Source organism: Corallococcus interemptor (assembly GCF_003668875.1).
In the GTDB taxonomy this organism is placed as follows: Bacteria; Myxococcota; Myxococcia; order Myxococcales; family Myxococcaceae; genus Corallococcus; species Corallococcus interemptor.
In genome coordinates, this window is record NZ_RAWM01000059.1 from 1 (window position 1) to 49782 (window position 49782).

General features: G+C 70.1%; 40 protein-coding genes. 18 read left to right on the forward strand and 22 right to left on the reverse strand.

What is annotated here, in order from left to right; all coding sequences use genetic code 11:
* Positions 1 to 943, forward strand: a 943-nt coding sequence (locus D7X96_RS21115; RefSeq protein ID WP_306449832.1) for a hypothetical protein, incomplete at its 5' end; no start/stop codon positions are given.
* A gap of 6 nt (positions 944 to 949) precedes the next feature.
* On the opposite strand, the gene D7X96_RS21120 is transcribed toward D7X96_RS21115, so the two are convergent.
* On the reverse strand, positions 950 to 2608 hold the full coding sequence (locus tag D7X96_RS21120; RefSeq protein WP_121770563.1) for a sensor histidine kinase: 1659 nt from the start codon (positions 2606 to 2608) through the stop codon (positions 950 to 952).
* Between the two features lie 9 nt (positions 2609 to 2617).
* Entirely contained in the window at positions 2618 to 3634 is a 1017-nt protein-coding gene (gene mltG / locus D7X96_RS21125) for an endolytic transglycosylase MltG (protein ID WP_121725472.1), read from the reverse strand.
* 133 nt (positions 3635 to 3767) lie between these two features.
* On the opposite strand from mltG, the gene D7X96_RS21130 reads away from it, so the two are divergent.
* On the forward strand, positions 3768 to 4682 hold the full coding sequence (locus D7X96_RS21130) for a LysR family transcriptional regulator (RefSeq protein WP_120551081.1): 915 nt from the start codon (positions 3768 to 3770) through the stop codon (positions 4680 to 4682).
* A gap of 9 nt (positions 4683 to 4691) precedes the next feature.
* Here the strand turns inward: D7X96_RS21130 and D7X96_RS21135 are convergent, their stop codons facing one another.
* Complete coding sequence (locus D7X96_RS21135; RefSeq protein ID WP_244219672.1) at positions 4692 to 5669, reverse strand: YeiH family protein; 978 nt, start codon at positions 5667 to 5669, stop codon at positions 4692 to 4694.
* 57 nt (positions 5670 to 5726) lie between these two features.
* Positions 5727 to 6521 carry a type I methionyl aminopeptidase gene (gene map, locus D7X96_RS21140; RefSeq protein ID WP_121770564.1) on the reverse strand — a complete coding sequence of 265 codons (795 nt, stop codon included), beginning with the start codon at positions 6519 to 6521 and terminating at the stop codon, positions 5727 to 5729.
* A 102-nt stretch (positions 6522 to 6623) separates the two neighbouring features.
* Here map and D7X96_RS21145 point away from each other — a divergent pair, with 102 nt between their 5' ends.
* Positions 6624 to 6917, forward strand: coding sequence for a LysR family transcriptional regulator (locus D7X96_RS21145; protein WP_121725293.1), 294 nt, complete (start codon positions 6624 to 6626; stop codon positions 6915 to 6917).
* A gap of 5 nt (positions 6918 to 6922) precedes the next feature.
* Here D7X96_RS21145 and D7X96_RS21150 read toward each other — a convergent pair whose 3' ends face one another.
* The 12 genes from D7X96_RS21150 to D7X96_RS21205 are packed head-to-tail and all read right to left on the reverse strand — an operon-like array spanning position 6923 to position 18375.
* On the reverse strand, positions 6923 to 9484 hold the full coding sequence (locus D7X96_RS21150; RefSeq protein WP_121725292.1) for a DEAD/DEAH box helicase: 2562 nt from the start codon (positions 9482 to 9484) through the stop codon (positions 6923 to 6925).
* A 46-nt stretch (positions 9485 to 9530) separates the two neighbouring features.
* Positions 9531 to 9947 (reverse strand): hypothetical protein, encoded by a 417-nt coding sequence (locus D7X96_RS21155; RefSeq protein WP_121725291.1) that lies wholly within the window; start codon positions 9945 to 9947, stop codon positions 9531 to 9533.
* A 13-nt stretch (positions 9948 to 9960) separates the two neighbouring features.
* Positions 9961 to 10629 (reverse strand): PASTA domain-containing protein, encoded by a 669-nt coding sequence (locus tag D7X96_RS21160; protein ID WP_120551087.1) that lies wholly within the window; start codon positions 10627 to 10629, stop codon positions 9961 to 9963.
* Between the two features lie 3 nt (positions 10630 to 10632).
* On the reverse strand, positions 10633 to 11388 hold the full coding sequence (locus tag D7X96_RS21165) for a PASTA domain-containing protein (protein ID WP_147442883.1): 756 nt from the start codon (positions 11386 to 11388) through the stop codon (positions 10633 to 10635).
* Positions 11385 to 12047: a hypothetical protein gene (locus D7X96_RS21170; protein ID WP_147442884.1), complete on the reverse strand. Its 663-nt coding sequence runs from the start codon at positions 12045 to 12047 to the stop codon at positions 11385 to 11387. Before D7X96_RS21170 ends, D7X96_RS21165 begins: the two co-directional genes overlap by 4 nt.
* Positions 12040 to 12915: a hypothetical protein gene (locus D7X96_RS21175; RefSeq protein WP_121724133.1), complete on the reverse strand. Its 876-nt coding sequence runs from the start codon at positions 12913 to 12915 to the stop codon at positions 12040 to 12042. Before D7X96_RS21175 ends, D7X96_RS21170 begins: the two co-directional genes overlap by 8 nt.
* 18 nt (positions 12916 to 12933) lie before the next feature.
* Positions 12934 to 13524 carry a hypothetical protein gene (locus D7X96_RS21180; protein WP_199747077.1) on the reverse strand — a complete coding sequence of 197 codons (591 nt, stop codon included), beginning with the start codon at positions 13522 to 13524 and terminating at the stop codon, positions 12934 to 12936.
* 18 nt (positions 13525 to 13542) lie between these two features.
* Positions 13543 to 14115, reverse strand: a complete 573-nt coding sequence (locus tag D7X96_RS21185; RefSeq protein WP_121770565.1) for a hypothetical protein — start codon at positions 14113 to 14115, stop codon at positions 13543 to 13545.
* 22 nt (positions 14116 to 14137) lie between these two features.
* Positions 14138 to 14638 carry a hypothetical protein gene (locus D7X96_RS21190; protein ID WP_199747075.1) on the reverse strand — a complete coding sequence of 167 codons (501 nt, stop codon included), beginning with the start codon at positions 14636 to 14638 and terminating at the stop codon, positions 14138 to 14140.
* Between the two features lie 9 nt (positions 14639 to 14647).
* Positions 14648 to 16744, reverse strand: coding sequence for an OmpA family protein (locus tag D7X96_RS21195; RefSeq protein ID WP_121770566.1), 2097 nt, complete (start codon positions 16742 to 16744; stop codon positions 14648 to 14650).
* Positions 16745 to 16747: 3 nt separating this feature from the next.
* Positions 16748 to 17296 carry a peptidylprolyl isomerase gene (locus D7X96_RS21200; RefSeq protein ID WP_120551093.1) on the reverse strand — a complete coding sequence of 183 codons (549 nt, stop codon included), beginning with the start codon at positions 17294 to 17296 and terminating at the stop codon, positions 16748 to 16750.
* On the reverse strand, positions 17293 to 18375 hold the full coding sequence (locus tag D7X96_RS21205) for a hypothetical protein (protein ID WP_120551094.1): 1083 nt from the start codon (positions 18373 to 18375) through the stop codon (positions 17293 to 17295). The genes D7X96_RS21200 and D7X96_RS21205 overlap by 4 nt, the downstream gene beginning before the upstream one ends.
* A gap of 248 nt (positions 18376 to 18623) precedes the next feature.
* Here D7X96_RS21205 and D7X96_RS21210 point away from each other — a divergent pair, with 248 nt between their 5' ends.
* The 4 genes from D7X96_RS21210 to D7X96_RS21225 all read left to right on the forward strand — a co-directional run bounded on the left by D7X96_RS21210 (position 18624) and on the right by D7X96_RS21225 (position 22735).
* Positions 18624 to 19256, forward strand: coding sequence for a DUF4142 domain-containing protein (locus D7X96_RS21210; protein ID WP_121770567.1), 633 nt, complete (start codon positions 18624 to 18626; stop codon positions 19254 to 19256).
* A 149-nt stretch (positions 19257 to 19405) separates the two neighbouring features.
* Positions 19406 to 21010: a serine/threonine-protein kinase gene (locus D7X96_RS21215; RefSeq protein WP_121724130.1), complete on the forward strand. Its 1605-nt coding sequence runs from the start codon at positions 19406 to 19408 to the stop codon at positions 21008 to 21010.
* A 60-nt stretch (positions 21011 to 21070) separates the two neighbouring features.
* Positions 21071 to 21901: a hypothetical protein gene (locus tag D7X96_RS21220; RefSeq protein ID WP_147468359.1), complete on the forward strand. Its 831-nt coding sequence runs from the start codon at positions 21071 to 21073 to the stop codon at positions 21899 to 21901.
* 18 nt (positions 21902 to 21919) lie between these two features.
* Complete coding sequence (locus tag D7X96_RS21225) at positions 21920 to 22735, forward strand: hypothetical protein (protein ID WP_233609996.1); 816 nt, start codon at positions 21920 to 21922, stop codon at positions 22733 to 22735.
* Between the two features lie 31 nt (positions 22736 to 22766).
* Here the strand turns inward: D7X96_RS21225 and D7X96_RS21230 are convergent, their stop codons facing one another.
* Both D7X96_RS21230 and D7X96_RS21235 read right to left on the reverse strand, forming a co-directional pair.
* Positions 22767 to 25532: a bifunctional acetate--CoA ligase family protein/GNAT family N-acetyltransferase gene (locus D7X96_RS21230; protein WP_121724135.1), complete on the reverse strand. Its 2766-nt coding sequence runs from the start codon at positions 25530 to 25532 to the stop codon at positions 22767 to 22769.
* 140 nt (positions 25533 to 25672) lie between these two features.
* Complete coding sequence (locus tag D7X96_RS21235) at positions 25673 to 26566, reverse strand: NmrA family NAD(P)-binding protein (protein WP_120551100.1); 894 nt, start codon at positions 26564 to 26566, stop codon at positions 25673 to 25675.
* Positions 26567 to 26650: 84 nt separating this feature from the next.
* Between D7X96_RS21235 and D7X96_RS21240 the strand changes: the two genes are divergently transcribed.
* Entirely contained in the window at positions 26651 to 27640 is a 990-nt protein-coding gene (locus D7X96_RS21240; protein ID WP_244219673.1) for a LysR family transcriptional regulator, read from the forward strand.
* Positions 27641 to 27719: 79 nt separating this feature from the next.
* Positions 27720 to 28337 (forward strand): DUF2378 family protein, encoded by a 618-nt coding sequence (locus D7X96_RS21245; protein WP_120551102.1) that lies wholly within the window; start codon positions 27720 to 27722, stop codon positions 28335 to 28337.
* On the opposite strand, the gene D7X96_RS21250 is transcribed toward D7X96_RS21245, so the two are convergent.
* A complete protein-coding gene (locus tag D7X96_RS21250) occupies positions 28288 to 29133 on the reverse strand; it encodes a tRNA (5-methylaminomethyl-2-thiouridine)(34)-methyltransferase MnmD (protein ID WP_121770569.1) in 846 nt (281 codons plus the stop codon). The genes D7X96_RS21245 and D7X96_RS21250 overlap by 50 nt on opposite strands.
* A gap of 48 nt (positions 29134 to 29181) precedes the next feature.
* Between D7X96_RS21250 and D7X96_RS21255 the strand changes: the two genes are divergently transcribed.
* The 5 genes from D7X96_RS21255 (at position 29182) to D7X96_RS21275 (ending at position 37056) form a co-directional block, all read left to right on the forward strand.
* Entirely contained in the window at positions 29182 to 30159 is a 978-nt protein-coding gene (locus D7X96_RS21255) for a hypothetical protein (protein ID WP_121770570.1), read from the forward strand.
* Positions 30134 to 30880 (forward strand): hypothetical protein, encoded by a 747-nt coding sequence (locus D7X96_RS21260; protein ID WP_147468360.1) that lies wholly within the window; start codon positions 30134 to 30136, stop codon positions 30878 to 30880. The genes D7X96_RS21255 and D7X96_RS21260 overlap by 26 nt, the downstream gene beginning before the upstream one ends.
* Before the next feature lie 52 nt (positions 30881 to 30932).
* A complete protein-coding gene (locus D7X96_RS21265) occupies positions 30933 to 31880 on the forward strand; it encodes a type VI immunity family protein (RefSeq protein WP_147442638.1) in 948 nt (315 codons plus the stop codon).
* A gap of 130 nt (positions 31881 to 32010) precedes the next feature.
* A complete protein-coding gene (locus D7X96_RS21270) occupies positions 32011 to 35310 on the forward strand; it encodes a Kelch repeat-containing protein (protein ID WP_244219674.1) in 3300 nt (1099 codons plus the stop codon).
* Positions 35311 to 35313: 3 nt separating this feature from the next.
* Positions 35314 to 37056: an OmpA family protein gene (locus tag D7X96_RS21275; RefSeq protein ID WP_121770571.1), complete on the forward strand. Its 1743-nt coding sequence runs from the start codon at positions 35314 to 35316 to the stop codon at positions 37054 to 37056.
* Between the two features lie 83 nt (positions 37057 to 37139).
* Here the strand turns inward: D7X96_RS21275 and D7X96_RS21280 are convergent, their stop codons facing one another.
* Positions 37140 to 37913, reverse strand: a complete 774-nt coding sequence (locus D7X96_RS21280; RefSeq protein WP_120546728.1) for an HAD family hydrolase — start codon at positions 37911 to 37913, stop codon at positions 37140 to 37142.
* 104 nt (positions 37914 to 38017) lie between these two features.
* Between D7X96_RS21280 and D7X96_RS21285 the strand changes: the two genes are divergently transcribed.
* Positions 38018 to 38578, forward strand: a complete 561-nt coding sequence (locus tag D7X96_RS21285; RefSeq protein ID WP_121770572.1) for a sugar O-acetyltransferase — start codon at positions 38018 to 38020, stop codon at positions 38576 to 38578.
* A 6-nt stretch (positions 38579 to 38584) separates the two neighbouring features.
* Here the strand turns inward: D7X96_RS21285 and D7X96_RS21290 are convergent, their stop codons facing one another.
* Both D7X96_RS21290 and tgt read right to left on the reverse strand, forming a co-directional pair.
* Positions 38585 to 39778 carry a nuclease gene (locus D7X96_RS21290; protein ID WP_121770573.1) on the reverse strand — a complete coding sequence of 398 codons (1194 nt, stop codon included), beginning with the start codon at positions 39776 to 39778 and terminating at the stop codon, positions 38585 to 38587.
* Between the two features lie 132 nt (positions 39779 to 39910).
* On the reverse strand, positions 39911 to 41080 hold the full coding sequence (tgt, locus tag D7X96_RS21295; RefSeq protein ID WP_121723546.1) for a tRNA guanosine(34) transglycosylase Tgt: 1170 nt from the start codon (positions 41078 to 41080) through the stop codon (positions 39911 to 39913).
* Positions 41081 to 41313: 233 nt separating this feature from the next.
* Here tgt and D7X96_RS21300 point away from each other — a divergent pair, with 233 nt between their 5' ends.
* The 3 genes from D7X96_RS21300 to D7X96_RS21310 form a co-directional block, all read left to right on the forward strand.
* Positions 41314 to 42912, forward strand: a complete 1599-nt coding sequence (locus D7X96_RS21300; protein WP_120546724.1) for an ABC-F family ATP-binding cassette domain-containing protein — start codon at positions 41314 to 41316, stop codon at positions 42910 to 42912.
* A 179-nt stretch (positions 42913 to 43091) separates the two neighbouring features.
* On the forward strand, positions 43092 to 48290 hold the full coding sequence (locus D7X96_RS21305) for a PDDEXK-like endonuclease domain-containing protein (protein ID WP_158626608.1): 5199 nt from the start codon (positions 43092 to 43094) through the stop codon (positions 48288 to 48290).
* Positions 48291 to 48303: 13 nt separating this feature from the next.
* On the forward strand, positions 48304 to 49782 hold a 1479-nt coding region (locus D7X96_RS21310), incomplete at its 3' end, for an SNIPE associated domain-containing protein (RefSeq protein ID WP_244219676.1).

Below are 49782 nucleotides of genomic sequence, written 5' to 3' on the forward strand. Positions count from 1 at the left end.
CTCCTCCCCCTCCCCTCCTCCCGAACCGCCCTCCGGCGTCGCGCGCACCGTGGCGCTGGAGGCAGCGGATCCGCTCTCCGTCCTCAACCAGGCGTTCCGCGACGCCTACGCCGCGCGCCGTGAAGCCGTGCTGTCGCGCATGGGCCCCGTCATCGCGCAGATCGACGACGTGCTCATCCTCCGCAAGGGCGGCCAGCGCTTCGAGTCCCCCGCGCGCACGCGCCACTACCACGAGTACAAGGCCGTCACCCACGTCCCCCTCGCGCTCCACGTCCTGCTCGCGAGCCGCAAGGACGCGCTCGACGAGGAGACGCGCACGCGGCTCACCACGCTGCGTGGGCTCATCACCACCGCGTCCTCGAGCCTGGACACCCGGGGCCTTCCCGCCGACGCCCTGGAGCGGCAGCGCCGCATGCTCCAGGCGTCACTCGCGCTGGTGGACTCCGTGCTCGCCGCGAACCGCGTGACGCAGGCGCAGCTCGCGTCGTTCATCCACGCCCAGGTGCCGGACCTCCTGAAGAACGCCGAGGACGCGGCGAAGGATCAAATCCACACCATGCACGCGTCCGTCGAAGCGTGGAAACGCCAGATGACCGCCGAGGAGCGCGGCCAGCTGCGCGCCGTGGTGGCCGCGTCGCACATGTCGCGGCCCGGCAACGTGGCCGCGCAATACTTCTCCATCACCCTGGGCGACACCTGGGAGGGGCGCTTCCACGAGGAGGATCAGCAGCCCGGCAAGCGCGTCCTGTCATCGGAGGCGACGTTCGACGAGCCCTCGGCGTTCGCGCTGCTCGCCACGCACGTGCTGGACGCGAACACGTCGCGCGGCATCTTCGGCGAGGAGACGCGCATGGCCCGGGACCTGCTCGCGGACGCCGCCGAGCGCATCCTCGCGGACATGTTCAAGACGTCACCCGAGCCGCCCGGGACGAGCACGCCGTAGACGGCTTCAGGGCCGCGCGAGCGGCAGCTCCACGGTGACCGTCGCGCCCTCGCCCAGGCGGCTCTGCATGGACACGCTCCCGCCCTCGGCCTCCACGATGGTGCGGGTGAGGTACAGCCCCAGCCCCAGGCCGCCATAGTGGCGCTCGGACACGGCGCGGCCGTAGCGCTCGAAGAGGCGCGGCTGCTGCTCCGGCGCGATGCCGATGCCCTCGTCGCGCACCGTGAGCCGCGCCATGCCGCCTTCCACCGTCAGCCGCACGGACACCGGGGCGCCCGCGCCGTACTTGAGGGCGTTGTCCAGCAGGTGCTCCAACACCTGCCCCAGCCGCACCCGGTCGAAGCAGCCGCGCACCGGCTCCGGGGCCTCCACCTGGAAGCCGCAGTGCTCCACGGCGAACCTCGGCGCGAACTCCCCGGCCACCTCGCGCACCACCTGCGCGAGGTCCACCTCCTCGCGCTGCAGGCGGAAGGTGCCGGCGTTGATGCGCGAGACGTCCAGGAGGTTGTTCATCAGGTCCGTGAGCCGGCGGACCTGGCGGTTCCCCGTTTCGACGTGCGACTCGATGATGGGCGCGAGCGGCGACTCCGGATGCGCCTTCACCGCGCGCGCGAGCGCCTGGAGCTTCAGGCTCAGGGGCGTCAGGGGCGTCTTCAGCTCGTGGCTCGCGACGGACAGGAACTCGTCGCGCAGGCGCACGGCCTCGCGTGCGTCCTGGAGCAGTCGCGCGTTGTCCACCGCGAGCGCGGCCAGGGTCGCCAGCTCCTGGGCGAAGCGAAGGTCCTCCTCGTCGTACCGGCGGCTGGAGGTGGTGATCAGGAAGGTCAGCGCGCCCAGGATGTGGCCCCGGGCCAGCAGCGGCACCGTGAGCAGGGAGCGGATGTCCACCCGCCGCATCGTCTCCAGGTGCTCCGCGTCCTGCGCCGCGGACCGCATCACCGCCTCCGTGACCTCCGGAACCAGGGTGGACCGGCCGGTCGCCAGCGCCACCGCGGGCGGATAGACGGGGTGTTCCTGGGGGACCGGCTTCATCCGCTGCACGGTGGCCGCGAGCGAGGCATGCGCCGGGTCGGACGTCACCACCTGGGCGCGCTCGAAGTGGCCGTCCGGGTGCAACACGTCCACCACGCACCAGTCCGCGAGCGCGGACACCGACAGGTTCGCCAGCGTGGCCAGCGTGGAGGACACGTCCATCGACGAGGCGAACAGCTCGCTGGCCCGCGCGAAGAACACGGTGCGCTCCTCGGCCAGTACCTGGGCGTGGATGTCCACGCAGGTGCCCACCCATTCGCGAATGGTGCCGTCCGGCGCCCGCACCGGAACGCCCTTCGCGAGCATCCACACGTACCCGCCCTCCGCGCGGCACAGCCGGTAGCGCTCCGCCCAGGGTTCGTTCGCGGCCCGCGCCCGGTCCACCGCGGCCCGGATCCGCTCCCGGTCGCCCGGATGCAGCGCCTGGAGCCAGCCCCGGCCGCGCATCTGCTCCCGCGTCTGGCCGGTGAAGGCCAGCCAGGCGTTGGCGAGGGGCGCCTGCCCGTCGTCCGGCGAATCCGTCCAGGTGACCTGCGCGGTCGTCTCCACCAGCTGGCGGAGCCGCTCGGTCTCCAGGCGCAGCAGGGTCAGCTCGTCATCCGGCGCGGCCTGTACCTGGAGAGGAGGCGTCATCGCGGCGGCTCAGTACACGTTGTACTTGGCGCGGAGCGCCTCGTGCTCCTGCGCGTTGCGCGACGGGTGCAGGACCTTCTGCGCGTCGTGCAGATAGTACCAGTAGTCGCTCTTCACCGGCCGCAGCGCGGCGAGCAGCGAGTCCACCGTGGGCGCGCCAATGGGGCCCGGCGGCAGGCCCGCACGCGTGCGCGAGTTCCACGGATCCGAGTTGTCCCGCAGCCGCTTGAGGAACGCCTTGCGGTCGTTCCACTCCGCCAGCTCGTAGCGGCTGGTGGCGTCCACGCCCAGCGGGAAGCCCTTGTCCACGCGCTTCCAGAGGATGCCCGCGACCAGCGCGCGCTGCGAGGGCACCGGCTCCTCGCGCTCCAGCATGGAGGCCATCACGACGATGTCGTGCAGCGACCGGCCGCTCTTGGCGATCTCATCCTTGTGCTCGTCGTAGAAGCGCGCGCGGAAGGTGTCGATCTGCCGCTGGATGAACGCCTCCACCTTGAAGTTGTCCGCGATGATCCCGTAGGTCTCCGGGTAGAGGTAGCCCTCCAGGCTGCGGGTGGGCAGCGGGAACGGCGCGGCGAAGCGGCCCGGCTGGCTGGCCGCGGCGATGTACTCGCCCGGCTTGATCAGCCCCTGGGCGGCGAGCACCTGGTCGGTGTCGCGCAGGCGCCAGCCTTCAATCATCGCGAAGGGCACGTCCTCCGGCAGCGGCTGCCCTTCCAGGGCGTTGGCCAGCTCCGCCACGGACGCGGTGGGGCTGAGCATGAACCGGCCCGCCTTCACGTTGAGGCTGCCCCGGCGCCACAGGTGGAAGCGCCACACGGTGGGGTCATCCAGGAAGCCCTGGGCCTGGAGCTGCTGGCCCAGCGAGCGCGCGGACGCGCCCTTCTTCACCACGAACTCCTTGGGCGCCGGATCCGCCGCCGCGTGCGGCGCGGTGGTGGCGTTCTGGAAGTGCATGAACACGCCGCCTGCACCCGCGGCCGCCAGGACGATGAGCACGAGGAGCGCGACCAGGATCTTCTTCATGGGGCGCCAACCTATCAAAGGCCCTGACGCTTCCAACGAGAACCACCGTGCCTCCGGCCGGGCAGGCGGACGCAAGCGCCCCCTTCTCAACACCCACCGGAGAAGGCGCCCCTTCCCCCACGCCTCGTCTAGGATGAAGGCCTTGTTCGTCGACCCCCGCAGGCTCGAAACCTTCCGCGTCGTCGCCTCCAGCGGGCAGATCTCCGCCGCCTCGCGCCTGCTCCACCTGTCTCAGCCCGCCGTCACCGCGCAGGTCCGGCAGCTGGAGGCGGACTGCGGCCAGCCGCTCCTGGTGCGCACCGCGCGGGGAGTGCGGCTGAACGCGGCCGGACGGGTGCTCTTCGAGTATGCCCAGCGCATCCACGGCCTGCTGGACGAGGCGGCGCTCGCCATCACGGCGGAGGAGACCCTCACCGGGGAGCTGGCGCTGGCGGCGAGCACCACCGTCGCCAACGCCATCGTGCCGGGCCTCCTGGCGTCCTTCCTGCGCACGCACCCGGAGCTCCAGGTCCGTCTGGAAGTGGGCAATACCCGGGAGGTGCTGGCGTGGCTGTCGGAGGGGCGGGTGCCGCTGGGGCTGGTGGAGGGCCACGCGCGGGCGCCCGGCATCCGGCTGGAGCGCTATCTGGATGACGAGCTGGTGCCGGTGGTCTCCGCCCAGGGGCCGGCGGAGTGGCTGCGCATCCGCACCATGGACGCGCTGCGGGAGGTGCCGCTGCTTTGGCGGGAGCAGGGCTCCGGCACCCGCGCCGTCCTGGACCGGGCCCTGCGCAAGGCGGGCGTGCGCAAGGGGCCCCGGCGGGGAGACCTCCAGCTGGGCAGCACCGAGGCCATCAAGCGGGCCGTGTCGCTGGGCCTGGGCGTGGCGCTCTTGTCCCGCTGGAGCATCGACGTCGAGCTGTCCCTGGGCCGCTTCCAGGTGCTGCCCGTGCCGGGGCTGCGCATCCCGCGCGCGTTCTCCTGGGCCCTGCCCGTGGATGCGCCGGCCGGAGCCGCGGGCCGCTTCCTGCGCCATGCCCGCGCCACGCCGCCGGTGCTCCTGCCCTGAGCCCGCGACTCACGCCCATCCCAGCAGCAGCGCGCCCAGGCACAGGCCGGCCATGATCAGCCACAGCGCCACCGCCTGCGCGAGCGGCCGCACCCCCACGGCGCGCAGCGTCTCGCGCGTCAGCCCCGCCCCCAGCAGGAACAGCGTCACGACGAGCAGCTGCCGGGCGACCGCCGCCACGCCCTGCCCCACCGGCGCGAGCCCCGGGAACACCGTCACGACCGCCGCCGCGCCCAGGAACCCCGCGATGAACCACGGCCGGCGCACCTTGCCCTTCACCGCGTGGCCCTCGCGCCGCCGCCATGCGGCCAGCCCCACCGTGAGTGGGAGGATCCACAGGGCGCGCGCCAGCTTCACGGGGGTGGCCACCGCCAGGGCCTCGGGGCCGTAGCGCACCGCCGCCCCCACCACGGAGCTGGTGTCGTGGATGGCCATCGCGCACCACAGGCCGAACTGGTGCGGCGTCAGCCCCACCGCGTGGCCCACGACGGGGAAGACGAACAGCGCCACGGCATTGAGCAGGAACACCGTGCCCAGGGCCACGGACGTCTCGTGCTCCTTGGGCTGCAGCACCGGCACCACCGCCGCGATGGCGCTCCCGCCGCAGATGGCCGTGCCCACGCTGATGAGCAGCCCCGTCACGCGGGGCACGCCCAGCAGCCGGGCGAGCCCCACGCCCAGCGTCAGGCACAGCGCGATGCCCACCACCGTGTAGCCCAGCCCCTCACGCCCCGCCGCCAGCACCGTGCGCAGGTCCATGCCCGCGCCCAGCCCCACCACCGCCACGGACAACAGCCGGGGCGTCAGCGCCCGCGTCCTGCCCGCGAACGGGTTGCCCACGGTCAGGGCCACGCACAGCCCCGCGAGCAGGGCCACGCCGGTGGAGACGAACGGCAGCAGGCAGAGCGCCGCGCCGAGCGGCATCACGACATGCCCGGGCGTCCAGGCCCGGGGCCGCGCGGCGGGAGTCAGCGGAGGCGTTTCCATGCGCCACCCAATGCGCCTGCTGGCCTCCAGGCACCAGATGGCAGAAGCGATGAGCCATCAGCTTTCTGGATGGCTCCCTGCGACATGCAGGGACAGCTCGGGGTTGGGCGTGAGGATTTCGCAGCCATCGCGGGTGACGAGCACGGTGTGCTCGAACTGGGCGGACAGGCTGCCGTCCGCGGTCACCACGGTCCACCCGTCCGGCATCATCCGGATGTCCGGGCGCCCCAGGTTCACCATGGGCTCGATGGTGATGACCATCCCTGACTTCAGAGTGATGCCCGTGCCCGCCTTGCCCACGTGCGGCACGTGCGGCTCCCCGTGCATCCGCCGGCCGATGCCGTGGCCCCCGAACTCCTCCACGATGCTGCACCCCTCCGCCTTCGCCAGCGCCATCACCGCCGCGCCGATGTCCCCCAGCCGCGCGCCGTGCCGCACCACCGACACGCCCACGTCCCGGCAGCGTCGCGCCACGTCCACGACATGCTTCGCGTCCGAGGAGACCTCGCCAACCATGAACGTGGCGGACGTGTCGCCGTGGAAGCCCTCCAGGTGCGTCGTCACGTCCACGTTGACGATGTCACCGGGCTTGAGCACTTCATCCGAGCGCGGGATGCCATGGCACACCACGTGGTTGCGGCTGGTGCACACCGTGGCCGGATAGCCCTTGTAGCCCAGCTGGCTGGGCGCCCCACCCCGCCGCGCCGTGTCCTCGCGAACCCACGCGTCGATGTCCGCCGTCGTCACGCCCGCCTGGAGCCGGGAGGCCACGTGCGCCAGCGTGCCCGCCGCCGCGCGGCCCGCCTGCCGCAGCCGCTCCACTTCACTGCCCTTGAAGAGAGGAATGCCCATGGCAGCCAAGGTGGCATCCGCCTCTTCGCAACGTCCAATGCTGTTCCGGCATGACGCGGCCCGGGTGCACGGCGCTTGGGACTCGCGCTAACGTCCCCGCGCGTGAGCATCACGCACCTCCAGTCCTTCGTCGCGGTGGCGGAAGAGGGCCACGTGGGCCGGGCCGCGCTCCGGCTGCACATCACCCAGCCGCCGCTCAGCCGTCACATCCTCGCCCTGGAGGATGAGCTGGGCACGCCCCTCTTCGAGCGCGTCCCCAAGGGCATGCGCCTGTTGCCCACCGGCGAGGCCCTGCTCCACCACGCGCGCCGCATCCTCGCGGAGGTGGACGTCGCCACCCGCACCGTGCGCGAGGCGGCCCAAGGCTCCGGAGCCGCCTCCAAGCCGCCCGCCTGAGACGGCTACGACCAGGCGGCCATGCCGCCAATGCGGCGCAGCATCAGGATGGGGCCGTCGTCCATGCGCCGGCCACGCAGGTCAATCTCACAGTCGATGACCCAGTCCCCGTGGCCCTCCGGGTCCATGATGCGCTGCTGGGCCTCCCACTGACGCGTGCCGGACTCCTTGAGCTGCGTGTTCGCCGGCTTGCGCGCCTGGGGCGTGAGCACCACCAGCTTGTGCTCCTCGAAGTACGGCGTCATGGCCTGCTCCAGCTTCGGCGCGGTCCACTCGCCCAGCGCGTTGTCCAGCATGCCCAGCGCGTCCAGGTAGCGCCGCTGGCCCAGCGCGCGCAGCAGGCGGTGCAGCTCCTCGCGCACGCGCGCGGCGAAGGCCTTGGGGTCCTCCGTGAGTTCCTTGGGCTTCAAGTCCACCACCGGCTTCACTTCCACCGGGGCCTCGGGGTTGCGCATCCGCTCCCACTCGTCCAGGAGGCTGGAGTCCACCTGACGCAGCGTCGCGCGCAGGTGGTCGATGATGTCGTCCAGGTCCTCGTTGCGGAACTTCTCCGGCACCGTCTGCACGAGTGACTTGTAGACGTCTCCCACGTAGCGCAGCAGCACGCCCTCGCTGCGCTGCAGGCCGTACTCGCGCACGTAGTCGTGGAAGGACATGAAGCGCTCGAACATGTCCCGGACAATGGACTTGGGCCGGATGTTCTCCTCGCCCACCCACGGGTGCTTCTTCGCGAAGGCGTTGAAGGTGCCGTAGACGAACTCGCGGTTCGGCTTGGGCCACTCCAGCTTCTCCAGCTCCTCCATGCGGTCGTCGTACTCCACGCCCCGCGCCTTCATCTCCTGGATCTTCTCCCCCTTCAGCTGGTGCAGCTGCGCGTACAGCACCACCTCCGGGTTCTCCAGGATGGACTCCACCAGCGTCACGACGTCCAGCGCGTACGTGTCCAGCGTGGGATCCAACAGCTCCAGCGTCTCATGCAGGTACAGGGACAGCGTGTGGTTGAGGCTGAAGTCGCGCTGCAGGTCCTCCGACACCTCCACCGTCGCCGAGTGCTTCTCCCACTGCACCACCTTCACGATGCCCGCGTCGCGCAGCGTGCGGAAGTACATCGCCGCGTCCTTGAGCAGCTTCTTCTTCGTGTAGTCGGACGAGTGCGAGCGCATCACCAGCTGCACCAGCCGCTTGTAGCCGCCGCTGCCCTCCGTCTTGTCGCTCTGGAGCAGGTTGAGCAGGAGGCCGTGGCTCACGTCGAAGCGAGACTCCAGCGGCTCCGGCAGCCCGTTCTGCAGCCGCTCGAAGGTGTTCTTGTCGTACTGGATGAAGCCCTTCTGCGGCGGCTTCGCCTTGGGGGTCTTCTTCTTGCCCGCGGCCTCCTTGGCGGCCTGGCGGATGTTCTCAATCATGTACTCCGGGGCCTGCGCCACCACGCTGCCTTCGGTGTCGAAGCCCTTGCGGCCCGCGCGGCCTGCAATCTGCTTGAAGTCGCGCACGCTCAGGGTCGCCAGCTTCTCGCCGTTGAACTTGAACAGCTGCGTGAAGAGCACCGTGCGGATGGGGATGTTCACGCCCACGCCCAGCGTGTCCGTGCCGCTGATGACCTTGAGCAGGCCCTGCTGCGCCAGCTTCTCCACCAGCAGGCGGTACTTGGGCAGGAGGCCCGCGTGGTGCATGCCGATGCCGTGGCGCAGGAAGCGCTGGAAGTCCTTGCCGTAGGGCGTGTCGAAGGGGGCATCCAGCAGCGCCTGGCGGATCTCCTCCTTCTCTTCCTTCGTGTTGAAGTCCACGGACATCAAATTTTGCGCCTGCTCGGCCGCGGCCCGCTGCGTGAAGTTCACCAGGTACACGGGGTACTTCCCGCGCGCGATGAGGTCCTGGATGGTCTCGTGCAGCGGCACCTCGCGGTAGTCGAAGTCCAGCGGCACGGGGCGCTCGGAGCTGCGCACCGTGGCCACCTCGCGGCCGGTGAGCTTCTCCAGGCTCTGCTCGATGTTGGTCGTGTCGCCCAGCGTGGCGGACATGAGCAGGAACTGCGTCCTGGGCAGCGCCAGCAGCGGAATCTGCCAGGCCACGCCGCGCTCCTTGTCGGAGTAGTAATGGAACTCGTCCATCACCACCGCGTCCACGCGCGCGGAGGCGTTACGCAGCGCGAGGTTCGACAAAATCTCCGCCGTGCAGCAGAGGATGGGCGCCTCGCGGTTGATGGACGCGTCGCCCGTGAGCATGCCCACGTTCTCCGGGCCAAAGGCCTTGGAGAGCGCGAAGAACTTCTCGTTCACCAGCGCCTTGATGGGGCACGTGTAGAACGACACCTTGCCCTCGGCCATGGCCTTGAAGTGGAGCGCCATGGCCACCAGCGACTTGCCGGAGCCCGTGGGCGTCTTGAGGAACAGGTGCTTGTCGCTCAAGAGCTCCAGGATGGCCTCCTCCTGGGCGGAGTACAGACTCAGGCCGTTCGTGGCCACGTAGCCCACGAAGCGGTTGAGGATCTCGTCGGCATCGAGGGGGGGCTCGCCGGGCTTCGGCAGCAGGGCGGCGAGCGGGGCGCGGGTGTCGGCGGAGGCACTCATCGGGCCCGACTCTAGGGGTTGGCGCCGGGCCACCGGGAAAAATCGCTCAGCGCAAGACGTGGAGTCCCACCGCGATGCGCCCCTCCGTCAGGGGCCCACCGGGCGCGGGGCGCTGCCAGCACACCCGTCCTGCCTGCTCCGGAGACAGGCAGGGCACGTCCGTGACCTCCAGCGAGGCTCCCGCCAGGCGGGCCACTCGCACGGCGGCGCTCCGCGTCAGGCCCAGCAGCTCCGGCGCCAGAGGGGGTGCGGCCTCGGGGCCCTGCTGGACGAAGAGGGCCCGCACCTCTCCGGGGCCTCCGGGCGTGAAGTGCATTCCCGCCCCGTCCGCGGTGACCCCGCCGTGCAGCTCCAGCTCCACCGGCCCCAGCACGAAGGGGCCGGCAGCGAGGCGCGCCTGGACCCGCGCGAGCGATTCACGCACGTCCACCAGCAGGGCCTCCAGGTCGATGGTGTCGCTCATCGCGCCCGTCGGCCTACTTCCGCGTCTCGGTGGGAACGGTCTCCAGGAGGGGCGAGCGGGTGATCGAGCCGCTGGCCGGGAGCTTCCCTCCCCCTGCGTCCTTCACGGTGAGCAGCAGCTCGGTGCCGCGCGGGAGCAGCGTCCCCGGCTCGGCCGAAGCCGCGGTGACGAGGGAGACGTCCTTCGCGCCGTCCGTGAACCGGTGCGGCACGCCAATCGCGGACAGCAGCGCCCGCGCGTCGCCCACCGTCCTTCCCACCACCGCCGGCACCACCACCAGCGCCTCGGCCTGGGGCGAGGGCGGCACCGGCACCACGCGGAACTTCAGCCGCGACTGCGCCGTCAGGCTGTAGGTGAAGCGGTTGGTGTAGCTGGCGTCCAGGGGCGCACCGTACATCTTCAGCCGCGTGCGGCCGTCGGTCCGCTCCTCCGAGGTGATGGACAGCGCCACGGCGATCTCCGCCTCGGCCTCGGGGATGTGGTACCAGGTCGGCCGGTAGCCGATGCGCTGCAGCTCCACCGCCAGGTCCTCGTCCGAGGCGTAGAGTTCGCGGATCTGCTCGATGGTCGCCGCATCCAGCTCCCGCTGGGCCTCCGCCACGCCGCGGCCCACCGAGGAGATCAACGCGCCCAGCGGCGCGCTCAGTGCCTCCAGCTGGGGGACGTCATTCGAATCCGCCATGGTTCAGCCCTCCACTGCCTGACCGATGAACACCTGCACGGGACCCGAGGCGTGTGACTTGCCGGCCTCCGGCACCTGCCGCAGCACGCGGCCCCACTGCCCGGGCTCCTTGACGAAGACGGGCATCGGGTCCACCCGCAGCCCCACCTCCGCCGCGCGCCTCCGGGCCGCCGAGGCCGTCAGCCCCAGGAGGTCCGGCACCTCGCGCTCGGGCGCGTCACCCGTCGCGGGTGCCAGGGGAGACTGCTCGACGAACTGGGCCTCCGCCTCCGTCACGCCCTCGGCCGTCGTCTCCGTCCACCGCACGCGGACGGTGCTCAGCCGCACCGTCGTCAGCGACGAGCGCACCGCTTCAATCTGCTGGCCCGCCGACTTCAACTTGTCGGAGAGCACCAGGGGCGTGGGCTGTTCCTGCGCGGGCTCCTGGGTGGGCTCCTTGGTGGGCTCCTTCGAAGGCTCCACCGCCATGGAGGACACCGCGCGGACGCCCTGCTTCGCGGGCTCCAGGACGACCATCGTCCCGTAGTCGATGAGGGTGCTGCTCATCTTCACCGGGAAGGTGGCCACCCCGGCGGAGTCCAATCGAAGATGGGAGCCGAAGGTGGCGCTGCTGACCTCCATCTCCAGCACGCCCTCCTCGTTCGTCACGCCGGTGTCGCGCGGCTCGAAGGTGCCCGCCTTCGCCGGGACCCACCACGCCACCTTCATGCCCGCCACGGGGACTCCCGTGGCCTTGTGGAACACGGCCCGGACCTTCATCGGGGCACCTCACAGGACAGCGCCAGCGTCCGCGACGCGGCATCCACGGTGAGCGCCAGGAAGCGGGCCCGCTCGCCGGCCGCCACGCGCAGCGTCGTGCGCGCCTCTCCCGCCGCGTCCGTCCTCACCACCGCGAGCACCACGTCCGTACCGGCCAGCGGCGCCACGCCGGACAGCGTCTGCGTGGTCCTCCGGTCCAGGTTGAACTCCACCTCCACGCCCGGCAGGGCCTCGCCCGCGGCGTTGCGCACGCGCACCACCACGCCGGGCACGCCTCCGTCGCCCATGACGCAGCGGGCGTCGAGCACCACCGGAGGCAGGCCCTCGTTGGCGGGCACCGCGACGAAGCTGCCGCGGATCACGCTGACGACCTCCGTCTGCGTCTGCGAGGAGGCCACGTCCGCCAGCCGCACGGGCCGCATCTTCAGGGCCTTCGCGTTGGTTACCGTCCCGGCGGTGGTGGACGTCTCCACCCGCAGGTCCATCCGCAGCTCGAACTCCAGCTTCGGCACGTAGTAGGTGAACTGGCGGCCGGGCGCGCCCGCCGCGGAGATGCCCCCCAGCTCCTGCTGGGCCTTCGCCAGGCCGTCGGCCAGCTCGAGCAGGTATTCGTCCAGCGTGCCGAACAACTCCTGAGCCTGCTGTGTCGTGTCACTCATCCCGCGCTCCCTGGCGTCCGCGTTCCCGCCGCGCGTCACGTGCCGTGTCGCGCGCGTCCATGTCGTCCATGCCCATGCCGGCGCGCTCCAGCTCCATGTCCATCCGCTGCTCCATGGACTCCATGTCCATGCCGGCCATCGCCAGCCCGCGCATCATCCGGGCCTCGGCGTCCATGCCCCGAAGCTCGCGCGCCCCGGCCACCATCTTCCCGACGTGAAGCCCACCGCGAGCGCCCGGGGAGGGCAGCGTCAGGTCCATCACCCGAGGCATCGGCTTGCGAGCCACCGAGCGCGCCTCCTGCGCCACGTCCGCCAGCCGCCGGGTCGCCGCCCCCAGCTCCCCCAGCTTCATGCGGCCCGGAGACTCCAGGACGCGCTCCGCCAGCCGCACCGCGAGCTTCGCGCGCTCACGGGCCTTGCGAGCCCACTGCTGGCGCAGCGTCTGCTGTTTCTGCTGCTTGCGCCGGGCTGCCTTCCCCGTCTCCAGGCGCTCCCGGCGCAGCTCCTCCACCCGCTCGGCCTCCTCGGCTTCCGTGCGGCGCCGGGCGTACAGCTTCTGCTCCAGCAGCCGCCGCGCGGTGTCCCGTTCGTGCTGCTTGCGCTCCGCGATGCGCGACTGGGGCGTGTGCTGGACGACGGGGAACTGCTTCGCCAGCCGCTCGTCCACGGGCGCCTCCTGCACGCCGCTCAGCGCCTTCATCGTGTCTTCGAGCTGCTGGCGCTCCTTCAGCAGCGCCGCCAGCTCCGGGTCGCTGGCGGCCACCTGCTCCAGCGAGGGCACGGACGCCGCGGCGCTCGCGCCCGAGACGGGCTTGGATGCGGCGGAGTCCTCCTCCTCGAGCAGATCTTCCCAGCGGACGTGTGACATGCGCGGCGTCCCTCTTCGTCAGGTGACGTTGCCCACGGCGGCGTCGATCTTCCCGCCCACGGCCTCGCCCTCCGCCGTGCCCTTGAGGCTCTTGGCGATCTCCGCGCAGATCTGCTGGAGCGCCGCCGGCGGGGGGATGGGCACCAGCTTGGTGCGGATGAGGCTCGAGCCCTCGGCGGAATAGCTGTACTTCTGCGAGTGCTTCGCCGTGACGGTGGTGACGTGGCTCTTGTGGCCCTTCACCAGCGTGGTGAGGATGCCCTTGTCACGGTCCACCTTGCGGTCCCGCGTCCGGGTCTCGTCCTCGGTCGACTCGTGCAGGGAGATCTCCATCTTCACTTCGATGATGGTCTCCACGAACTGGTAGAACGTGGGCGTGAAGCCGAGCAGGAGCAGCGGATACTCGGTGGTCCCCAGCTTCACGAAGCCGGCCCCGTCCCGCACGGCGTTGCCGCTGTCGTCGATGCGGTAGCCCGCCATGAGCTGGGCGATCTTCAGCGACGCGCTGTCCAGCGCGTACTGGGCATCCGCGATGGCGTTGCCCAGGTTGCGGACCATCTCCCCGAAGGGGACGTTGAGCAGATCCTGACCAATGGATTGGGTGGGCATGGTGCGCGCGCTCCCGGGCTACTTCGCGGTGGGGGTGGTGCCGGACTTCGCCGCGATGAGCGCGCGCACCCGCTCCTCGAAGAGGGCCGGCGGTGGCACGGGCACCAGCTTGGTGCGCAGCAGGCTGGCGCCCTCCACGCTGTAGTCGTACTTGCGCGTGTAGCTGGCATCCACCGTCGTCACCACGGCCTGGGTCGTGCCGGAGCGCTTGAAGAGGCGCAGCCCACCGGCCGTTTTGGTAGTGCTCTGCGTCGCCACCTTGCTCTCCGTGCTCTCCGTCATCTTGATGGCGATCTTCACCTCGATGATGGTGTCCACGAACTGGTAGAAGTTCGGCGCGAAGCCCAGCTCCATCATGGACGCGGGGGTGCCCGCGAAGGACACCTTGGTGTCCACCCGGATGGGCTTGCCGGAGCCGTCGAGCTGGAGGTTGCCCTCGGCATCCCGCAGCAGTGCTTCGCCGCTCATCATCTCCGCGACGAGCATCCCGCTCTTGTCGAGCTCGAGCTGCGCCTCGGCGATGGCGGTCGCCATCTCACGGATCATGTCCCCCATGGGGACGTTCAGCAGTTCCTGACCGACGTTGGGCATGGTGTCCGGGTCCTTGCGCGCTTCAGGCGGAAGTGTTGGTGGAGGCGGTGACGGGCGGCTGGGCGGCGATCTCGTTGAGCAGCTGGTGCAGGCGGGCGGGCGGTGGCAGCGACACGAGCCGCGCGGCGATGGAGCTGGCGCCCTGGACCTCGAAGCCGTACTTGCGGCTGTACTCGGCGTTCACCGTCACGGAGAAGATGCCGGCCATGCCGCCCGTCGCGCCACCGCCCACGGAGAACTCCGTGGACTCGCGGATGGTGAAGGTGAGCTTCGCCTCCAGCGTGGCCTCGGCGAAGGCGTAGAACGTGGGCGTGAAGCCGAGCCCGAGCAGGCTCCACAGCTGACCGTCGCCCAGGTCCACGGTGCGCTCGGTCATGCGCTTCGCGATGTCGAGCGAGTTGACGTCCAGCGCCTGCTGCGCGTCCGCCACCGCGCGCCCGAGCCTCTCGATGAGCTCGGGCAGCGGCGCATCCAGCACCGTCATCATCGCGCGCTGGCCCTGCGTGGTGTTGTTTCCGGGCATGGGGCCTCCTTACGGGTACCAGCGTTCGAGGTAGTCGCCGATGGCCTGGAGGAACTGGGGCGGCGCGGGCACGGCCACCATGCGGGCCTTGATGGTCGAGCTGCCGGACACGCTCAGCTCGTACTTCACGGCCAGGTGCGCATCCACGTTGAGGGCGCGCAGCTCGCGCTCGGAGCTCTCCTCGCGGTCCGCTGACGGCTTGCCGGCGATGCGGTTTCCCGACAGCAGGAAGGCGGCGGGGTTGCTGGTGCCCAGCATGGTGCCGGACGGGCCGGAGACGGTGACGATGCTGCCCGCGGACTGGGCCTGGAGCCCTGCGGCCAGCACGCCGGAGCTGGAGCCCTGCGTGATGGCGGCGGCCAGGTTGCGCGCCGTGTCCACGGACGTCACGCCCAGCGCGAACTGCCCTGGCTGCGGGGCGGCGCCGGCCTCCACCGCCACCAGCTGCACGTTGTCGATGACGACGGTGTCACGCGGCTGGGGCGAGGCCGGGGGACGGCCATCGCCGAAGCGGCGGGCCACGCGGATGGAGCCGGCGGCGGACAGGGCCGGCGCGGTGTGCGTGCGCGCGAACAGGGTGAACAGGGCGTGGTCACCAGTGCCGTACAGGTAGACGCGGTCACCGCGCGCGAAGGCGCCGAACGCGGTGTTGGCGTTGGCGTCGCGGATGGCGCGGGCCAGGTTGGCGGCGGTGGACTCGGCGGTGGCGCCCACCGCGAAGGTGGTGCCCTGGGCGGCGGTGCCCTGGGTGAAGTCCGTGCCGCGGAAGGTGACGACGGCCGTGGTGGGCGCGTTCGCCGCGGCGCGCGTGCGCGGGACGATGCGGGCCTCCCGGTCCGTCCCCGTGGGGTCGAAGGCGGCCGTGGCCGCGATGGTGCGGGCCACCAGCGCCGCGGGCACGCCGGTGAACTGGAAGACGACGCGCCGGTTGGCCGCCAGGTCGGAGCCGCTGAAGCTGACCGTCGCGCCCATGCCCCGGGCCTTGAGCCTGCTGGCCGGCACGCCCCGCGACGTCAGCGCACGCAGGACGAAGTCCGCGCGCTTCTGGGACAGGCGCTGGTTGTAGCCGGGGGCCGGCGGAGTGCGCTGGTCCGCCCAGCCCTCCAGCTCCAGCGAGGCGGACGGCGTCTCCAGCAACAGCGCGGCCACCGCGTCGAGGACGGCGGAGGGCTCGCGGTCCGTGCCGTGGGAGGTGGTGGGCACGTCGTGGACGTCGCTGTCGAAGTAGATGGCCCGGTTGCAGTCGCCGCCCGAGACGACGAGGAAGCCCGCCGGATCCACCTGCTGGCCGATGTCCGCCAGCGCCGCGCCCACCGTCGCCGCGGCGCTGGTGTAGCGCGTGCCGCTGGTGGCCGGCAGCAGCAGCGCGGGCGCGGGCGTCACGCCGCCCAGCCGCGCGATGACCAGGTTGTCGCCGGGCGCCGCCTGCGGCGAGGTCCGCACGGTGATGACCGAGCGGTCGATGGCGTAGAGGTCCGGGCGGTTGGTGCTGGCGGTGACGCCCGACTGCATCTCCCAGTCCATGAAGACGCCCTGCAGGTCCCCCGCGGACTGGTTGGTCCAGACGGAGTTGTCGCGCAGGGCCACGAGCAGCTCCTGCGCCGTCTCCCACAGCGTGTCCTGGCGGGTGACGGCCAGGCCCGTCGTGTTGGGGCCCACGCCGCCATCCAGCGCGTAGCTGGTGGTGCCCACCGTGAGGTGGCCCGCCGCGTTGGCCACCAAGGCCAGACAGGCGTACGGCGGAATGCCCTCGCCGTCCTGCACGGTGAGGGTGGCGCTGCCGCTGGCGGAGGACGTCTCGAGGCTGTACGCGCTCGATGCGTTCTCGTTGTCGTAGTTGAAGGTGGCGCCCGCGTCGATGGTGGTCGAGTAGTAGACGTTGAGGTTCACCTCCAGGTCGGCGTACTGGAAGTGGTAGAAGGCCGGCCGCAGCCCCAGCGACAGCAGGTTCTGCGTCATGCCGGGCAGGACGGTCCGCCCCATGCGCAGCGTCTGATCCACGCTGTTGGTGTCCAGCTTCTCCTGGGCCTCGGCGATGGCGAGCCCCATGTCCCGGATGAAATCGGAGATGTTGAGATCCGCGAGGATCTTCCCTGCTTTCGGCATGGTCTACCCCAGAGGTGAAGCAGCGGGAGGAAGTGCGACGGCGACTTCGGGACGAACAGTGTCGGGACGGACGACCCAGTAGGCGTGACGGTCCTGCTCCAGCGAGATGCGGCGCGCGTCCACGTGCAGCCCGGACCGCGCCCAGCCCAGCACCCGCTCCGACAGCGGGAGCCGCCCGGCACCGGCCAGCGCCACCGCGGACTCCAGCCGCGTGCGCGCCTCCGACAGGCGCCCCAGCTTCGCCAGCGCCAGCCCGTGCCGCTCGTGGTGCGCGGCCAGGTCCTGGACGGCCAGCTCCGTCGCGGGGGGCTGCTGCTGGTAGTGGGCCTCCACGCGCTGGCAGAAGGAGATGACGGCCTCGTGGGCCCCCGAGCGCTCCAGCGACTCGAGCACGCACCACGCATAGTGACGCTGGCAGACGTCGGAGCCGCCCTGGAGCGCGGCCAGCCGCAGCGCTTCGCGGTAATGGCGCAGCGCCTCGTCATGCCGGCCGGCCAGCGCGAGCACCTTGCCCTGCTCGGCCACGCGGAAGTGCAGCGCGAGGGCGCTCATTGCGGCACCAGGGCGGTGCGCGTGCCCCGCGCCCGCAGCTCCGCGACGAGCCAGCGTGCGCGCGTGTCCCCCACCGCGTGCGGGAAGGTATGCGGCAGCCGGGAGAGCGCGGTGCGCGTCTCGCTGGCGGAAAGCCCCAGCGCCGGGGACAGCACCTCCGCGGCCACGGCGGGATCCTTCGAGTCCTCCACCGTCACGCGGAAGCTGCGGAAGTTGATGAGCTGCACGGCCAGCTTCGCGCCCGCGGCCTCCAGGGGCGCGGTGCGCGCCACCACGTCCGCGCGCGACAGTCCCGTGTGCAGCACCACCGGCAGCCGCTTGAGCACCTTCGGCACCAGCGCCTGCGGCATGCCGGTCTCACGCACCAGCAACTCCGCGAAGCCGGCGTCGGCGGGGGCCTCCAGGAGGCTGACGTCGAAGCGCTGGAAGGCATGGTCCAGCAGCCGCACCCCACCCCGTGGGCCCAGCTCCTTCCACACGCGCTCCGCCTGCTCGTGCGAGAGGTCGCGGGCCACCAGCGGAGGCTCCCCCGGAGTCACGCCCTGGGCCTCGAGCACCGAGCGGACCACCGCGAGGCTGACCGCGTCCGTGGCGAAGACGTCATAGCGGGCCGTGGGCGGATGGCTGGCGTCCACCTCCGCCCCCAGCGGGGCGAAGCGCGCCTGGAGCGCGTCCACCGTGGCCTGGGAGACGGAGCCCAGCACCGTGGGCGGCGTGGCGCAGAGCGCCGCGGCGGCGTCCGCCAGGGGACAGCCCAGGACCAAGGCCAGCTCCGCGCACACCTCACGGAAGCGCCCGGCGTCGCGCGGGTACAGCGCCACGTCGTAGGTCCGCCCGGCGGGTGGAGGAAGGGGCGCGTCATCCGGCTCCACGACCACGCGAAGGCCGGCGTTGCCGAGCACCTCCGACAGCCCCCGGGCGAGCTCCGCCGGAAGGCCTCCCGCCAGCACCGCCGGAGCGCGGAACAGCCGCGCGGCAAGCTCCGCCGGAGGGAGCCCGAAGTGGGGCACCAGCGCGCGGACGATGCTCGCGGAGCCCTGGTGCAGCGACAGAACTGTGATCCGCTGGGCTACTGTCATCCGTGACAACGGAACAACAAAGATTGTTTCAGTGTCAACAATTCATGAAACATGGCTTGCGAATTTCAAAGTATGAGAAATGGCGCAACCCACTCCCGAAAGGCAGACATGGGGCCTGGAGCCATGCCCAGGCCCCCCTGCCTGCCCGGCCTGTGCACCCGGGCACACTGGCAACGGCTCAGGCGCGAATGGCCGCGGACGCAGCGGCTTCCCATCCTGCCTCCGCGACATTCATGGGGGGGTTCAACATGCGGACAGCGAAATTCTGGATGGGGACGCTGCTGGCGGGTGCGCTGGCGCTGGGGTACGGGTGTGGAAGCGACGCGAGCAAGGACCCGGTGCCGCAGGACGTGCCGCAGCAGCAGCTGCCGGACGCGGGCACCGACGCGGGCGTGAACCTGACGCTCACCGACGCGCAGATCGCCCGCGTCCTGCAGGTGGCCAACGAGGGCGAGGTGATGCTGGGGCAGTACGCCGCGCCGCTCGCCACGGACGAGGCCGTGCGGGACTTCAACAACCAGATGGTGACGGAGCACACCGCCGTGAAACAACGGCTGGACGCGCTGCTCGCGGCCGAGGGCATCACGCCCGAGGACAGCCCGCTGAGCCTCCAACTGCAGACGGAGGTCCAGCAGCTGATGCTGATCCTCCAGGGGCCGGACGCACCGGCCAAGGGCGCCGCGCTCGACCTGGCGCTGATCAGCGCGCAGCTGAACGCGCACGCGCGCACCGCCTTCCTCGCGGACAGCCTGCTGTCGCCGCAAGTCTCCAGTGAGGCCCTGGCCCAGGAGGCCCTGGCCGAGCGGCAGGCCGTGCAGCAGCACATCGACGAAGCCGAAGCCATCCAGTCGGACCTGGTGCTGCCGCCGGCCATGCCGTAGCGCGCGTCACTTTCCGTCGCGGGATAAAAATACAGCTCGGGCTCTCAGAACCTGAGAGCCCGAGCTGACTCAGACGACCCGTGAGGGGGGATTCGACCCAGGTGCTTTCCAATCGTGTCGGCCCGGTTTAGTAGGAATTTAAACCGCCGATGCAAAAGCCAACCGAACCGACCTCCGCGCAGAGCGAGCCGTTGACGACGGGCCGGGTCCTGCGCTCCACGTATGAGATTGGCACCGTGCTGGGCAGGGGAGGCATGGGCGCGGTGTTCCTCGCGCGCCACCTGCGCCTGCCGGGCAAGCAGGTCGCCATCAAGGTGCTGCACGGCGCGGAGGCGCTGTCGGAAGAGGTGGCGGTGCGCTTCCGGCGCGAGGCGGAGATCGCCTCCCGGCTGGGGCACCCGAACATCGTGGAGGTGCTGGACTTCGACACCCTGGAGGACGGCACGCCCTTCATGGTGATGGAGTACCTGCGCGGCGAGGGCCTGTCGCGCCGGCTGCGCAAGCAGAAGCAGCTGCCGCTGGAGGACGTCATCTCCATCTCGCGGCAGATGGGCGCGGCGCTCCAGGCGGCGCACCGCGCGGGCGTGGTGCACCGCGACCTGAAGCCGGGCAACGTGTTCCTGGTGCCCACGGAGGCGGGCGGCGTCGTGGGCGAGCGCGTGAAGCTGCTCGACTTCGGCATCTCCAAGCTCGTGGACGCACGCACGGTGATGACGCTGGACTCCGTGCTGATGGGGACGCCGCAGTACATGGCCCCCGAGCAGGCCATGGGCCACAACAGCAACGTGGACGCGCGCACGGACCTCTTCGCGTTCGGCTGCATCGTCTACGAGATGCTCGCCGGCCGGCCGCCCTACTCCGGCGACAACGTCGCGGAGCTCATCTACCAGATCGTCCACCTGGAGCCGCCGCCGCTCCTGTCGCTGGCCCCCGGGACGCCGCCGCACATGGTGACGGCCATCTCCCGCGCCATGGCGAAGAAGCCGGAGGACCGCTACCCGGACGTGGGCGCGTTCATCCTGGAGCTGACGGGCAGCCCGCTCCAGACGCTCTCGGAGGTGAAGCCGGAGCAGCGCTCGCGCCCCGTGAGCCCCACGGCCCCGTCGGCGCCGCGTCCGCCGGACCGCGAGGAGCACATCCCCACGGTGGGCATGCGCCCCCACGCTGGCCACGACACGCCTCCCCCGCCTTCCGGGCCCCAGACTGCGTCCCTGCCCGCGCAGCCGCTGGCCCCCTCCCGCGCGAAGTGGCCGGTGGCCGTGGCCGTGGGCCTGACGGTCATCATCGCGTTCGCGGTCGCCTTCTTCTGGAAGAGCCCGGCCGCCAATCCCCCGCCCGTCGCGGTCGTGACGCAGCCCGTGGAGGCGAAGAAGCCCGTGGAGCCGGAGCCCCAGACGCCGCCGGCGGATCCGCCAGTGGCTCCCGAGGAGCCCCAGCAGCCCGTGGCGGAGCCGCCCACGGTGACGACGAAGCCGAAGCCCCGGACCAGCGCCGCCGAGTCCATGCCGGACAGCGTGCGCGAGGACCTGGCGTCGGCGCAGAAGGCGCTGGACGCGTCGAACACGTCGGAAGCGCTGCGTCACATCCGGCGCAGCCAGCGCACGAAGATCACCGGCCTGTCCTTCTCCCTGCTCACCCGCGTGTACTGCCAGCAGCACGACCTGGCGAATGCGCGGGCGCAATGGACCCGGGTCCCGGCAACGGAACGTCCCAGGGTCCGACAATACTGTTCGCAGTACGATATCGACCTCTAGGGTCGTCCGGGCGCGCGGAAGCTCCAGAGCGGGGGCGCGTCCGCCATTCAAGGAGTCGTCGTGAGAGTCCTACTGGCAGTGGGCGTCGTGGCGCTGTCCCTGGGGTGTTCCCGGGGCGTGCGGCCCGACAGCGCGGTGGCGGGCACGAAGCCCGTCAGCGGAAAGGTGTATTCGAACGAGGCCGGCGAGCGGGTCACCCTCATCGGGCTGGAGCCCGGTGACTCGCACAAGGCGCTGGTGGCCTTCGACAACACGAAGAGCGAGCTGGACGGCCAGGTGCTGGTCGCGTCGGTGAACAGCGAGCGCGGCAAGACGCACTACTGGACCCAGTGGCGCGGCCGCAGCCAGCGCTTCGTCTCCGTGGAGAACCGGGGCGGCTACGAGGACCTCATCTTCAGCGACGTGAACCACACGGGCTACACGCACCTGAAGCCGGACACCGGCAAGACGGGCGCGCTGAAGGTGGAGAAGATCTTCGAGCGCTACCAGGACCTGGAAGGCGACAAGAAGTACCAGGGGATGCTCGTGTTCGACCGCAAGTTCTGGGCGAACCAGGCGGAGGTGCAGCTCGCGGAGGCCCTGGCGGAGACGAACAAGGCGTGCGGCTCCAAGCTGACGTCCACCGTGGCCTGGGACTCCATCACGGACGCGCAGATCAACGACATCTCCTTCGGCAGCTACTGCGTGGGCGCGCTGGAGTCGCTCCAGAAGCTGTGCGCGCGCTCGGACGAGGCGAAGCGCGCCGTCCAGGAGAAGCTCCAGACGGTGGAGTGCCGCATGGACGCGCAGCAGGCGCTGAAGCTGGAGGCGCGCAAGGTCATCTGGTCCGTGACGGAGCGCGACACGGTCCAGCCGGACGCGGCCACCACCTTCTTCACCGACAACCTCTAGAACGAAAGCCCACCGACAATGACACTTCGACGCATGGTCATCGCCCTGGGGCTCGTCCTGGCCCCGCAAGCCGCGCTCGCGATGGATCCGCCCTGGAAGCAGGAGCAGAAGCTGCGCGACCGCATGGTGCTGGAGTCCGCCCAGGTGTGCGCGGACGGCAAGGGCCACTACACGGTCCTCATCCCCCACACCCCCGAGCACGACGGCGAGCTGTACTACGGGGACGGCAAGACGTTCACGCAGGTGGCCCCCGTGGGCTACCCCGACAGCAAGGAGGGCATGTTCTTCGAGCCGCGCTTCTTCAACCCCAAGGCCAACGACAACTTCCGCGGCATGGACTACCGCGTCGTCTCCTATCTGCGGCTGAGCGACGACCTGAAGACGTGCACGCTCAGCTGCGGTGAGAAGAGCCTGCCGCAGCAGCCGGTGCCGGCGGATCAGGCCAAGGAGCTGCTGCGCAAGGCCACCTACCAGCCCAACCCGACGAAGTTCCAGCCGTACGCGCTGCTGCGCGACGACAAGGGCGTGTACTACCTGGTGGAGCGCGGCATCGGCGCGGACAACAAGAGCTTCCGCATCTTCACGGGCCAGCGCGGCCAGGTGAAGCAGCAGAAGATGCTCAACGTCGTCACCGACTCGCGGGGCGAGATCTTCTCCACGCAGGGCGGCGACCTGCGCCTCGTGGTGGACCGCGAGGAGCCGTCGTTCTGGGTGGTGAAGAGCAAGCGCCAGAAGCTGCGCGCGGTGCCGGTGAACGAGAACCTGCCGTTCATCTACAACGAGCTGGGCGTCTACACGGGCGCGCGGCTGGGCACGCCCTGCGACGACGTGTAGTGCCGTAGGGCCGTACGGGCCCCGGGCACGGTCAGCCGTTGAGCACCTTCACGGCCTTCACCATGTCCGGGGCCAGCTCCTCGTGTTCCAGGAGCGTGAACCCCAGCTTCTTGCTGACGGCCTGCATGCCGCGATTGCGCGTGAGGATGTCCGCGACGATGCGGCGCAGGCCCCAGTCCCTGCCAATCTCCACCAGCCGCCGCAAGAGCTCCGTGCCCAGGCCCAGCCGCTGCGCGGGGTCGCTCACGGTGATGGCGAACTCCGCGTCCTTCGTGCCGCGCAGGCGCGTGAGCCGGCCCACCGCGAGAATCTCTCCCCCACCCTTCCCGTCCGGTGACGGCCGCTCGGCGACGAGCGCCATCTCCCGCGCGTAGTCGTTGAAGCAGATGCGCGCCAGGCGCTCGTGGGCCACGCGCTGGCTGAGCTTCATCAGGCCCGCGTAGCGCATGAACACCGTCTGTTCGGACAGTGCCTGGTGGAAGCGGCCCATGGCGGGCTCGTCCTCCGGGCGGATGGGGCGCACGAGCAGCTGCTCGCCGTTCTTCAGCGTGAGCAGCTTCGCGTACTGGTGCGGGTACGGCTCGATGGCGAGCTTCGGCAGCGACGCGGCGCTGACGTCCGGCGGGTGCAGCACCACGCGCGCGTCCAGCGCGATGATGCGATCCCCGGAGACGAGCAGCGGGTTGATGTCCAGCTCGCGGATGAGGGGCTGCTCCACCACCAGCTGGCTGAAGCGCACCATCAGCCGCTCCAGCGCGGCCAGGTCCACGGGGGCCCGGCCGCGCACGCCCTTCAACGCATGGTGGATGCGCGTGCGCTCCATCATCCGGCGCGCCAGCGTGGTGGTGAGGGGCGGCAGGCCCAGGGCCCGGTCCTGCATCACCTCCACCAGCGTGCCGCCCGCGCCAAAGAGCAGCACCGGCCCGAACTGCGCGTCCAGGCTGCTGCCCAGAATCAATTCGTAGCCGTCCAGCTTCGCCATGGGCTGCACGGTGACGCCCTGGAACGCGCCGGACAGGCCGAGCCCGGTGAGCGCGTCGCGGATGGCGCGGAACGCTTCGCGCACGTGCGCCTCGTCACGCAGGTCCAGCTTCACGCCGCCCACGTCCGTCTTGTGCGTCACCGTGAGCGAGTTCAGCTTGAGCACCACGGGGAAGCCCAGCGCGCGGGCCTTCTCCACGGCCTCGTCCTCGGACGTGGCCAGCCACGTCTCCACGGTGGGGATGCCGTAGGCGGCCAGCAGGCGCTTGGACTCGAACTCGGACAACAGGGTGCGGCCGGAGGCGCGCGCTTCATCCACCAGCGCGCGCGCCACGTCGCTGCCTCCGGAGGGCTCCTCCGCCAGCGTGGGCGTTTCGTAGAGCCCGGCGATGTTGTCCGAGTACCGCCACATGTAGTTGAAGATGCGGGCCGCGGTGTCCGGGTAGCCGAAGGTCGGGATGCCCGCGTCGTTGAGGATGCGCTCGCCGGCGGCGACCTCCGAGCCGCCCATCCAGCTCGCGAGCACGGGCTTGCCGGGCAGCTTCGCGTACCCCTTGAGGCGGTCCGCAGTCTTGGTGGGCTCCGTCATGTCCTGCGGCGTGAGGATGACGAGCAGGCCGTCGCTGTTGGGGTCCGCGCCGGTGGTTTCAAGGGCCTTCGCGTAGCGCTCCGCGTCCGCGTCTCCCAGGATGTCCACCGGGTTGGCGTGGCTCCACGGCGCCGGCAGGAAGCCGTCCAGTTGCTTGCGGGTGTCGTCGGACAGCACGGCCAGCTCACCGCCGCCGGACACCAGCGCGTCCGTGGCGAGCACCGCGGGGCCGCCCGCGTTGGTGAGCAGCGTGAGCCTGCGGCCGGAGGGCCGGGGCTGGCGGGCCAGCACCTCCGCCATGTGGAACAGGTCCTCGATGGAGTCCACGCGCAGCACGCCCGCGCGGCGGAAGGCGGCGGAGAGCACTTCATCGCTGCCCGCGAGCGTGCCGGTGTGGGACGCGGCGGCCTGCGCGGCCTGCGCGGTGCGGCCGGCCTTGATGACGATGATGGGCTTGGTGAGGGCCACCTCGCGCGCGGCGGACAGGAAGGCGCGCGCGTCGCCGATGGACTCCATGTACAGCAGGATGGAGCGCGTCATCGGATCATCCGCGAGGAAGTCGATGAGGTCTCCCCAGCCCACGTCCAGCATGGAGCCCACGGAGACGAACGCGCTGAAGCCCACGGCCTCGCGCAGGCTCCAGTCCAGGATGGACGTGAGCAGCGCGCCGGACTGGCTGATGAAGGCCACGTTGCCGGGGCGGGCCATGCCCTTGGCGAAGGTGGCGTTGAAGCCGCTCGTGGGGCGCATCACGCCCAGGCAGTTGGGGCCGATGATGCGCAGGTTCGCGGCCTGGGCGATTTGAAGCACCTCCTGCTCCAGCCTCGCGCCCTCCGGGCCCGTCTCCTTGAAGCCGGCGGAGATGATGATGGCGCCCTTGACGCCGACCTCCGCGCACTCGCGGATGATGGCCGGCACGGACTTCGCGGGCGTGACGATGACGGCCAGGTCCACGGGCTCCGGCAGCGCGCGCAGGGAGGGCCACGCCTTGATGCCCAGGACGTTGGGGCGCTGCGGGTTCACCGGGTAGACGGTGCCGCCGAACGGGCTGCTGATGAGGTTCCAGAGGACGGTGCGGCCCACGCTGCCCGGGCGCTCGCTCGCCCCCACCACCGCGACGCTGCGGGGGGAGAAGATGACCTCCAGCGGCTGACGGGTCCGCTGATGGAGCAGGTCGATGGAGGGGTCCGTCCGGGCCGGGGGCGTGGCGGGGCGCTGCTCGTCCATGGTGCGCTCTTCTTCGGTGGGGTGGCCGTACCGGAGCAATCTCCGGCAGACCCCCATCGTGCACCAGTTGTCAGGAAGGGGACGGGCCAGCGGACGCCTTCCCCCTCCCGTTCCTTATGCGACCGAACGGGCGGACGCCGTCACGAAGCGCGCGCCCGCTCCACCGCCGGCTTGAGCACGGTGCTGGCGAAGTGCTCCAGCGTGGTGGGCGTGGTGGTCTCCTTCGAGCGCGGCTCGGCCGGATCCATGCGCCCGTCCAGGACGGCGCCGTACATCTCCACGAAGGTGTCCGCCGCCCACGACGGCATGCCCGCGCCCAGCATCCCCTTGCGCACGTCCTCCAGCCCCACGCGCACGTACTTCACGGGCTGGCCCAGCACCTGGGTGAGGATGCTCGCGACCTCCGGGTAGGTGAGGTCCCTGGGCCCGTGCACGCCCACGTAGCGGTGGCCCGTCCAGGAGGTGTCCAGCAGGAACCCGGCGGCCTTGGCCGCGATGTCCGCCGTGGCGACCATGGGCAAGCGCTTCGTCTCCGCGTTGGGGCTGAAGAGGGCGCCCGCCTTCGCCAGGCCCTGCACGTCGCGCAGCAGGTTCTCCATGAAGAAGCCCGCGCGCAGGCTGACGACGTTCGGCGCCGCGGCCTGGAAGGCCTCTTCAATGGACTTGAGCACGGACACCGGCCCGGTGCCCGGCCCGGTCTGCGCGCCGATGCTGGAGATGAGGACCACGCGCTTCACGCCGTGCGCCTTCACGCGCTCCGCGGCCAGCCTGCCCGTGGCCGTCGCCCAGTCCTGGAAGTCCGGGCGCATGGCGGGAGGCGTCAGCCAGAACAACTCCTCCGCGCCGGCGAGCGCCGCGTCCAGCGTCGCCTGTTCGTCGATGGAGCCCTGCACCCACTTCGCGCCCTGCTTCACCAGGTCCGCCACCTTCTCCGCGGTGCGGGAGATGACGGTGACCTTGCGGCCCTCCTTCAGCAGCTTCTCCACGAGGGGACGACCGATGTTGCCGTTCGGGGTGTTGATGACGATGGACATGGGGTTTGCCTCCAGCGGCTTCGAGATGGGCTGAACAGTGCCCCCAGGCCCCTCATGAGGCCACTGCATGCTATGCATGCACCCATGCGCCGCGCTCATGAGTCCCCGGCCGAGGTGGACCTCTCCGCCATCAACCTCAACCTGCTGGTGGCGCTGGACGCATTGCTGAGAGAGGCGCACGTCACCCGCGCCGCCGCGCGCGTGGGGCTCACCCAGTCCGCCATGAGCCATGCGCTCGCGCAGCTGCGGGAGCTGTTGGGCGACGCGCTCCTCATCCGGGGCCAGGGCGGCATGGTGCTGACGCCCAGGGCGCAGCAGCTGGTCGCGCCGCTCAAGCGGGGGCTGGCGGAGCTGCGGCGGGCCCTGCGCGACGAGCCCCCCTTCGAGCCCGCCACCGCGACCCGCCGCTTCACCCTGGCCACGCGCGACTTCTTCGGGTCGGTGCTGCTGCCGGGCGCGCTGGAGCTGCTGGGCCGCGAGGCCCCGGGCGTGGACCTGTCCGTGCTGCACGTGGACAGCACCACCTTCTCCAGCCACCTGGAGACGGGCGAGGTGGACCTGGCCATCATCGTCGCGCCCTCGCCGTCCGGGCCCGGCCTGCGCCAGCAGAAGCTGCTCACCGAGGACTTCGTCTGCGTGGTGCGCGAGGACCACCCCACCGTGCGCCGCAAGCTGGACCTGGACACCTACCTGAAGCTGACCCACGTCCTCATCAGCCCGAAGGGCGGCGGCGTGGGCGCGGTGGACCTGGCCCTGGCCCGGCAGGGGCTGCCCCCGCGCCGCATCGCCGTGCGGGTGCCCTACTTCCTCATCGCCCCGCTGGTGGTGTCGCGCTCCGACCACGTCCTCACCGCGCCGCGCCGCCTCATCGACGCGTTCAGCAAGGCTTACGCGCTCAAGGTCTTCCCCCCGCCCATCGCCCTGCCCCCCTTCGACATCCTCCAGGTCTGGCACGAGCGCTTCGACGGAGACCCCGCGCACCAGTGGCTGCGCGAGCTCGTGGCGCGGGCGGTCAACATGGGGTCTGAAAACACCCGGAAGTTGCGAGGCGTACGGCGCGCGCCAGCTTCCTGACACTCGGGGGGCGCGGCACTGAACGTCAGTACACAGGTGGGGGAGCATCGCATGGGGGGCTTCGTGTAGGGTGCTCCGCATGAATCCTGAGAAGCTTGTCTTCGCCCAGACCGTGGACGCGCTGTTCGTCCGAGCGCTGGAGAACCGCCTGACGCCCGCGTGCCGCGAGCACCTGAAGCGGGCGGGGCTGGACCTCGACAAAAAGCTGGAGCGCACCTACACCCTGGAGCAGTGGCGGGAGTTCCTGCGCATCGCGGCGGGCCACGTCTATGGCGGCGTGCCGGCGGAGGCCGCGTACTACTCGCTGGGCGAGCGCTTCATGGATGCCTACTTCGGCACCTTCTTTGGCCGGGCGCTCCTGGGCGTGGGCCGGCTGGCGGGCCCCCGGAGGATGCTGCTGCGGGCGGACGTGGGCTTTCGCGCCGGCAACAACTTCAGTGAAGTCAAAATCGTGGAGCGCGGCGCGACGTCGCTGGAGCTGTGGATGAACGACGTGCTGGCGGATCAGCCGACGTTCGCGGCGGGGCTGCTGGCGCGCGCGGTGGCGCTGTGCGGGGGCTGGCGGGTGGTGGCGCTGCCGGAGGAGTTCGACGGCACGGCGGCCACGTTCCACCTGCGCTGGAGCGAGGCCCCCGTCGAGACGGCGCTCAGCGCCACTGAGGATGGGTCCGCAGGCGACGCTCGACCTCAGGCGTGAGGGTGCCCCCGTGCGGGGCCCGGGAGGACGAGCGCTCCCAGCGCTCCAGCCACCGGGTCCCCAGCGGGGCGGCCAGGGATTCGAAGCGGGTCGAGGCCACGGTGGTCTCCCCCTTGGTGCCGGTGGAAACACCGGCGCCCACGTAGAACCCCGCGAGCAGCAGCGTGACGCGGGTGGGCGTGGCCGCGCTGTAGGTCATCAGCAGGGCCCCCTCCCCGTCCTCGCGGCAGTGCCGGCGCACCCGGGCGAGCACGCCCTCGGTCCACATGTCCGGGTTGGACGCGGGTGAGAACGGGTCGAAGAAGACCAGGTCCGCCGGGGGCAGTTCGGACTCCAAGAAGGGCACGGCGTCCCCCAGCTTGAGCTCCCAGTGGATGCCGGGTTCGCTCCAGGTGCCGTGCTTCATGAGGCCTTCGCAGGCGTCGCGGAACGGCTGGAGGAAGGGGAAGCCCTCCGCGTCCGCGAGCGCGAGCCTCAGCGGGGCCAGGTCCACCTCGAAGCTGACGACGTGCAGGTCGCGGGCGCGGTCCGGGCCCAGCTCACGAGCGCGGGTGAGCGCGGCGACGGCGTTGGTGGCGGCGCCCAGGCCCACGTCGTGGATGACGAGCGGCGGGCCGGGCTGCTTCAGGCGGTCCGCGAGTCCGGGCTGGTCCACGTAGAGGCGCAGGGCCTCCTGCCACGGGCCGACCGCGGGGTGCATGACCTCGCCATGGCCCAGGTGGCGCACGGCGCGGTGGCCGTTGCGCAGGGTGACGAGCTCGAAGTCGCCGTCGCGCGGATGGGAGGGCTCGGACATGGGGCTCCTGGCCTGGAGGGGACGTGTGGGAAAGGATGGGTGCCTAGCATGACGACTCCAGGGCAGGAACATCGGGGCGCGCTTCACGGGGAGGACGTCCGGCACGGCGAGGCCCCGTTCGAGGGCGGCCGGGTGCGGCTGTCGCTGCGGGTGGAGTCCGGCACGGTGTTGGCGGCGGTGTGGGAGGCGCCGGTGCATGGGGGGCATCCACTGGCGGCGTGCCTGGAGGCGCTGTGTCAGAGCGCGGTGGGGATGGGGGTGGAGGTGTTCCTGCGCTTCGACGACTTCCACCTGCGGGCGGGGTGTCCGGAGGGGTTGGAGGCGACGGAGGAGGCGGGGCTGGCGGTGAAGGTGTTCCGGCTGGCGTTCAGCCAGTTCCATCCCCGGGCCACGGGGCCCGCGTACCTGTCGAGCGGGCTGGTGCTGGCGAAGCTGCCCCGGGGCGCGCGTCCGGAGTGGGACGAGCCGGGGTTCTACTTCGCGCACTACTACCGGGAAGAGCTGTGGGCGGAGGCGGTGGAGGAGGCCCGCCGGGGCGGCGTGCTGGGACCGCGCGCGGCGTGTGCGTACCTCGACGCGCTGCTGGCGAAGGCGGACGACGCGGTGGAGCTGGACTGGCCCGTGGAGCAGGGCGCGGCGACCTGGGACTGGCTGGTGCGCGTGTGCCTGCCGGCGGTGACGGGGAGCGAGGCGCGGACGCGGCAGCTGCTGGAGGGAGGGTACGGGGGCGCGAGCGGCACGGGGAGCTTCCCGTTCGGGCACCTGGACGGAGGGGAGTGGCATCCCCCGGAGGGGCTGCCGGAGCCGGAGGGCGTGGGGCACGCGGAGTTCATCCTCGGGGACCTGGAGCACCTGCTGCCGGAGCTGCCGAAGGACGGCGTGCTGCTGGCCGCACCCCGGTGGATGGCGGTGGGGCAGACGCAGGACTCCCCTGCCCTGCGCCGGGCGGACATTTCGAGTGAAGAGGCCGGAGGCTTCGGCCTCTTCAACGCGGCGGCGCATGACGCGGGCGAAGACGATGATTGATGGCCGCTGGCTGGTGGCGGCACTGCTCTGCGTGTCGTGTGTTTCAGGTCCGGCGCGCTACGCGCAGACCACGGACACCGCGACCAGTGGCTGTCTGCGCAATCCCACCTGTTACACGCAGCCAGGAGACGAAGCGTTCCTCCCGTGGGTGGACCAGGCCGCCAGGGCCGCGGCCACCGCGGGAGCCGCGATGAAGGTCCTGGACGCGGCGGACGTGGCCCGCATCGAGCACCTGTTGGTGGAGTGCTCGAAGGAGGCGAACCTCGTCGTCAACGAACGCGAGTACGGCGAGGGGAAGATCCCGGACGACGCTGAGTGCAAGCGGGTGGTTGGCAGGAATCGCAAAGGCGAGCCCCTCACGCGGCAGATGGAGTTGGGCACCTTGAAACACGCGGTGGCCTTCGCCTGTGTTCAGCGAGAAGTCCTCAAGCTCTATCCCGATCAAGTCTCCATCGAGCCACGCTTCGGCCTCGAATCGAGGAGCGGCAAGTACGCGTTGACGAGCGAGTGGGAGGGCTCCATGAAGCCGGACATCGTTCTGCATGCCTCCGGACAGCCTCAGCGAGTCCAGTGCATCTATGACTTCAAGTTCCCCTGCACCCGTTGGTCGAAAGAAAACCCACTGGAGGCGGTTCAGGGACAGATGAAGGACTACGCAAAGCTTGGCGGCAACTGCAAGCCTGCCATTGTCACTCCACTGCAGGGAGTCATCCGTGAATGAGCCTCAGCCGCTCTGCCCTCCCGGCGCTGGCATCCCTCAGGTCCAGCCCGTCGTGAGCTTCGATTTCTTCATGCCTCACGACCACGGAGTGATCGCCGCTGCTGTTGCCAGCGCCCTCGACACCTACCACCAGGCCCTGGGTCCGGACTCCGGAAGGCTGACAACCACCTGGGACGCGGATGGGGAACCTTCTGAACTCACGCCGGCCGACTGGGAAGACCTGCGTGAACGTCTCAGGGCGGCGCCAGCGGACGATTTCGTGGACGACCTGCCAAAGGATTCCATTTGGTTCGACATCCTGACCCGGAGAGGGTTCGACGCAAACGTGCGCCTCACGGGGGGAGAATCCGACTCGAATGGCTACGAGTTCCGTTATCGCTCGCGACTCCCCTGGCGCAATCCCAACGCAAGAATGCTCAGCGTCTTGAGCATCCAGGTGCCCCTGCGGTTCCTGGAGGTGCAAGGCGCGACACGGCTTCGCGAGCTGGCCCTGGAGCTTGCCGGTGCGCTCCCCTTCTCGACAGGTCACGCGGGCTTGTCCTTTGTCTCGTCCCGGGGATTCCGGAAGGCCATTCCCCTGCTCAAAACGGAGCTGTTCCGGAATCCCGGCTGGGCAGTCCCCACGGCCGGAACAGCCATGGACATGGGGGCCCACGTTGACGGCATCCACTGGCTGAACTTCCTGGGCCCGCCGCTGCTCGAGACCGTGGGTGGCATCCCGGCGCTCCGTTCGCACTTGAAGCATCCGGAGACGACCGTCCAGGAACTCACGGGGGGCCGTGCCCTGATCAGCCTGGGCCCCGCGCCGCTCGCGGGAGACACGAAGCTGGGTGAGACACTGCCGGCATATCGCGAACTGGCCCGGTTCCTGGAACCGTGGCTCCTACCCTTCGCGACCTGCCACACGTGGGATGGCTACACCGAAGAGGAGACCCGCCATTGGTGGCGCCGCTTCCTGGAGGCGCCTCCGGAGCCGGTGTCCAACCCACGCGATGGATGACCGCACGGGAACTTTTCACGCATTGCCCCACCACCCGGCGCACTGATAATCCGCGTACCCGGAGTGTTCACGTCGAGCGGCGGGCCGACGGTCGTGCTCGCGCCAGCCCTCGCGGATCGGGGTTTCATCAATGCGGTCACAACGCGCTGTCTGGAGCGGGCTCCTGCTGTTCGCCGCGAGCCTGGGCCTTCTGTCCTGCGGCGGCAACGCGCGTCCGGAACCGGGAGGCGCTCGCACCGCGCACTCCCGGCTCGCGGCGGCGCCAGCCTGGTACGCCACCTCGTCCATGACGACGGCCCGCGGGCAACACGCGGCCGTCCTGATGCCGGACGGGCGGGTGCTGATCATCAACGGCGTCAACTCCGGCGGGTTCATCACCACGGCCGCCCTGTATGACCCGGCCACCGACACCTGGACCGCCGCGGGCAACACTGGCATCCAGGGCAACATCACGCAGGCCGTCCTGCTGCCCTCCGGCAGGGTGCTGGTCGTGACCGATGGCTCGGCGACGGGCCGCGTCTATGACCCCGCGACGAACGCCTGGACCGCCACGGGCGCCATGTCCACCACCCGCGGCCTCGCCACGCTCACGCTGCTGGCCTCGGGCCAGGTGCTGGTCGCGGGCGGCATCGGCGCGGGCGGCGTCCGGCTCGCGTCCGCGGAGCTGTACGACCCCGCCACCAATGCCTTCCTGCCCACCGGCGCCATGACCCAGGGCCGCAACGCGCACATGGCGACGCGGCTGCGTGACGGGCGCGTCCTCGTGGTGAGCGGCTTCAGCGGTTCGGGCGAGGTGCCCGGCGCCGACCTCTACAACCCGGCCACCGGCACCTGGACCGCCGCCGCGCCCCCGCTCGTCCCCCGTCACTACTCCTCCAGCACCCTGCTCCCCGACGGCCGCGTGCTCGTCGCCGGCGGGTTCATCGCAGGCGGCGTGACGGCCCAGTCGGAGCTCTACGACCCGGCGGCCAACACCTGGACCGCGACCGGCAGCCTCCAGTTCCCGCGCTCCGGACACCAGACCACGCTGCTGCCCGATGGCCGCGTCCTCGCCACCGGCGGCTCCGAGTTCCGCGCTCCAGCGCAGGCCGAGTCCGAAATCTACGATCCGGGCACCGGCACGTGGATCCGCGGCGGCATCATGATCGTCGGCCGTGAGAACCACACGGCGACGCTGCTGCCCTCGGGCAAGGTGTTCGTCGTGGGTGGCTTCACCTCGTCGCCCGCCCTGACGTTCTTCGCCTCGACGGAGGTCTACGACCCCGCCCAGAGCCAGTGGTCTCCCGCCGGCCTCATGGGCACGCCCCGGACCGACGCCGCGGTGGCGCTGCTGCCCGACGGCCGGGTGCTCGTCGCGGGCGGCCGCGGCCAGTTCACCTCGTCGGCCGCGGCGGAGCTGTATGCCCGCGCGAGCAACACGTGGTCCCCCCTGCCCGCCATGGACGTGGCACGCGAGCGAGCCACCGCCACGCTCCTGCGCAACGGCCAGGTGCTGGTCGCGGGTGGCCGCAACGTGAGCACCTCGACGCCCAACGCGCAGCGCTTCGACCCGGCCACCAACACCTGGCTGGCCACCGAGTCCATGCTGAGCCCGCGCCACCTGCACTCCGCCACGGTGCTGCCGGATGGCCGGGTGCTCGTGGTCGGCGGTCAGCAGAACACCACCGTGCTGGTCAGCGCGGAGCTCTACGCGCCGGACACGAACACGTGGACCCCGGCGGGCGCGCTCATCGCGGCGCGCGCCGGACACCGCGCCGTGCTGCTGCATGACGGCCGGGTGCTCGTCGCGGGCGGCCACAATGCCGGTGGCGCTGCGCTGGCCTCGGCGGAGATCTACGACCCCGCCAGCGACACCTGGACCGCGGCGGCGGGCCTCGCGGGCGTCCGGGACGAGCTGACGCTGACGCTGCTGCCGTCGGGCCAGGTGCTCGCGGCGGGCGGCCTCGCGGGTGGCGTGGCGCTCACGTCCTCGGAGCTCTACACGCCCGGCACCAACGCCTGGGCGTCCGTGGGCGCGCTCTCGCAGCCGCGCTGGCTCCACACCGCCACGCTGATGGCTTCCGGCAAGGTGCTGGTCGCGGGCGGCATCACCATCAATGACGAATACACCAACACGGCGGAGGTCTACGATCCCCTCCTCCGCGCGTGGATCAACGTCGCGGACCCCACCGCCGCGGGGGGCCTGTTCAGCGTCGCCCTGCCCTCGGGCGAGGTGCTGCTGGCGGGCGGTCAGGAGGCCACCACCGCGGAGCTGTATGACGACACCCAGGCCTCCGCCGCCTGGAAGCCGTCGGTGACCAACCCGGCGACCCTCGTCGCCGCCTGCCCCACCGTCGTGGAGGGCCTGCGCTTCCGGGGCATCTCCGGCGGCAGCAGCGGCAACAGCGCGGACTCGCCCACGGACTTCCCGCTGGTGCGGCTCCAGGCCGCCGAGGGCGGACGCCTCTGGACGCTCCCCAGCAGCAACACCTCGGACACCCGCGCGACGGTGACCGTGCCCGCCGACGCACCGCTGGGCACCTACGCGCTGTCCGTCTTCGCCAATGCCATCTCCGGCGGCCGCATGGTGACGGTCGTCGCCAACCAGCCCCCGGTGGCGGCGGATCAGACGGTCACGGTCCAGAAGGACACGCAGGCGGAGTTCGCCCTGGCCGCCACGGATCCGGACGCCGGGCAGGTGTTGACCTGGACGGTCGTCACCCCGCCGCAGCACGGCACCCTCAGCACCAGCGCGCAGGGCAATCCCGTGTACACGCCCGCGGCCGGCTACTTGGGCCCGGACAGCTTCACCTACCGGGTTCGCGACTGCGCCGCGGACAGCAACGTCGCGACGGTGACGGTCAACGTGACGGAGGACGTGGTGACGCCCACGCTCACCTGCCCCGCGAACGTCGTCGTGGAGGCCACGGACGCGAACGGCGCGGTCGTGACGTACGACCCCGCGGTCCTGGATCCGGCGGGGGGGCTCCCGGTGAGCTACTCGCAGCCTTCGGGTTCGGTCTTCCCGCTGGGCACCACGACGGTCACCGCGACCTCCACGGGCCTCACGTGCACGTTCCAGGTGACGGTCCAGGACACCACGGCGCCCACGCTGATCTGCCCCGAGTCCCGCGGCGCCGCTCCCGGCGAGACGGTGACGTTCACGCCCACGGCCACGGACGCGGTCACGGCCTCGCCGGGGGTGACGTCCTCGCCCGCGTCCGGCGCGGCCTTCCCGGCGGGCAACACGACGGTCACCGTCACCGCCACGGATGACGCGGGCAACACCGCGCAGTGCACGTTCCAGGTCCGGGTCCAGGCAGAGGTCGTGGAGATCGCCGGCGGAGGCTGCGACAGCTCCGGTGGCACCACGTCCGCGCTGGCCCTCCTCGCCGCGCTGGCGGCCTGGGGGAATTCGCGCCGCCGTCAGAACCCGGCCCGGGGGAACTGAGACATGCGCTCACTCTTTTCTCGAATGGAAATCCCCTTGCGTATGAAGGCCCAGAGCTGGGCGCTGGCCGCGCTGCTGGCCACCGCCGTCACCCCCGCCGCGTTCGCGCAGACCACCACGAGCCCGATTGTCCCCCTGGACCTGGAGCGCCTGCGCTTCACGCCGGCGGCGACGGACTCGATGCTGGTGGACACCGGCCGCGTGCTCCCCGAGGGCGGCTACCGCCTGCTCCTCATGGTCAACTACGAGCGCGGCATCCTGCTGCTGCAGGGCAGTGATGGGCTGGAGCGCTCCATCCTCCACTACCGCACCGCGGGCTGGCTGGCCGGCGCGTGGTCGCCGGTGGACCGGTTGGAGTTCTCCGCGAAGCTGCCCGTCATCATCGCGCAGGGTGGCCACGGCGCGGAGCAGCTGGTCGGCGTGAGCGAGCCGGACTCGTTCGGCCTGGGCACGCCGGAGCTGGGCGTGCGCTACGAGCTGCTGCGTCGCGAGGAAGGCGCGCCGGTGTTCCTGGGCCTGGGCCTGGACATCGGGCTGCCGGGCGGCACGGCGGACGCGTTCGGCCGGCAGGCAGGCTGGGCGGGCTTCCAGGTCGCGCCCCGCGTGTCGGTGAGCCGTGAGGTGGGGCCCGTGGTGCTGGGCGCCAACGCGGGCATCCGGATCAAGTCCAAGGAGGTCGAGCCGGGCCGCGACGTGGGCACGGAGCTGGAGCAGGGCGTCGTCGTGGCCACGCGAGGCAAGGGGCTGCGCGGCGAAATCGCGCTGCAGGCCGCCGAGTCGCTCGTGGAGTCGGACTTCGCGCTGGAGCTGCTGGGCGGCGTGCGGCTGCCGGTGGGCGCGGGCTTCGAGGCCTTCGCGATTGGCGGGCACGGCTTCACGGACATCCCGGGCACGCCGTCGTTCCGGCTGGCCGCGGGCATCGCGCACGCGAACGAGCCCGAGCCCGTGGACCGCTGCCGCACCGGCCGCAGCCACACGCCGGAGCAGTGCCCCAACGAGGACGACGACGGCGACGGCGTGGCCAACAAGGACGACCGCTGCCCGCTGGAGTCCGGCTCCGTGGAGAACAACGGCTGCCCGGACAAGGACTCGGACGGCGACGGCGTGGTGGACCGCGAGGACAAGTGCCCGAACGAGGCCGGCCCGGCGTCCGAGGGTGGCTGCCCCGCGAAGGACTCGGATGGCGATGGCGTGCCGGACAAGGACGATGCCTGCCCGAACGAGGCCGGTCCGTCGTCCGAGCGTGGCTGCCCCGTGAAGGACTCGGATGGCGACGGCGTGCCGGACAAGGACGACGCCTGCCCGAACGAGGCCGGCCCCGCGTCCGAGCGCGGCTGCCCCGCGAAGGAACAGCCGAAGCCCCAGCAGCCGCCTCCCGAGGAGAAGCCCGCGGAGGAGACGAAGTCGCCGCTGGAGCACATCGTCCAGTTCCCGGTGAACCAGTCGGAGTTCCAGGACAACGAGCAGCGGCAGCTGGATGACATCGTGGCGTACCTGAAGGCCAACCCGAAGCTGAACGTCCGGATTGAAGGCCACACGGACAACAGCGGACCGGAGGAGGCCAACCGCACGCTGAGCCAGCAGCGCGCGAACCGCGTGCGCGCGTACCTCATCCAGAAGGGCATCGCGGGCTCGCGGCTGGAGGCGAAGGGCTACGGCCCGGACCGTCCGCGCGTGTCCAACGAGACGCCGGAAGGCCGCAGCGCGAACCGCCGCGTGGAGTTCGTCCCCGTCACGGGGGGCTGACGCCCGCGGGCCTCAACGTGACGCCGCTTCGTGGACACAGCCACGAAGCGGCGCACGGAAGTGAAGGCACCTCGAAGAGACCGTCAGGCCTCTTCGGGGTGCAGCTGCACCAGCGCGGGAAGCTCCGCCGCACGGTCGCGCAGCCGCGCCTTGGGCCGGATGGCCACCGGGACGCGTGAGGCCGCGAGCATGTCCAGATCAAACACGTTGTCACCGAACGCGGCGTAGAGCGGCCGGTTCGTCCGCAGCCTCAGGCTGTTCACCTTGCCGGGGCCGTAGGGCACGGGCTCGAAGACGGACGTCAGCAGCCGTCCGCCCTCCTCCTTCGGCGTGCACGCCACCACGAAGTCGGGCGTGATGCCCACCTCGCGCACCGCGGCCTCCACCACCGCGCGAGGCGACGCGCTGACCACGTAGCAGTCCACGCCCTGGCCGCGGGCCCACTCCACCACGCGGCGGGCCTCCGGGTGGACGCGGCCGGCCACGTCGCGCCGGGCCACCACGTCATGCGCGAAGCCGCGCACCTCCTCCGCGTGCCAGCCCGCGAAGATCCACGCCATCATCTCGTAGGTGTCCTTCTCCGGCAGCCGCCCGGCCTCGAACGCCTTGAACAGCGCGTGCGCCAGCGTCACCGCGTCCGGATGCCCTTCCACGCCGTGGCGCGCGCCCAGCTGCTCCAGCGCCCCGCGGGCCTCGGGCCGCACGCCGCCGTGCTCCAGCAGGGCCATGAACAGGTCGTCGCCCACGTCCCCGCTCCACAGCGTGCCGTCCCCGTCGAAGGCCAGCACGCCGTCCGGCGTCCGTTCCACCTCGCGCCGGATGCGCTCCAGCGTCTCCTCGACCCGCTCAGTCCTCATGGCCGGCATCCTCGCTGGCCGGAGCGTCCAGTGTCACCCGCCTCCGCGAAGCCGGGACGCGGGCTGTTCACCATTCAGGGGAACGTGTGACTACGCTCCGGGACATGGCACGAACCGAGAAAGAGAAGATGCTCGCGGGCGAGCTGTACAACGCCATGGACCCGCGGCTGACAGCCGAGCGGGTCCGCGCCCGCAAGCTCCTGCGCTCCTACAACCAGTCCACCGAGGACGAGCTGCCGCTGCGTGAGAGCCTGCTCACCGAGCTGATGGGCAAGGTGGGCGCCGGGACGTGGATCGAACCGCCGTTCCGCTGCGACTACGGCGAGCACATCCAGCTGGGCGAGCGCGTCTTCATGAACTTCGACTGCGTCATCCTGGACTGCAACCGGGTGACGATTGGCGACGACGTGGCCTTCGGTCCGGGCGTGCAGGTCTACGCGGCCACGCATCCGCTGGACGCGGATGAGCGCATCAAGGGCCCGGAGCTGGGCCGCCCCGTCACCATCGGTTCAAAGGTGTGGATTGGCGGCGGGGCCATCATCTGCCCGGGGGTCACCATCGGCGAGGGCTCCACCATTGGCGCGGGCAGCGTGGTGACGCGGGACATTCCTCCGTACGTCTTCGCCGCCGGCAATCCCTGCCGCGTCATCCGGAATCTCCGCTAGCGGCGCTCAGCCGCTGGTGGCCTCGGCCGCGTCGGGCTCCGGTTCCTCCGGTTCCTCCGGGCCCTCCACGGTGCGCTCCAGCGTGCGGGCGAGCGCGGCACGGGCCTCCGCTGCCTCCTCGAACGCATCATCGCTCCCGGCCCGAACCGGAGCGGGCACCGTCGCATCCAGCTCCTCCGGGTGCAGGCGGAACCACCTGGCGACGAGCATCACCTCCTGGGCCTCCTGCGCACGGAGGCCAATCGCCTCCGGCTCCGGCACGTCGAAGAGGTCCCGCACCCGGGCCTCCAACGCCGCGTGCTCCTCCGGCGTCCGGGGCGTGGGCACCTCCGCGCGGATCCGTCCCCGCCGCAGCACGTACGTGCGGTCTTCACCGGCGTGCCCGCGCGCCGTGTAGACCAGCGACAGGCGCCGCAGCGTGCGGCCCAGCTCGACGATCCACGCCTGCACGTTCTCCAGCCGCTCCGCGCGGTCGCGCAGCTCCGCCGCGTATTCGAACTGGAGCCGCCGCGCCGCCATCGCCATGCGCTCGCGCAGGATGACGAGCGGCCGGTCCGACTCGCCGTTGAGGAACGCCCGCGCCAGCGCGACCTGCGCCAGGTACTCCGCCGTGGTGCACCCGCCCGCGCACGGCGACAGGCACCGCGCCGTCTGCCCGCGCATGCACCGCGGGTCGTCCTTCATGGGGAAGAGCTGGATCTGATCCGCCAGCCGCATAGGCGTCTCGGACGGGCAGTCGCGCAGCTCCAGCAGGTCGTTCACCGCGCGGACCACGTCCGCCATGGTGTGCCGGCCGTGGAAGGGCCCGAAGTACTCCGCGCTGCCGCCGCCGCCGGGCTGGCCCACCACGCGCAGCCGGGGCACGGCCTCGCGCGTGAGCTGGAGGAAGCAGTGCGCGCGGTCGCGCTTGTGCTCCACGTTGTAGAGGGGCCGGTGGCTCTTGATGAGCCGGAACTCATGGAGCAGCGCCGCGAACTCGCTGGCCGTGTACTCCCACTCCACCTGGTGCGCCTGGGCGACGATCTCCCAGGCCTTCTCCCCTTCCTCCGCGCGGAAGTACGACAGGAGCCGTGTGCGCACGCGCACGGACTTGCCCACGTAGAGCAGCTCTCCGGCGGGACCGAAGAAGCGATACACGCCGGGCCGGTTCTCGGCACCGGCGCGGACGTGATTCAGGAGGCTGGCGACGCGCGGGTCCATGCGGCGGGGAGCGCACCGGGCCGTTGGACCCGGGCACCGCAGGCTAACCCGCCACGTTCCGCCGCACCGCCGTTCGCGCGCCGAGCGTCACAACCCGGCCGGAGGGCGGGCGACAGGCCACGCGCCCGGACTTCAGCCCACGTCCTTCAGCGTCGCGGCGCTGGCCGCGGCCTCGTCCTTCAGGTCCTTGGGCGTGGCGATGGCGGTCTTCAGCTCGCGGTACGTCTGCGCATAGCCGTTGCGCAGGATGCCCTCGCGCACGCGCTCCATGAGCTTCTGGTAGTGCCGCACGTTGTGCACGGACAGGAAGCGCGAGCCCAGGTGGTGCTTGCCGCGCATCAGGTGCTGCAGGTAGCCGCGCGAGTACTTCTTGCACACGTAGCAGTCGCACTCGGGATCCAGCGGCCCGTCCTCCAGCCGGTACGCGGTGCGGGAGATGCGCACCAGGCCCTGGAACGTGTACGCGTAGCCCTGCTGCGCCATCTTGGTGGGGATGATGCAGTCGAACATGTCCACGCCGCGCAGCACCGCCTCCAGCAGGTCCGTGGGCGTGCCCACGCCCATCAGGTAGCGGGGCTTGTCCTGCGGCAGGGACGCGGTGGCGCGCTCGGTCATCGTGTCGCGCTCCACCTTCGTCTCGCCCACTGCCAGTCCGCCGATGGCGAAGCCGTCGAAGGGCAGCTTCGTGAGGAACGCGGCGCTCTCGTCGCGCAAGGCCGGGTGGACGCCGCCCTGGACGATGCCGAACAGCGCCTGGCCCGTGTTCTTCGACTCCTTCGCGGCGAGGCTGCGCACGGCCCAGCGGTGGGTGCGCTCCATGGCCTCGCGGGTGCCGGCCTCGTCCGTGCGCGAGTCGATGCACACGTCCAGCACCATCATGATCTCCGAGTTGATCGCCTGCTGCATGGCGATGCTGGACTCGGGGCTGAGGAGCCGGCGGCTGTTGTCGTAGAAGCTGCGGAAGTGCGCGCCCTTCTCCGTGATGAGCCGGTCCTCCGGCAGGGAGAAGATTTGAAAGCCGCCCGAGTCCGTGAGCACGGCGCCGTCCCAGCCCATGAAGGGGTGGATGCCGCCGAAGCGCTCGAACACCTCCGGGCCGGGCCGGAGCATGAGGTGGTAGGTGTTGGCGAGGAGGACCTTGGCCCCCGTCTCCTTCACCTCCTCCATGGCGAGGTGGCGGAAGCCGGCGTGGGTGGCCACCGGCATGAACATCGGCGTGGGGAAGGACCCCTTGCGGGTGTGGAGGATGCCCGTGCGGGCGCCGGTGGGGTCGGTGTTCAGGAGTTCAAAGCGGACGGCCATTGTCGGGCCTTATACCCAGCCTGCCCGTCCGGAGGCACCCGCTTCCTGGGGACGCCCGCCTGGTCTCCGGGGGGCCCTTCCGCCTGGGGGACCCCGGTTTCCCTACCCCACCCCTGGGGACGGGGGTGGAAGCCGGCATTTCCGGGGCGTGCCGGCGGTTACATTGGGTCCGCCAGTCACTGATTCACCGCGCGTCTTGGGTCGCCGCGCCATTTCCGTTACAAGCCGCCGCCATGTTCAACGTCATCAACGTCTCCAAGGCCTATGGGCCCAAGAAGCTGTTCGAGGAGGTCAACGTCGCCTTCTCGCCGGGCCGCCGCTACGGCCTGACCGGTCCGAACGGGGCCGGCAAGTCCACGTTCATGAAGATCCTCGCGGGAGACGAGGAGCAGGACATGGGCGAGATCATCCGCCCCCGCAAGCTGGGCATCCTGCGCCAGGACCACTTCCGCTACGAGAACGACCGCGTCATCGACGTGGTGCTGATGGGCAACCGCCACCTGTGGGCGGCGATGGACGAGAAGAACAAGCTGCTCGCCAAGGCCGACATCACGGAAGAGGACGGCAACCGGCTGGGTGAGCTGGAAGGCGTCATCGCGGAAGAGGACGGCTACTCCGCGGAGAGCGACGCGGCCACGCTGCTCGCCGGCCTGGGCATTGAGGAGTCCTTCCACGAAGAGCCCATGCGCCAGCTGACGGGCGGCCTGAAGCTGCGTGTGTTGCTCGCGCAGGCGCTGTTCGGCAAGCCGGACGGACTGCTGCTGGACGAGCCCACGAACAACCTGGACATCGACTCCATCCGCTGGCTGGAGAGCTTCCTCCATGCCTACGAGGGCGTGCTGATCACCATCAGCCACGACCGGCACTTCCTGAACTCCATCTGCACGCACATCGCGGACATCGATTACGAGACCATCATCCAGTACACGGGTGGTTACGACGACATGGTCCGGCAGAAGTCGCAGCTGCGGACCCGGGTCGAGTCCGAGACGGCGGAGAAGAAGAAGAAGATCGCCCAGCTGCAGGACTTCGTGGCGCGCTTCCACGCGGGTACGCGTGCGTCGCAGGTGCAGAGCCGCATCAAGCAGATCGACAAGCTGAAGACGGAGGACCTGAAGCGCTCGAACATCGCGCGGCCGTTCATCCGGTTCGACCAGAAGGTGATCAGCGGCCGTCAGACGCTGATGTTCGAGGGACTGCAGAAGTCCTTCGACGGGCAGCAGGTCATCAAGCCGTTCAAGGGGCTGGTCTGCAAGGGCGAGCGCATCTGCGTGATTGGCCGCAACGCCGTGGGCAAGTCCACGCTGGTGAAGATGCTGGCCGGGCAGCTGGAGCCGGACGGTGGGACCATCACCTGGGGCCACCAGGCGACGGTGGGCTACCTGCCGCAGGACCACCACGGCGTCATCCACAAGGGCACGACGTGCTTCGGCTACCTCCGGGAGATCAGCGAGAAGCTGACGAACGAGGAGATTTCCGGCGTGTTGGGCCGGATGCTCTTCTCGGGTGAGGAGCGGATGAAGCCCACGGACACGCTCTCCGGTGGTGAGACGGTGCGCGTGCTGTTGTCCAAGCTGATGATCATGCAGGACAACGTGCTCATCCTGGACGAGCCGACGAACCACCTGGACCTGGAGTCCATCGCGGCGCTGGCGGAAGGCCTGGCGAAGTTCGAGGGCACGGTCATCTGCGTGACGCACGACCAGGAACTCATCTCCGAGGTCGCGACCCGCATCTGGAGCCTGGAGGCGGGCAAGGAAGTGCTCGACTTCAACGGCCCCTACTCCGAGTTCATGGAGAAGCACGCGGACGCGGCGATGAAGCGCCGGTAGTCGGCAAGGCACAGTCAGATAGTGCGAACGCCGCCCGTTTCCGGTCCTCCGGAAGCGAGGCGGCGTTTTCGTGCGGGTGTCAATCACCCGCACGGGGGATGCAACCGCGGCGAAGAGTGCGCCAGAACCTGGGGTGCCAGGTCGTCCCACCCATGACGACCCGGGGGGCGCACCCATCCATGAATCCGCACGACTCACTCCTGCAGAAGGAGCTCCAGCGGCAACGCACCCGACTCCTGGACCTGAGCGCAACCAACCGACTCCTCAACTTCAAGCACACGGCCCGGACATCGCTGCGAATCGTGGATGAGCTTCCGGGCGTCATCTTCGAGCGGTTGTGCAACCACCGCGCGCTCACCTTCCTCCCCGTGACGCCGCCGGAGCAGGTCTCCGAGGAGCAGGCGGACTTCGACCCCACCGCAGCAACGGTGGTGTTCTCGATGACGGAGGAGGCCCCCAGCAAGGAGGCCCGGCAGAAGCTGCTGCTTCAACAGGCGAAGCGGCTGGGCATCGACACCCGGTATGAGTTGCCCAAGGCAGTCCCTGCGGAGAGCGGCACGAATCCTCGCAAGCATCAGGACCGCCACCTGCAGACGTTGTACTTCCCGGAGGATCTGGAGAGCCAACTGCACCGACTGCAGGGGCTCGCGCAAACGGCCATCCAGGAGACCGGAGCCAACCTGCTCCACTTCGCCTTCGGGTTCCTGCGCTGGTACGAGTCTGGCGATACGCGGCTGGAGAAGCCGCGCAGCGCGCCGCTCGTGCTCATGCCTGTGAGCCTCAAGCGCGGCCAGGCCCATCCGGACACCCAGGTCCACGCCTACGAGGTGGACTACAACGAAGGCGAGTCCATCGAACTGAACCTCACGCTCCAGGAGAAGCTGAGGCAGGAGTTTGGCATCGCGCTGCCCGCCTTCTCCGCCGAGGAAGGACTGGAGGCGTACTTCGAGAAGGTGACGGCGCTGCTCAAGGGGCTGCGCCCCGGCTGGGGCCTGGAGCGGCAGGTGACGCTGACGCTGCTGTCCTTCGGGCGGCTCCTGATGTGGCGAGACCTGGAGCCCACGCGATGGCCGCAGAACAGCCCCCTGCTGGCGAATCCGCTCGTCCGGACGCTGATAGGAGGCCACGCGCAGGCGAACGAGCCGAGCGGAGGTGGCGGAGGCATCCGGGAACGCCGGAGCGAGGTCTATGACCTGGACGCGCCGGAGTTGAATCCTCCACCGCTCATCACGGACGCGGACAGCAGCCAGCACAGCGTGCTGGTGGACGTGCTTCGGGGGGAGAACCTGGTGGTGCAGGGGCCGCCCGGTACCGGGAAGTCGCAGACCATCACCAACCTCATTGGCGCGGCGCTGGCGGCGGGAAAGACCGTCCTGTTCGTCACGCAGAAGCTTGCGGCGCTGGAGGTTGTCTCACGCCGCCTCCAGCAGGCGGGGCTGGGCGAGTTCTGCCTGGAGCTGCACAGCCACAAGACGCAGAAACAGCAGTTCATGGAGGACCTGCGCAGAAGGCTCAACCTGGACGCGAGCACCAGCGCGCCCCGCCCACTTACTGAACACGTCTCGAGCGCCGCGGGCGTCCTGCGAGCACACACCGAGCGAATGCACAAACCCTTCGGGGCGCTCGGCATGTCACCACACGACGTGTTCTGGAAGGTCAGTCGCGCTGAAGCGGAACTTGGCGAAGTGGTCGTGGATCTGGAGGGCCTTCGATTCGAATGCGCCGAGACCATGTCCTCCGCGGCGCTGGCGGAGGTGCGCGACGCGGTCCGGGGGCTCGCGGCGCAGTTGGGAGACGTTCGACGTGTCGCGCCCCTCCTCTGTGCCCATCCCTGGGCAGGTGTGACGAACGACGCGCTGACCGACAAGGACCGCCAGTCGCTCGTTCAACGGATCGATGCCTGGGAGGAGTCCGCACTGATCCTGGAGAAGGCGCTCAAGGTCTTCACCGAGCGCACGGGTGTCATCCCCAGGTCGAGCGTGCTCGCCGCGGATGCCCTGGTCTCGAATGTCCGGGGCATTCCACGGCTTCCGGAAGGGGCGCCCCCCGAGTTGGTCCCTGCCCTGCTTGATCCCACGCACCGCGAGGGACTGCGCGCCTTGCTCGATGCCATCGAGTCGGTCCAGGCGCGATGGGCGGCGCTGGAGGCGGGCTGGCGCGCCCAGGAGGATCTGACCGTCCCCGCGCTGCGCGACGCGCAAGCTGTCCTCGACACAACCCTGCGGCTGCTCTCGCCCGACACCACGCTCGTCACCCTGACACGCGCGCATGAAGCGGTGGAGACAGCGGCCCGGGCGCTGGCACAGGGACGCCGGTTCGTGGCCGCCGTGGCTTCATGCCTGGAGGTGGACGTCACGCTCTGGACGCCCCAGCAGCTCCAGATCTTCGCCCGTGTCATCGAAGCGATGGCGGCCCTGGACGACGCAGCCTTGGACTGGCGGGACGCACATTGGGTCGAGCATGAGGTCGAGGGGTCGCTTCGGAAGGCCGGCAGCACGTGCTCGGAACTGAAAGAGCAGGCACGAGCGCTCGCGGTGCGATTCATGCCGGACCTCGTTCCTTCACTCGCGATACTCAAGGCGCATGCCGTCGCGGTCTCCACCGCGCCATTCATTCCCTGGCTTTCCGGTGCATGGCGTGCCGCGCGGAAAGACTTCCAGGCAATGGCACACGGAGTCCGTCCAACGAGGCCCGTGCTGATCCAGGGCTACAGCGACTTGCTGGCACATCACGCGGCGCGGGAGCGTTTCCAGGAGGACGTGACCTTGAAAACGACCCTGGGCGCCCGCTTCCAGGGAGTCGATACGCGCTTCGACCGAATCCTGACGTGGTTGGACGCCTACCGGAGCGTCGACGCGCTGCTTCTCCCACTGGGAGAGCGGGGGGTCGAGCTTCGCCGCGCCGTATTGGAGCGGCCCGCGAGCCATTGGCGTGAGGCCCTGGCGAGAGCCCGCGCCAATGGAGATGCGCTGCCCCATGTCCGCGACGTCAGCACTTCCCTGCAGGAAGCCGCGACGCGCATGGGCCTGCCTCACGCGCCATGGAACACCGAGTCCTGCGGCAAGACCCAGGACAGCCTCGACGCCTTGCTGAAGCACCTAAATGAGGTCCTGAACTGGGCACGGAAGGGAGACGCCCTGCCCACCCTGCCCCTTTCCCAGCTTCAGGAACAGCTGCGTCGAGTGCGCGAGGCCTGTGAAGCCGCGGACCGGTTGGAGGCACATGCTGCCGCGGCCGTGTTGCCGGGAGTGGCCTACCAGGGCCGGAAGACGCCCTTGGCGGGTCCCCGGAGCGCCCTTCGTCATGTCGATGACCTCATCGCGGCGCCGCTGCCTGAAGGACTCGCGGAGTGGCTCCTGCTGGAGGACACGCCACGGAGGCACACGGACCTGCTTACCGCCACGCGCGAAGTCGAGACAGCGCTCAATGGCTACAGACAGGCTGCCTCCCAGGCCTGGGAGCTGGGAAGAATGGCGCCGGGAACCTGGGAAGAACCCGCCGCTGAAAATCCCCTCCAAGCGACGGTCATGCGCCTGCGCTTGGCCCGAAGCCAGTCCGCGACGCTTCCGGCCTGGTGCGCGTACCAGCGGCAGCGGCGCGCCGTCGCGCGAGCGCGGAGCACCGTGGGATTCCTGGAGCGCGTTGACACCCGCCCCGGCCTGGAGCCGGAGCGGCTGGTCGTGGCCTTTGACGCCATCTTCTTCCGCTCCCTTGCGGAAGCCATCCTGCGAGACCAGCCGGAGCTCGATCAATTCACGGGTGCCGTCCACGCCTCTCAGCGCGAGGAGTTCGCCCGCCTGGACACGCATTGCATCGAAAAGCAGGGTCGATACCTCGCGCGTCAGCTCAGCCAGCGACCGGTTCCTGCTGGCGTGTCCTCGCAGAAGGTGGCGGCCATGACGGAGACGCATCTGCTCCGGCACGAACTGGGAAAGAAGCAGCGGCACCTCCCCATCCGTGAGTTGGTAGCGCGCGCCGGCAGTGCACTCCAGACGTTGATGCCGTGTTTCATGATGGGACCGCAGTCGGTCGCCCAGTACCTGCCCGCCGGCCAGTTGAGCTTCGACCTGGTGGTGATGGATGAGGCCAGCCAGATGCGTCCCGAGGATGCATTGGGAGCCATTGCCCGAGGGCGGCAGTTGGTGGTGGTGGGCGATCCGGAGCAACTGCCTCCAACGAGCTTCTTCGCCCAGGTGGAGCAGGAGGACGCCGACACCGGCGACGAGGCGGACGACGAGGTCCAGGGGCCGTCCTTCCTGGAGGATTCGGAAAGTATCCTCACTGCGGCGGCGGGGCGGTTCCCCATGCGCATGCTGCGCTGGCATTACCGTTCCCGTCACCCCTCGCTCATCGCCTTTAGCAACCGCGAGTTCTACAACGGCGACCTCATCACCTTCCCAGCACCGGGTGAGCACTTGGAAGGCCTGGGGCTTCACTTCCATAAAGTGGAAGGCGGGTTGTACGAGTCCAACCGAAATGTTCCCGAAGCCCGTGAGGTTCTGGCGGCGGTGAAGGCGCATGCGCGTACGCGTCCGGAGCAGAGCCTGTTGGTCGTCACGTTGAACTCGAAACAGCGAGACCTCATCGACGACCTGGTGACTGCGGAGGAGAAGAACGACGCGGCCCTCAGGGCCTTCCTGGCGAAATGGGAGAAGTCACCCATGCCTTTCGGCGTGAAGAATTTGGAGAACGTCCAGGGCGACGAACGCGACGCCATCTTCGTGTCGGTCACGTTCGGCCGGAACCAGCAAGAGAAGTTCCGGATGAACTTCGGCCCCATTAATCAAGCGGATGGATACCGCCGGCTGAATGTCCTTTTCACGCGAGCACGATGCGCGCTGACAGTATTCGCGTCCTTCGACCCGTCAGATCTCACGCTCCATGAAAGCAGTCCCCGTGGCATGCGCGTCCTGCAACGGTACCTGTCCGAAGCCAAAGGAGAGAAAGTGGCGCACGGCGTGGGGAGCGGCCGGTCACCCGACTCCGACTTCGAAATCGCAGTCGCGAAGGCGCTGGCGGCGCGGGGCTTCGAGGTCGTGCCGCAGGTGGGCGTCGCTGGCTACTTCATCGACATGGCCCTCCGGCATCCTCATCAACCGGGACGCTACATCCTCGGCGTCGAGTGTGATGGCGAGAGGTATCACTCGTCACGTTCCGCTCGGGACAGGGACCGTCTCCGTGATCAGGTGCTGAAGGGCCTGGGCTGGAGGCTTCATCGCATCTGGTCCACGGATTGGTTCCGCTCACCATCGGAAGAGGTCGCCCGGATTGTCGCGCACGTCGAAGCGCTGCTTCGGGAGGAAGCGGCGACGGAGCTTCCAGCCGTGATGCGTGAGGAGCTGCCTGCGGAAAACCAGATGCGCGCCGTGAGCGCCTGAACTGGAGACATCCATGACCATGATCATTGCCATTGGCCTGGGCGTGCTGTGCCTGTTGCTCCTGGGGCTGTGGCTCCAGACACGAAACCGGCTCCAGGCGGTGCAGGAGCGATTCAAACCCATCCTGGACCTGGAAGCCGAACGGCGCCGGGTCGCCGAGGAACTGACGAAAGCCCGCACGGACGCGGACGCCGCGATGGCCGCGGAACAGAAGCGCGTCCGGGACGAACTGGCGAAGACCCGGAGCGAGGCGGACAGCGCGCTGGCGGCGGAACAGAAGCGCGTGGAGTCCGAGCTCGCGAAGGCCAAAGCGGACGTGGAGCAGGCCATCGCGGCGGAACAAAACCGGGCAAAGGCTGAGCTGAACCGGCTCCGAGACGAAACAAACCGGACGACGCAAGCCGCGACGCGCGCCATGGAAGAGGCAGAGGCGCGTCGGAAACAGGCGAACACCGAGCGGACCGCACTGGAAACAGGCCTTGCCCGTTTGAAGGCGGATTTGAAGGCCCTGGAGGAAGAGGAAGTCCTGCTCTCCTTCGGCTTCTACAAGCCTGTCTACGCGCTTTCGTCGGTGAAGGAATACGAGGACCGGCTGGACAAGGTCCGTGAAGCCCAGAAAGAGATGCTGAAGAATAAGGAAGCCGCCACATGCTCCATTCAGTGGGAGGTGAATGGAAGCAAGGCGGAGGGCAAGAAGCAGATTGAACGGACCCTGAAGCTAATGCTCCGGGCGTTCAATGGCGAGGCGGACGCCTGTGTCGCGAAGGTCTCGTACAAGAACGTGAAGGCAATGGAGACGCGCATCGAGAAGGCAGCAGCCGCCATCAATGGCCTCGCGGAAATCCAGAAGTGCGTCATCGCCAGGCGCTACGTGAAGCTCAAGATCGAGGAGCTGATGCTCGCGTACGAGTACGCGGAGAAGGTTCAGCAGGAGCGCGACGAGCAGCGCCGGATCCGGGAGCAGATGCGCGAGGAAGAGGCCGCCCAGCGAGAACTGGAGAAGGCGAAGTTGGAGGCGGAGCGGGAAGCGAAGCGCGACGCCGAAGCCTTGGCGAAGGCGAAGGCGGACTACGAGCAGGCCAAGGGCTCAGAGCAGTTGAAGCTGATGGAGCGCATCGCGGAGCTGGAGCGCCGCGTTGCGGAAGACCTGGAGAAGCAGCGGGCCATCTCCCAGGCACAGCTCACACGGACGGGGCACGTCTACGTCATCTCCAACATCGGTTCCTTCGGAGAGGGCGTATTCAAGCTGGGAATGACCCGGCGGCTGGTACCGCAGGACCGCATCGATGAACTGGGAGACGCCTCAGTGCCCTTCGAGTTCGACGTCCACGCCATCATCCGGACCTCGGACGCTCCAGCCCTGGAGGTAAGCGTTCACGGGTGGTGCTCGCCTGCGGGGTCAGTGAGGCAGCGAACGGTGGGCCTCACCACGCTAGACGTGGGCGGGGGGCGGATTAGAAATACTGGGACGTGGCCACGCCCGACCCCAGAG

Coding starts and splice junctions, on each gene's coding strand:
- D7X96_RS21300 (WP_120546724.1), top strand. CDS start 41,314: ATGTTCAACGTCATCAACGTCTCCAAGGCCTATGGGCCCAAGAAGCTG.
- D7X96_RS21165 (WP_147442883.1), bottom strand. CDS start 11,388: ATGAAGGTCCGGGCCGTGTTCCACAAGGCCACGGGAGTCCCCGTGGCG.
- tgt (WP_121723546.1), bottom strand. CDS start 41,080: ATGGCCGTCCGCTTTGAACTCCTGAACACCGACCCCACCGGCGCCCGC.
- D7X96_RS21135 (WP_244219672.1), bottom strand. CDS start 5,669: ATGGAAACGCCTCCGCTGACTCCCGCCGCGCGGCCCCGGGCCTGGACG.
- D7X96_RS21290 (WP_121770573.1), bottom strand. CDS start 39,778: ATGGACCCGCGCGTCGCCAGCCTCCTGAATCACGTCCGCGCCGGTGCC.
- D7X96_RS21180 (WP_199747077.1), bottom strand. CDS start 13,524: ATGCCCACCCAATCCATTGGTCAGGATCTGCTCAACGTCCCCTTCGGG.
- D7X96_RS21190 (WP_199747075.1), bottom strand. CDS start 14,638: ATGCCCGGAAACAACACCACGCAGGGCCAGCGCGCGATGATGACGGTG.
- D7X96_RS21205 (WP_120551094.1), bottom strand. CDS start 18,375: ATGACAGTAGCCCAGCGGATCACAGTTCTGTCGCTGCACCAGGGCTCC.
- D7X96_RS21215 (WP_121724130.1), top strand. CDS start 19,406: ATGCAAAAGCCAACCGAACCGACCTCCGCGCAGAGCGAGCCGTTGACG.
- D7X96_RS21275 (WP_121770571.1), top strand. CDS start 35,314: ATGCGCTCACTCTTTTCTCGAATGGAAATCCCCTTGCGTATGAAGGCC.
- D7X96_RS21260 (WP_147468360.1), top strand. CDS start 30,134: ATGACGCGGGCGAAGACGATGATTGATGGCCGCTGGCTGGTGGCGGCA.
- D7X96_RS21305 (WP_158626608.1), top strand. CDS start 43,092: ATGAATCCGCACGACTCACTCCTGCAGAAGGAGCTCCAGCGGCAACGC.
- D7X96_RS21160 (WP_120551087.1), bottom strand. CDS start 10,629: ATGGCGGATTCGAATGACGTCCCCCAGCTGGAGGCACTGAGCGCGCCG.
- D7X96_RS21120 (WP_121770563.1), bottom strand. CDS start 2,608: ATGACGCCTCCTCTCCAGGTACAGGCCGCGCCGGATGACGAGCTGACC.
- D7X96_RS21155 (WP_121725291.1), bottom strand. CDS start 9,947: ATGAGCGACACCATCGACCTGGAGGCCCTGCTGGTGGACGTGCGTGAA.
- D7X96_RS21130 (WP_120551081.1), top strand. CDS start 3,768: ATGAAGGCCTTGTTCGTCGACCCCCGCAGGCTCGAAACCTTCCGCGTC.
- D7X96_RS21230 (WP_121724135.1), bottom strand. CDS start 25,532: ATGGACGAGCAGCGCCCCGCCACGCCCCCGGCCCGGACGGACCCCTCC.
- D7X96_RS21270 (WP_244219674.1), top strand. CDS start 32,011: ATGCGGTCACAACGCGCTGTCTGGAGCGGGCTCCTGCTGTTCGCCGCG.
- D7X96_RS21235 (WP_120551100.1), bottom strand. CDS start 26,566: ATGTCCATCGTCATCAACACCCCGAACGGCAACATCGGTCGTCCCCTC.
- D7X96_RS21200 (WP_120551093.1), bottom strand. CDS start 17,296: ATGAGCGCCCTCGCGCTGCACTTCCGCGTGGCCGAGCAGGGCAAGGTG.
- D7X96_RS21195 (WP_121770566.1), bottom strand. CDS start 16,744: ATGCCGAAAGCAGGGAAGATCCTCGCGGATCTCAACATCTCCGATTTC.
- D7X96_RS21225 (WP_233609996.1), top strand. CDS start 21,920: ATGACACTTCGACGCATGGTCATCGCCCTGGGGCTCGTCCTGGCCCCG.
- map (WP_121770564.1), bottom strand. CDS start 6,521: ATGGGCATTCCTCTCTTCAAGGGCAGTGAAGTGGAGCGGCTGCGGCAG.
- D7X96_RS21245 (WP_120551102.1), top strand. CDS start 27,720: ATGAATCCTGAGAAGCTTGTCTTCGCCCAGACCGTGGACGCGCTGTTC.
- D7X96_RS21175 (WP_121724133.1), bottom strand. CDS start 12,915: ATGTCACACGTCCGCTGGGAAGATCTGCTCGAGGAGGAGGACTCCGCC.
- D7X96_RS21185 (WP_121770565.1), bottom strand. CDS start 14,115: ATGCCCAACGTCGGTCAGGAACTGCTGAACGTCCCCATGGGGGACATG.
- D7X96_RS21240 (WP_244219673.1), top strand. CDS start 26,651: ATGCGCCGCGCTCATGAGTCCCCGGCCGAGGTGGACCTCTCCGCCATC.
- mltG (WP_121725472.1), bottom strand. CDS start 3,634: ATGAAGAAGATCCTGGTCGCGCTCCTCGTGCTCATCGTCCTGGCGGCC.
- D7X96_RS21255 (WP_121770570.1), top strand. CDS start 29,182: ATGACGACTCCAGGGCAGGAACATCGGGGCGCGCTTCACGGGGAGGAC.
- D7X96_RS21250 (WP_121770569.1), bottom strand. CDS start 29,133: ATGTCCGAGCCCTCCCATCCGCGCGACGGCGACTTCGAGCTCGTCACC.
- D7X96_RS21150 (WP_121725292.1), bottom strand. CDS start 9,484: ATGAGTGCCTCCGCCGACACCCGCGCCCCGCTCGCCGCCCTGCTGCCG.
- D7X96_RS21210 (WP_121770567.1), top strand. CDS start 18,624: ATGCGGACAGCGAAATTCTGGATGGGGACGCTGCTGGCGGGTGCGCTG.
- D7X96_RS21280 (WP_120546728.1), bottom strand. CDS start 37,913: ATGAGGACTGAGCGGGTCGAGGAGACGCTGGAGCGCATCCGGCGCGAG.
- D7X96_RS21285 (WP_121770572.1), top strand. CDS start 38,018: ATGGCACGAACCGAGAAAGAGAAGATGCTCGCGGGCGAGCTGTACAAC.
- D7X96_RS21170 (WP_147442884.1), bottom strand. CDS start 12,047: ATGAGTGACACGACACAGCAGGCTCAGGAGTTGTTCGGCACGCTGGAC.